At 45.4% G+C, this 53757-nt stretch carries 70 protein-coding genes and 1 pseudogene; 41 read left to right on the top strand and 30 right to left on the bottom strand.

Annotated elements, in window-relative coordinates; all coding sequences use genetic code 11:
* Window positions 1–92: 92 nt before the first annotated feature.
* From WB308_RS11445 to WB308_RS11420, 6 genes are all read left to right on the top strand, one after another.
* Entirely contained in the window at window positions 93–641 is a 549-nt protein-coding gene (locus tag WB308_RS11445) for a thiol peroxidase (protein ID WP_424191629.1), read from the top strand.
* An 86-nt stretch (window positions 642–727) separates the two neighbouring features.
* Window positions 728–1162, top strand: a complete 435-nt coding sequence (locus WB308_RS11440) for an ankyrin repeat domain-containing protein (protein ID WP_424191627.1) — start codon at window positions 728–730, stop codon at window positions 1160–1162.
* Window positions 1155–2357: a hypothetical protein gene (locus WB308_RS11435; protein WP_424191625.1), complete on the top strand. Its 1203-nt coding sequence runs from the start codon at window positions 1155–1157 to the stop codon at window positions 2355–2357. Before WB308_RS11440 ends, WB308_RS11435 begins: the two co-directional genes overlap by 8 nt.
* Window positions 2354–3454, top strand: coding sequence for an alanine dehydrogenase (gene ald, locus WB308_RS11430; protein WP_424191623.1), 1101 nt, complete (start codon window positions 2354–2356; stop codon window positions 3452–3454). The genes WB308_RS11435 and ald overlap by 4 nt, the downstream gene beginning before the upstream one ends.
* Window positions 3451–3768, top strand: a complete 318-nt coding sequence (locus WB308_RS11425) for a hypothetical protein (RefSeq protein ID WP_424191621.1) — start codon at window positions 3451–3453, stop codon at window positions 3766–3768. The genes ald and WB308_RS11425 overlap by 4 nt, the downstream gene beginning before the upstream one ends.
* Before the next feature lie 91 nt (window positions 3769–3859).
* Window positions 3860–6445, top strand: coding sequence for a chemotaxis protein CheW (locus WB308_RS11420; RefSeq protein WP_424191619.1), 2586 nt, complete (start codon window positions 3860–3862; stop codon window positions 6443–6445).
* Window positions 6446–6454: 9 nt separating this feature from the next.
* Here WB308_RS11420 and WB308_RS11415 read toward each other — a convergent pair whose 3' ends face one another.
* Complete coding sequence (locus WB308_RS11415; RefSeq protein WP_424191617.1) at window positions 6455–7474, bottom strand: hypothetical protein; 1020 nt, start codon at window positions 7472–7474, stop codon at window positions 6455–6457.
* A gap of 137 nt (window positions 7475–7611) precedes the next feature.
* Here WB308_RS11415 and WB308_RS11410 point away from each other — a divergent pair, with 137 nt between their 5' ends.
* The 7 genes from WB308_RS11410 to WB308_RS11380 all read left to right on the top strand — a co-directional run bounded on the left by WB308_RS11410 (window position 7612) and on the right by WB308_RS11380 (window position 12958).
* On the top strand, window positions 7612–8841 hold the full coding sequence (locus WB308_RS11410; protein ID WP_424191615.1) for an FprA family A-type flavoprotein: 1230 nt from the start codon (window positions 7612–7614) through the stop codon (window positions 8839–8841).
* A 98-nt stretch (window positions 8842–8939) separates the two neighbouring features.
* Window positions 8940–9287, top strand: coding sequence for a nitrogen fixation protein NifQ (locus WB308_RS11405; RefSeq protein ID WP_424191613.1), 348 nt, complete (start codon window positions 8940–8942; stop codon window positions 9285–9287).
* Window positions 9284–10297, top strand: a complete 1014-nt coding sequence (locus WB308_RS11400) for an ATP-binding protein (RefSeq protein ID WP_424191611.1) — start codon at window positions 9284–9286, stop codon at window positions 10295–10297. The genes WB308_RS11405 and WB308_RS11400 overlap by 4 nt, the downstream gene beginning before the upstream one ends.
* 17 nt (window positions 10298–10314) lie before the next feature.
* Entirely contained in the window at window positions 10315–11511 is a 1197-nt protein-coding gene (locus WB308_RS11395; protein WP_424191609.1) for a DUF2201 family putative metallopeptidase, read from the top strand.
* Window positions 11480–12190, top strand: coding sequence for a hypothetical protein (locus WB308_RS11390; RefSeq protein ID WP_424191607.1), 711 nt, complete (start codon window positions 11480–11482; stop codon window positions 12188–12190). Before WB308_RS11395 ends, WB308_RS11390 begins: the two co-directional genes overlap by 32 nt.
* Before the next feature lie 109 nt (window positions 12191–12299).
* On the top strand, window positions 12300–12542 hold the full coding sequence (locus tag WB308_RS11385) for a hypothetical protein (protein WP_424191605.1): 243 nt from the start codon (window positions 12300–12302) through the stop codon (window positions 12540–12542).
* Window positions 12542–12958 (top strand): ArsC/Spx/MgsR family protein, encoded by a 417-nt coding sequence (locus WB308_RS11380; protein ID WP_424191603.1) that lies wholly within the window; start codon window positions 12542–12544, stop codon window positions 12956–12958. The genes WB308_RS11385 and WB308_RS11380 overlap by 1 nt, the downstream gene beginning before the upstream one ends.
* Window positions 12959–13030: 72 nt before the next feature.
* Here WB308_RS11380 and WB308_RS11375 read toward each other — a convergent pair whose 3' ends face one another.
* The 3 genes from WB308_RS11375 to WB308_RS11365 all read right to left on the bottom strand — a co-directional run bounded on the left by WB308_RS11375 (window position 13031) and on the right by WB308_RS11365 (window position 13987).
* A complete protein-coding gene (locus WB308_RS11375; protein WP_424191601.1) occupies window positions 13031–13159 on the bottom strand; it encodes a hypothetical protein in 129 nt (42 codons plus the stop codon).
* Window positions 13156–13320, bottom strand: a complete 165-nt coding sequence (locus WB308_RS11370) for a hypothetical protein (protein ID WP_424191599.1) — start codon at window positions 13318–13320, stop codon at window positions 13156–13158. The genes WB308_RS11375 and WB308_RS11370 overlap by 4 nt, the downstream gene beginning before the upstream one ends.
* A 109-nt stretch (window positions 13321–13429) precedes the next feature.
* Window positions 13430–13987, bottom strand: a complete 558-nt coding sequence (locus WB308_RS11365) for a hypothetical protein (protein WP_424191597.1) — start codon at window positions 13985–13987, stop codon at window positions 13430–13432.
* 174 nt (window positions 13988–14161) lie between these two features.
* Between WB308_RS11365 and WB308_RS11360 the strand changes: the two genes are divergently transcribed.
* Entirely contained in the window at window positions 14162–15157 is a 996-nt protein-coding gene (locus WB308_RS11360) for an ATP-binding protein (protein WP_424191595.1), read from the top strand.
* Window positions 15157–16305 (top strand): DUF2201 family putative metallopeptidase, encoded by a 1149-nt coding sequence (locus WB308_RS11355; protein WP_424191593.1) that lies wholly within the window; start codon window positions 15157–15159, stop codon window positions 16303–16305. Before WB308_RS11360 ends, WB308_RS11355 begins: the two co-directional genes overlap by 1 nt.
* Here WB308_RS11355 and WB308_RS11350 read toward each other — a convergent pair.
* Genes WB308_RS11350 through WB308_RS11330 form a run of 5 tightly spaced genes read right to left on the bottom strand, consistent with a single transcriptional unit; the run spans window position 16302 to window position 18269 of the window.
* Window positions 16302–16529: a hypothetical protein gene (locus tag WB308_RS11350; protein WP_424191591.1), complete on the bottom strand. Its 228-nt coding sequence runs from the start codon at window positions 16527–16529 to the stop codon at window positions 16302–16304. The genes WB308_RS11355 and WB308_RS11350 overlap by 4 nt on opposite strands.
* Window positions 16526–17011, bottom strand: coding sequence for a hypothetical protein (locus WB308_RS11345; protein ID WP_424191589.1), 486 nt, complete (start codon window positions 17009–17011; stop codon window positions 16526–16528). The genes WB308_RS11350 and WB308_RS11345 overlap by 4 nt, the downstream gene beginning before the upstream one ends.
* A 46-nt stretch (window positions 17012–17057) precedes the next feature.
* Entirely contained in the window at window positions 17058–17657 is a 600-nt protein-coding gene (locus tag WB308_RS11340; protein ID WP_424191587.1) for a hypothetical protein, read from the bottom strand.
* Window positions 17654–17881, bottom strand: a complete 228-nt coding sequence (locus tag WB308_RS11335) for a hypothetical protein (protein WP_424191585.1) — start codon at window positions 17879–17881, stop codon at window positions 17654–17656. Before WB308_RS11335 ends, WB308_RS11340 begins: the two co-directional genes overlap by 4 nt.
* Window positions 17874–18269: a NifB/NifX family molybdenum-iron cluster-binding protein gene (locus tag WB308_RS11330; RefSeq protein WP_424191583.1), complete on the bottom strand. Its 396-nt coding sequence runs from the start codon at window positions 18267–18269 to the stop codon at window positions 17874–17876. The genes WB308_RS11335 and WB308_RS11330 overlap by 8 nt, the downstream gene beginning before the upstream one ends.
* A gap of 95 nt (window positions 18270–18364) precedes the next feature.
* On the opposite strand from WB308_RS11330, the gene WB308_RS11325 reads away from it, so the two are divergent.
* The 6 genes from WB308_RS11325 (at window position 18365) to WB308_RS11300 (ending at window position 21369) form a co-directional block, all read left to right on the top strand.
* On the top strand, window positions 18365–19255 hold the full coding sequence (locus WB308_RS11325) for a NifU family protein (protein WP_424191581.1): 891 nt from the start codon (window positions 18365–18367) through the stop codon (window positions 19253–19255).
* 13 nt (window positions 19256–19268) lie between these two features.
* On the top strand, window positions 19269–19718 hold the full coding sequence (locus WB308_RS11320; protein WP_424191579.1) for a TOBE domain-containing protein: 450 nt from the start codon (window positions 19269–19271) through the stop codon (window positions 19716–19718).
* Between the two features lie 67 nt (window positions 19719–19785).
* Entirely contained in the window at window positions 19786–20160 is a 375-nt protein-coding gene (locus WB308_RS11315) for a 4Fe-4S dicluster domain-containing protein (RefSeq protein ID WP_424191577.1), read from the top strand.
* 12 nt (window positions 20161–20172) lie between these two features.
* Window positions 20173–20556: a NifB/NifX family molybdenum-iron cluster-binding protein gene (locus WB308_RS11310; RefSeq protein WP_424191575.1), complete on the top strand. Its 384-nt coding sequence runs from the start codon at window positions 20173–20175 to the stop codon at window positions 20554–20556.
* Between the two features lie 76 nt (window positions 20557–20632).
* Window positions 20633–21028 (top strand): 4Fe-4S dicluster domain-containing protein, encoded by a 396-nt coding sequence (locus WB308_RS11305; RefSeq protein ID WP_424191573.1) that lies wholly within the window; start codon window positions 20633–20635, stop codon window positions 21026–21028.
* A complete protein-coding gene (locus tag WB308_RS11300) occupies window positions 21028–21369 on the top strand; it encodes a hypothetical protein (protein ID WP_424191571.1) in 342 nt (113 codons plus the stop codon). Before WB308_RS11305 ends, WB308_RS11300 begins: the two co-directional genes overlap by 1 nt.
* Here WB308_RS11300 and WB308_RS11295 read toward each other — a convergent pair.
* Together WB308_RS11295 and WB308_RS11290 are read right to left on the bottom strand one after the other, a co-directional pair.
* Window positions 21359–22108: an arylamine N-acetyltransferase family protein gene (locus tag WB308_RS11295; protein WP_424191569.1), complete on the bottom strand. Its 750-nt coding sequence runs from the start codon at window positions 22106–22108 to the stop codon at window positions 21359–21361. The genes WB308_RS11300 and WB308_RS11295 overlap by 11 nt on opposite strands.
* Window positions 22105–22626 (bottom strand): GNAT family N-acetyltransferase, encoded by a 522-nt coding sequence (locus WB308_RS11290; protein ID WP_424191567.1) that lies wholly within the window; start codon window positions 22624–22626, stop codon window positions 22105–22107. The genes WB308_RS11295 and WB308_RS11290 overlap by 4 nt, the downstream gene beginning before the upstream one ends.
* Before the next feature lie 63 nt (window positions 22627–22689).
* On the opposite strand from WB308_RS11290, the gene WB308_RS11285 reads away from it, so the two are divergent.
* Both WB308_RS11285 and WB308_RS11280 read left to right on the top strand, forming a co-directional pair.
* Window positions 22690–23583: a DMT family transporter gene (locus WB308_RS11285; RefSeq protein WP_424191565.1), complete on the top strand. Its 894-nt coding sequence runs from the start codon at window positions 22690–22692 to the stop codon at window positions 23581–23583.
* A gap of 106 nt (window positions 23584–23689) precedes the next feature.
* Window positions 23690–24100 carry a hypothetical protein gene (locus WB308_RS11280; RefSeq protein WP_424191563.1) on the top strand — a complete coding sequence of 137 codons (411 nt, stop codon included), beginning with the start codon at window positions 23690–23692 and terminating at the stop codon, window positions 24098–24100.
* 7 nt (window positions 24101–24107) lie between these two features.
* Here WB308_RS11280 and WB308_RS11275 read toward each other — a convergent pair whose 3' ends face one another.
* Window positions 24108–24395 (bottom strand): DUF1294 domain-containing protein, encoded by a 288-nt coding sequence (locus WB308_RS11275; RefSeq protein ID WP_424191561.1) that lies wholly within the window; start codon window positions 24393–24395, stop codon window positions 24108–24110.
* 341 nt (window positions 24396–24736) lie between these two features.
* Here WB308_RS11275 and WB308_RS11270 point away from each other — a divergent pair, with 341 nt between their 5' ends.
* Window positions 24737–25024, top strand: coding sequence for a YciI family protein (locus WB308_RS11270; protein WP_424191559.1), 288 nt, complete (start codon window positions 24737–24739; stop codon window positions 25022–25024).
* Between the two features lie 70 nt (window positions 25025–25094).
* Here the strand turns inward: WB308_RS11270 and WB308_RS11265 are convergent, their stop codons facing one another.
* Entirely contained in the window at window positions 25095–26786 is a 1692-nt protein-coding gene (locus tag WB308_RS11265; RefSeq protein ID WP_424191557.1) for an endonuclease NucS domain-containing protein, read from the bottom strand.
* 151 nt (window positions 26787–26937) lie between these two features.
* Window positions 26938–27321, bottom strand: a complete 384-nt coding sequence (locus WB308_RS11260) for a hypothetical protein (protein WP_424191555.1) — start codon at window positions 27319–27321, stop codon at window positions 26938–26940.
* A gap of 263 nt (window positions 27322–27584) precedes the next feature.
* On the opposite strand from WB308_RS11260, the gene WB308_RS11255 reads away from it, so the two are divergent.
* Complete coding sequence (locus WB308_RS11255; protein ID WP_424191553.1) at window positions 27585–28163, top strand: transglutaminase-like domain-containing protein; 579 nt, start codon at window positions 27585–27587, stop codon at window positions 28161–28163.
* A gap of 32 nt (window positions 28164–28195) precedes the next feature.
* The gene (ybaK, locus tag WB308_RS11250; protein WP_424191551.1) at window positions 28196–28663 is read left to right on the top strand and encodes a Cys-tRNA(Pro) deacylase; all 468 of its coding nucleotides are present in this window, start codon (window positions 28196–28198) and stop codon (window positions 28661–28663) included.
* A gap of 5 nt (window positions 28664–28668) precedes the next feature.
* Here the strand turns inward: ybaK and WB308_RS11245 are convergent, their stop codons facing one another.
* From WB308_RS11245 to WB308_RS11220, 6 genes are all read right to left on the bottom strand, one after another.
* The gene (locus WB308_RS11245; RefSeq protein WP_424191549.1) at window positions 28669–29859 is read right to left on the bottom strand and encodes a sensor histidine kinase; all 1191 of its coding nucleotides are present in this window, start codon (window positions 29857–29859) and stop codon (window positions 28669–28671) included.
* A complete protein-coding gene (locus tag WB308_RS11240) occupies window positions 29846–30508 on the bottom strand; it encodes a response regulator transcription factor (RefSeq protein ID WP_424191547.1) in 663 nt (220 codons plus the stop codon). The genes WB308_RS11245 and WB308_RS11240 overlap by 14 nt, the downstream gene beginning before the upstream one ends.
* Complete coding sequence (locus tag WB308_RS11235; RefSeq protein ID WP_424191545.1) at window positions 30505–31596, bottom strand: cache domain-containing protein; 1092 nt, start codon at window positions 31594–31596, stop codon at window positions 30505–30507. Before WB308_RS11235 ends, WB308_RS11240 begins: the two co-directional genes overlap by 4 nt.
* 63 nt (window positions 31597–31659) lie before the next feature.
* Window positions 31660–32154, bottom strand: coding sequence for a DsrE family protein (locus tag WB308_RS11230; RefSeq protein ID WP_424191543.1), 495 nt, complete (start codon window positions 32152–32154; stop codon window positions 31660–31662).
* A gap of 13 nt (window positions 32155–32167) precedes the next feature.
* Entirely contained in the window at window positions 32168–33535 is a 1368-nt protein-coding gene (locus WB308_RS11225) for a hypothetical protein (protein ID WP_424191541.1), read from the bottom strand.
* 95 nt (window positions 33536–33630) lie between these two features.
* Window positions 33631–34113 (bottom strand): methylated-DNA--[protein]-cysteine S-methyltransferase, encoded by a 483-nt coding sequence (locus tag WB308_RS11220; RefSeq protein WP_424191539.1) that lies wholly within the window; start codon window positions 34111–34113, stop codon window positions 33631–33633.
* A 51-nt stretch (window positions 34114–34164) separates the two neighbouring features.
* On the opposite strand from WB308_RS11220, the gene WB308_RS11215 reads away from it, so the two are divergent.
* Entirely contained in the window at window positions 34165–34467 is a 303-nt protein-coding gene (locus WB308_RS11215; RefSeq protein ID WP_424191537.1) for a helix-hairpin-helix domain-containing protein, read from the top strand.
* Here the strand turns inward: WB308_RS11215 and WB308_RS11210 are convergent.
* Window positions 34464–35069 (bottom strand): NAD(P)H-dependent oxidoreductase, encoded by a 606-nt coding sequence (locus WB308_RS11210; protein WP_424191535.1) that lies wholly within the window; start codon window positions 35067–35069, stop codon window positions 34464–34466. The genes WB308_RS11215 and WB308_RS11210 overlap by 4 nt on opposite strands.
* Window positions 35070–35175: 106 nt before the next feature.
* Here WB308_RS11210 and WB308_RS11205 point away from each other — a divergent pair, with 106 nt between their 5' ends.
* A complete protein-coding gene (locus WB308_RS11205) occupies window positions 35176–35523 on the top strand; it encodes a winged helix-turn-helix transcriptional regulator (protein WP_424191533.1) in 348 nt (115 codons plus the stop codon).
* A gap of 13 nt (window positions 35524–35536) precedes the next feature.
* Window positions 35537–36844: an alkaline phosphatase family protein gene (locus tag WB308_RS11200; protein WP_424191531.1), complete on the top strand. Its 1308-nt coding sequence runs from the start codon at window positions 35537–35539 to the stop codon at window positions 36842–36844.
* Here the strand turns inward: WB308_RS11200 and WB308_RS11195 are convergent.
* Genes WB308_RS11195 through WB308_RS11185 form a run of 3 tightly spaced genes read right to left on the bottom strand, consistent with a single transcriptional unit; the run spans window position 36841 to window position 38541 of the window.
* Window positions 36841–37038, bottom strand: a complete 198-nt coding sequence (locus WB308_RS11195) for a hypothetical protein (protein WP_424191529.1) — start codon at window positions 37036–37038, stop codon at window positions 36841–36843. The two genes, WB308_RS11200 and WB308_RS11195, sit on opposite strands and share 4 nt — an antisense overlap.
* The gene (locus tag WB308_RS11190; RefSeq protein WP_424191527.1) at window positions 37010–37357 is read right to left on the bottom strand and encodes a hypothetical protein; all 348 of its coding nucleotides are present in this window, start codon (window positions 37355–37357) and stop codon (window positions 37010–37012) included. The genes WB308_RS11195 and WB308_RS11190 overlap by 29 nt, the downstream gene beginning before the upstream one ends.
* Window positions 37357–38541 (bottom strand): NifS family cysteine desulfurase, encoded by a 1185-nt coding sequence (locus WB308_RS11185; protein ID WP_424191525.1) that lies wholly within the window; start codon window positions 38539–38541, stop codon window positions 37357–37359. The genes WB308_RS11190 and WB308_RS11185 overlap by 1 nt, the downstream gene beginning before the upstream one ends.
* 174 nt (window positions 38542–38715) lie before the next feature.
* Here WB308_RS11185 and WB308_RS11180 point away from each other — a divergent pair, with 174 nt between their 5' ends.
* The 3 genes from WB308_RS11180 (at window position 38716) to WB308_RS11170 (ending at window position 40524) form a co-directional block, all read left to right on the top strand.
* A complete protein-coding gene (locus WB308_RS11180) occupies window positions 38716–39009 on the top strand; it encodes a nucleotidyltransferase family protein (protein ID WP_424191523.1) in 294 nt (97 codons plus the stop codon).
* The gene (locus tag WB308_RS11175; RefSeq protein ID WP_424191521.1) at window positions 39002–39355 is read left to right on the top strand and encodes a DUF86 domain-containing protein; all 354 of its coding nucleotides are present in this window, start codon (window positions 39002–39004) and stop codon (window positions 39353–39355) included. Before WB308_RS11180 ends, WB308_RS11175 begins: the two co-directional genes overlap by 8 nt.
* A gap of 224 nt (window positions 39356–39579) precedes the next feature.
* On the top strand, window positions 39580–40524 hold the full coding sequence (locus tag WB308_RS11170) for a hypothetical protein (protein WP_424191519.1): 945 nt from the start codon (window positions 39580–39582) through the stop codon (window positions 40522–40524).
* 21 nt (window positions 40525–40545) lie between these two features.
* On the opposite strand, the gene clpX is transcribed toward WB308_RS11170, so the two are convergent.
* From clpX to WB308_RS11145, 5 genes are all read right to left on the bottom strand, one after another.
* Window positions 40546–41763: an ATP-dependent Clp protease ATP-binding subunit ClpX gene (gene clpX / locus WB308_RS11165; RefSeq protein WP_424191517.1), complete on the bottom strand. Its 1218-nt coding sequence runs from the start codon at window positions 41761–41763 to the stop codon at window positions 40546–40548.
* Window positions 41763–42359, bottom strand: a complete 597-nt coding sequence (locus WB308_RS11160) for an ATP-dependent Clp protease proteolytic subunit (protein WP_424191515.1) — start codon at window positions 42357–42359, stop codon at window positions 41763–41765. Before WB308_RS11160 ends, clpX begins: the two co-directional genes overlap by 1 nt.
* Before the next feature lie 101 nt (window positions 42360–42460).
* Window positions 42461–43291: an SIR2 family protein gene (locus WB308_RS11155; RefSeq protein WP_424191513.1), complete on the bottom strand. Its 831-nt coding sequence runs from the start codon at window positions 43289–43291 to the stop codon at window positions 42461–42463.
* A complete protein-coding gene (locus WB308_RS11150) occupies window positions 43291–43806 on the bottom strand; it encodes a hypothetical protein (RefSeq protein WP_424191511.1) in 516 nt (171 codons plus the stop codon). Before WB308_RS11150 ends, WB308_RS11155 begins: the two co-directional genes overlap by 1 nt.
* Before the next feature lie 120 nt (window positions 43807–43926).
* Window positions 43927–44370, bottom strand: coding sequence for a hypothetical protein (locus WB308_RS11145; RefSeq protein WP_424191509.1), 444 nt, complete (start codon window positions 44368–44370; stop codon window positions 43927–43929).
* Window positions 44371–44589: 219 nt separating this feature from the next.
* Between WB308_RS11145 and nifB the strand changes: the two genes are divergently transcribed.
* The 8 genes from nifB to WB308_RS11105 all read left to right on the top strand — a co-directional run bounded on the left by nifB (window position 44590) and on the right by WB308_RS11105 (window position 52829).
* Window positions 44590–46005: a nitrogenase cofactor biosynthesis protein NifB gene (gene nifB / locus WB308_RS11140; protein WP_424191507.1), complete on the top strand. Its 1416-nt coding sequence runs from the start codon at window positions 44590–44592 to the stop codon at window positions 46003–46005.
* Window positions 46006–46098: 93 nt separating this feature from the next.
* Window positions 46099–47214, top strand: coding sequence for a homocitrate synthase (gene nifV, locus WB308_RS11135; protein ID WP_424191505.1), 1116 nt, complete (start codon window positions 46099–46101; stop codon window positions 47212–47214).
* The gene (locus WB308_RS11130; RefSeq protein ID WP_424191503.1) at window positions 47205–48032 is read left to right on the top strand and encodes a GNAT family N-acetyltransferase; all 828 of its coding nucleotides are present in this window, start codon (window positions 47205–47207) and stop codon (window positions 48030–48032) included. The genes nifV and WB308_RS11130 overlap by 10 nt, the downstream gene beginning before the upstream one ends.
* Window positions 48033–48130: 98 nt before the next feature.
* Complete coding sequence (locus WB308_RS11125) at window positions 48131–48355, top strand: FeoA family protein (protein ID WP_424191501.1); 225 nt, start codon at window positions 48131–48133, stop codon at window positions 48353–48355.
* A 30-nt stretch (window positions 48356–48385) separates the two neighbouring features.
* Window positions 48386–48583 carry a CCE_0567 family metalloprotein gene (locus tag WB308_RS11120; RefSeq protein WP_424191499.1) on the top strand — a complete coding sequence of 66 codons (198 nt, stop codon included), beginning with the start codon at window positions 48386–48388 and terminating at the stop codon, window positions 48581–48583.
* A 10-nt stretch (window positions 48584–48593) separates the two neighbouring features.
* Window positions 48594–48872 (top strand): hypothetical protein, encoded by a 279-nt coding sequence (locus tag WB308_RS11115; RefSeq protein ID WP_424191497.1) that lies wholly within the window; start codon window positions 48594–48596, stop codon window positions 48870–48872.
* On the top strand, window positions 48862–49314 hold the full coding sequence (locus tag WB308_RS11110; protein ID WP_424191495.1) for a GNAT family N-acetyltransferase: 453 nt from the start codon (window positions 48862–48864) through the stop codon (window positions 49312–49314). Before WB308_RS11115 ends, WB308_RS11110 begins: the two co-directional genes overlap by 11 nt.
* 65 nt (window positions 49315–49379) lie before the next feature.
* Window positions 49380–52829 carry an EAL domain-containing protein gene (locus WB308_RS11105; protein ID WP_424191492.1) on the top strand — a complete coding sequence of 1150 codons (3450 nt, stop codon included), beginning with the start codon at window positions 49380–49382 and terminating at the stop codon, window positions 52827–52829.
* Window positions 52830–52837: 8 nt separating this feature from the next.
* On the opposite strand, the gene WB308_RS11100 is transcribed toward WB308_RS11105, so the two are convergent.
* Complete coding sequence (locus WB308_RS11100) at window positions 52838–53401, bottom strand: CZB domain-containing protein (protein WP_424191490.1); 564 nt, start codon at window positions 53399–53401, stop codon at window positions 52838–52840.
* 231 nt (window positions 53402–53632) lie between these two features.
* Here WB308_RS11100 and nifH point away from each other — a divergent pair.
* Window positions 53633–53757: pseudogene (gene nifH, locus WB308_RS11095) on the top strand (nitrogenase reductase); the annotation flags it as partial.

The raw sequence follows: 53757 nt of genomic DNA, 5'->3' as shown, positions 1-53757 counted from the left end.
ACAAGGAACTGACATTCATGTGGATAAAAAATAGGCAATTTATAGAACTGTTTTTGCACTACATTCTCAAAATAATCCATTAAGGAGAGACTATGCAAATTACCGTTCATGGAACACCGACCCCTTTAGAGGGGAAAGAGATGACTATTTGGCGCGAAGCACCGGCCGCACGCGTCAGTAACCTCGACGGGAGCCAAAACGTCATCGGGATGATTGCCCCTACGGCGCAGTTGCTGATTGCCATCCCCTCATTGAAAACCGAAGTATGTTCTCTGGGAGCTAAAAAATTCAACGATCTCATCAAACAGTTCAAAAAACTCAAAACCGTGATGGTGACGACCGATGATCCGGAATTTGTGAACGATTTTGTTGCGCGTGAGGGGATCGACAGTGCGGAAATCGTTATCGATACCAACCGTGATTTTGCGAAAAAATTTGGATTGTTGATTACTGAGGGGAAACTCAAAGATCGTCTGGCCCGAGCCGTATTCGTCATCGACCAAGAGGGGATGATCAGCTATGTAGAAGTGGTACCTGAGATCACCGACGAAGTCGATTACGATAAATGTATCGAAGCGGTCGATAAAGCGGCCAACTTCAAGAAAAAAGGGCATGACCACGAAAACTGGATGGGCGTTTGAATTTAAAATAGATTGCTTTACATTCGCTCGCAGTAACGTCATTGCGAGCGAAGTGCGGCAGTCTATCTGTGTAAAAGGAGCTGACTATGGTTGAACAATACATTACATGGCTGAATGAACGAGGTTTCCATCCCGATGATCTCGAATATCGCGGATTTAACGGCAATACTCCGCTGCTGATGGCCGCGTTAGAGGGGAATGCGATGATGGTATCGCGCCTTATCGAAGCGGGTGGCGATTTGTATGCCGTAAATCATGATTATAACGGGGTCCTCTTTAACGCCTGTTATGCGGCATCACCGGAAGTCATCCGTCTTTTGGTGGAAGCGGGAGCCGATATCAACGATACGAACGAAGAGGGGACCACGGCGCTGATGTATGCGGCATCGGCTTCGCGCCTGGAGTGTGTCAAAATGCTCCTTAGTCTCGGTGCGGATGCGAAACTTCATAATGAAGACGGCTTTAGTGCGATAGAACTGACCAGCAACCGCGACGTGTTTTTGCAGCTTCGCAGTGCGTGAACAAACCCTTCTGACCCGTGAGTGGGTTGCTGCTAAACAATCTTTTTTGGATTGGGAGTCGCAACCTGCCTCCTTTAAACAGTATCCTCCCTTTTGCTATCGTGTAGCTTTGAACGATCATCCATCGCTAAAGTGGCTTGCACAGACACGATGTATTACTGATGAACACACGATTGCGCAAAGACCTTATCGCCGTCTCAATGTCCCCTCAGCAGGAAATCTTCATCCGATCGAAATCTATATACAGATCCGCAATGTCACAGGATTGCTCAGCGGGATTTATCATCTCGATGTTGTGCATGAAGAACTGGTGATGATTCGAGAGATTGCAGGGGAGGGGATAGAACCTTACGTCGGGATGGAGAAGCGCTTTAGCGGAGTGATCGCAATACTGACACTGGTGCCGTTTCGATCCTCCTGGAAATACGCTTTGCGCGCGTGGCGTTATCTCTATCTCGATCTGGGACATCAAATTCATGCTCTTTGTACTTCGGTACGACATTTTGGGTTCTCTTTGACAAAAATGTCCGTAAACGAACGATTGAGTACGATATTGGGGATGGGAGAGGATGAGGTGATCGGGGCGGTTTACGGTGTGGGAGAGATGGGTGAACGGAGTGTTAAAGCACTGAACTCGCCTCTTATGCGTGTACAGCCGACCGATTATACGGAGACGATAGACGCACTGATGGGAGCTGTGAAAACGGCGGCTGTTTATACCGAAATTCCAGAAACTCTCTTCTACGAAGATTTTCTCTCCATTAACCGATCACGCCGAAGCGCACGAGAGTTTTATCCGAATGGTATGAGTGATACGGTTATGCGAGAACTCATGTCGATACCCGTTCCCGATTCTTTGGAAATTCTACCTTTTATCTTTCAGGCACACGCTATGCAACCGGGTTTGTATCGTAACGGGGAATGTGCCGTGAGGGGAAATTTTAATTCTGAAATAGTCCATCTGCTTTTAGATCAGCGTTTTATTTCAGGATCAAATATGGTAGTATTAATCCATGCAGAGCATTTTAGCGCAGAGACTCATATCGAAGCGGGAATTTATGCGCAGGAGCTCTATAGGACGTGTGAACATCACAATGCGATCTGCAGCGGAATCGGAGCTTTTTATGATGAAGAAGCTTCACGCTGGTCGAATAAGCCACTACTTTATGCAGTAGCAATAGGGGGAAAAGTATGATTATCGGAGTACCAAAAGAGATTAAAACAGACGAGTTTCGTGTCGGTATGACCCCATCCGGGGTGATGGAACTGATTAAAGCCGGGCACAGTGTACTGATCGAGCAGGGGGCCGGTTTGGGAAGCGGATTTGAGGATTCGCTCTATGTCAATGCGGGAGGGGTGATGCTGGAGAGCGCGGAGGATGTGTATGCGGGTGCCGATATGATCCTCAAGGTCAAAGAGCCGATAGAGGTCGAATACGCTCGCCTGCGTGAGGGGCAAATCCTCTTTACCTACCTTCATCTTGCAGCGGATAAGCGGCTTACCGAAGTGCTGTGTGCAAAAAAAATCACGGCGTTCGCGTATGAGACCCTTCGGGTAGGGCGGCGGTTGCCGCTGTTAGAGCCTATGAGCGAGATTGCCGGACGGATGGCGACACTTTTCGGAGCGGTTCATTTGGGACGTTACTTTGGGGGAAGCGGACGACTTTTGGGCGGTGCCGTCGGGGTAGAGCGTAACCGTGTTTTGGTGTTGGGGGCAGGGGTCGCCGGCAAATCGGCGGCCGATGCGGCGGCAGGTTTGGGTGCTGAGGTGGTCATGATGGATATCAATACCGAACGGCTCACGTATCTGCGTGATGTGATGGCACCCAATGTGACGATGCTCTACTCCACACATGATTCGATATTGGAGTGTATTAAAACGGCTGATTTGATTATCGGGACGGTACTCTTACCGGGAGCGAAAGCCCCTAAACTGATTACTCACGATATGTTGAGCCTGATGAAAAAAGGGAGTGTTTTGGTCGATGTCTCGATCGATCAGGGGGGATGTTTTGAGACCTCTCATACGACAACCCATTCGCATCCGACTTACGAAGTGGACGGCATCGTTCACTACTGTGTCGCCAATATGCCGGGGATGTATCCGCGTACCTCGACGGTTGCACTCACGAATGCAACGCTCCCCTATGCGATTAAAATTGCTTCCACACCGCTTCCTGCACTCTTAAAAGATGAGCTTTATGTATGTGCGTTAAATACGTATGACGGTGATGTAACCAACGAGGCGGTAGCTGACGCTCACGCAATGCCCTACAAAGGAATAATGCTATGAGTGAAATAGATAAAGCCCACGAGATATTGGCAATCTACCGTTTTTACAAAATGGACGGTAAACTCTACCATTACGATGAGGATGACCGACTCGATGAGCTGTTCGATGCGGTGGTTCATGCGATCAACGATTGCGGTATCCTCAAACCCCTCTTGCCGCGCGAAGAGTTTGTCGTTCCGTGTCGGGGAATATTGAACCAAGAGCGTGCATGGCTTCAGCGGTTTGAACATCAGGATACGAGGGCTTTTTTCCTCAGTGATATTTACGACTTTTTGAAGCTTTTTACGGGACGGACGAAGCTACGGGTGAATTAAAAATAAATTAACGTATAATAAAATTAAATAATATAGAATACGAATTGCATACACATTCCTATAAGTTTTTTTATGAACTGGGGATTAATTGATGGATCATCGCCTACTAAAGTACATGCAGTCGGTGCAGGAGTATGCAAAAGCACTGGATACGTTGTCAGAAAAATGGAATCTACTGACAATGTTGGGGAAAATGAGTAATACGGGGATGGACATGGTCGATACCCGTGCTGCTTTCGAAGCGCTTACTGCAGAGCTGTTGGAAAAACTCGGTATGGAAATTCTGAAAAAGACAACCTCCGAGATGGAAGCCAAAGCACAAGTGGCGGTAGATATCGTCATCCGAAATCTTTTTGAACGTACGGCTGATATCGGTTTTTTGGCGACGGATGATGATATACGCTCTTTTATTGTACAGGCACATTTAGGAACGACGGACGATGCATCGCGGCAGTTGCTTAGAGAGCGCCGCATGGCATTGAAAAATCGCTTTAAAGAGTATGTATCCAAATACAGTGTCTATAGCAACATTATATTGATGGATACGCGCGGCAATATCGTCGCACAGTTGGATGAACATAATCCGATTACCTCCAGTTGCGATCCCCTTATCAAAGAAGCATTGTCCACCTCAGCCGAGTATGTCGAGGTATTTCGCCAAACGGATTTGGTTCCGGGGGCGGATAAAGCGTTGGTCTACAGTTATCGAGTCCGCCGTTCGTCCGGCGAAGAATCAGATACTATAGGTGTATTAAGCCTTGTATTTCGGTTTGAAGACGAGATGGAAGGGATTTTTAAAAATCTCATCAGCGAAAATGACTGGATGGAGATCATGCTGCTCGATTCGGAGGGGTATGTCATCAGCTGCAGTGATACGACCCATATTCCCTTGGGTATCAAGATGGAAAAAATACTCGATAACGGCTATAAAATCATCCGTTTTGCCGGACGTGAATATCTAGCAAAAACCTGTGCGACGAAAGGGTATCAAGGGTTTTTCGGTCTGGGGTGGTATGGGCATGTGATGGTTCCGATCGATCATGCATTCGATAAGGCTCCCCATGCGTACAAAAGTATCTCAGAAGATATACTCGAAACGGTGCTGAAACACTCCCCGTTATTTTCGGGAGAGTTGAAAATGATTCCGCAGAAGGCGGATCAGATTCAAAAAGAGCTTGACGTCACCGTATGGAACGGCAATGTTCATATCGCCAATTCAAAAACGAATGAAAACTCCTTCTCAAAATCTCTTTTAAATGAGATTTCCAATACGGGATTTCAGACGAAAAAAGTATTTGAAGACTCCATTAGCAATCTCAACCATACCGTCCTCTCCGCCTATCTTGATGATGCTCAGTTTAACGCCTCACTAGCGATCGATATTATGGATCGAAATCTATATGAACGGGCAAATGATTGCCGTTGGTGGGCATTGACATTCGTCTTCAAAGAAAAACTTTCTCAACCAGAGCTTCAGAGGGATGATGTATTTGAGCTTGAAGAAATTCTCTCGTATATCAATAACCTATATACCGTCTATACTAACCTCTTTTTATACGATCGCACCGGTACGATTGTTGCCGTATCCAAAAGCAGTGAACACCGTTTTGTCGGAAGTAAGATTGAAGAATCGTGGGTCCGTGAGACATTGAAAATTACCGATACGCAGCGTTACAGCGTCAGTCATTTTGCAAAAACCCCTTTGTACGATAATCGACCGACCTATATTTATGGTGCCGGAATTACCGATACGACGAACGAAGAGAGCGTCGGAGGAATAGGGGTTGTTTTTGACTCACATCCGCAATTTGAAGCGATGTTAAAAGATGCGCTTCCGCGTGATAAAAACGGTGAAATGATCGAGGGGAGTTTTGCCCTCTTTTGTGACCGTGAAAAAAATATTATTTCATCGACAAGCTCCGAATATCGTCCGGGATCAAGGCTGAATTTGGATGAGAGTTATTTTGCGCATGAAAACGGAAACGGCAGTTCGGGTATCGTAGAACTGGATGGTGATTTTTACATTATGGGGCTCCACACCTCGAACGGTTACAGGGAGTATAAAAAACATGATTTTTACAAAAATGACCTTATTGCCTTTATTTTTGTACAAATTGTCAAAGGTGATGAGTTGCCAAAAGTGTGTGCTATCGATAGTGGCCATATCGTATGCAGTTATCCTAAAGTGCAAGGGATGGAAGAGACGGTCGATATATCTACATTCTATATCGGCAATAAATTTTTCGGTGTCGAATCGTATAATATCGTCAATTCTCTCAGTCATCAGAATGTCACACGTATTATAGGAAGCGATGCTATTTTTCTAGGTGTTGTAGGGAGCAAGGAGGGGGAGACGATCGGTGTTATCTCTTTGAACGAACTACTCGGTATACAAAGCGCCTATGATCCGCAGAGGGACGAATTAATTGTCCTAAAATCTTCATACCAAAACGATACGAAATTTGCGATAGTGATCAGTCACATCAAAGACAGTCCGGAGATCCCTTTGCGTAGTATTAAAACCTATTCCGGAACGCTTGCCGGGGTATCGCCGCTAACCAAGGCGGTCGTTATACCTGATGAGGGGACGAGCAGGGGAGAAATGCTCTCCATTCTTGATATTGATGCCATTTTTAGAACGTTGATCAAAAATCAGAATAAACTTTCCTCTCTATAAGGTGTGAGCTCAAACCACAAAAGCCCCGTCTCTATAGACCACTTCATTCCCGAGCGAAAACGTATGGGTATCGGCAAAGACATCGACATGGTACATGCCATCACGACGTTTAAATCCCGGTTTGCCGTAGGTGCCGTGTTTGGCTCCCAATGAGATATGAACACCGCACATACGCTCATAGGTTCCCGTGTCGGCCACCGTACGCGTTTTGCTAAAGGCTCGGTTAAGTCCGAAACCGAGTTCCCGTATCCAAACGACTTCCCCCTCATCTCGTCGTATATTAGATAATATTAGATCAAATGCAGGTGTCGAGTTTTCGCACGCCACGACTTGCCCTCCCTCGATAATGAGGGTGATAGGAGTTTCGGGGGTGTTGATTTTGTACGTGACGTCACCGAAACAATAAATCTTTACCCGTCCGTGGACGGCTCTGAGATCCTGCGCTTCGGTAAACACTTCCCCCAGCGGGAACTGTCCGCCCCAATTAGTCATCCCTGTGTAATCTCCGATATTGACTTTAGAGGGCTCAAAAGCCGAATCGTACACTAAAAGTTCGCCGCCGCTATCGAGTACCCCCTTGGGTGCGTGATCTATTTTAGACTGGAGGGAGCGACCTACATGACGGTAATATTCAGCGTCGTACGCCAACGAATCAATGACGTAGGGTGCTTCATCATCGGACATACGGCTAAGATGGGGGTGCTCGATCACTTTAAGGCGGAGTTTAAACAGCTCGACACGTAGCCGAAACGCATCGAGGCGAAAACTGGTTGACTGGATCAATACGACCAAATCTGAGGGATTCAGAGCTTCTAACAATCCCCGTACCTCTTCAGGCGTATGCGCATCAAAATCGATTAACCGTGCATGAGGCAAAGCGCGTTTGTAACCTTCCATCAAAATAGTCGATAAAAGACATCGTGTATCATAGACTACCACCGCATGTTCTTGGTTTGTGTGTTGAAATACTTCGCTTAAAAGACCACTGAGGTGTTTGTGGGTTGTCACTATCAATTCTTCTGTATGCAATGGTTTTCCTCGACGGTAAAGGTTATTTTCTTTTATTATGCGAATTATAGCTTAGATTGTAGTTTGAATATTTCCAAAGAATTCCTAGCTCGAACAGTTTATGCATCTGTTATTGCAAAGATTACAGAAGGATGCATATGCTTCCCCCAATCGTCGTCATCAAACCCGACGTCTATTTTACAGGCGCCTTTGACCCAAAAATCCGTACTTTTGACATCATTATGAAAACCGCAAACGGCAGTTCCTACAACAGTTATGTTGTTCGGGGAAGTGAAGGGGTAGCCGTTATGGATACGGTGAAAAAAGAGTTTAGCGATGATTTCTTTGAGCGTTTAGAGCAGGTTTGTAGCTACGATGAGATTCGCTATATCGTACTGCATCATCTTGAACCCGATCATTCCGGTGCATTGATCGAGTTAATGCATCGTGCTCCCGAAGCCAAGCTGATCATCTCAGGGCGGGCGGTGATGATGCTCAAAGGGATCATAAAAACCGATATCCCTTATGAGATTGCCACAGCTGGGAAACGGATTTCACTGGGGAATAAAACGATCGAGTTTATTATGACCCCTTTTTTGCATTGGCCCGATACAATGAGCAGCTATCTGCATGAAGAGAAACTCCTCTTTAGCGGCGATGTATTCGGAAGCCATTATTATGACGAGCGGTTGTTTGATGATCAGGTGGGGGATTTTTCGTATGCATTTCATTACTACTACGATCACATTATGCGTCCTTTTAAACAATACGTTCAGCAAGCGCTTAAACTGTACGCTGCGTTTGAAATCGATTTGATCGCACCTCTCCATGGGCCGATATTGCGGAGCAATCCCCAAAGTTATATCGAAAAATATGCAAGATGGAGTTCGGAAGCACGGTTTCGCAAAAATGAGTTTAATACCAAGATGCTCTCCGTTTTTTACATCTCCAGCTATGACAATACTCATAAAATGGCGGAGAAAATTACCGAAGGTGCCGATAGCGTAGAGGGGATACGGGCAAGTATGTACGATCTGGCCTCACTCGATGAATCGAATATGATCACGCTGCTCGAAGAGTCTGATGCGATTTTGATCGGTTCACCCACGATCAACGGGGATGCGGTGAAGCCGGCGTGGGATCTGCTTTCGTGCATGGCATATCTGGAACGTACAGGGAAGCTCGGGGCGACATTCGGTTCGTACGGATGGACGGGGGAAGCACCGGAGATGCTCCATGAACGGCTTAAAGGGCTCAAATTTCGCCTCCCTCTCAAACCGCTCAAAGTAAAACTGATCCCAAGCGAAGATGAACTTGAAGCGTGTGTTGCGTTTGGTCGTGAAGCCTCCGAGATTGCGATGGGTAAAATGATCGAGATGACCCTCTAGACTAAAAATTGCATTTTAAAGTTTATATTTTCTGTCATTCCCGATCACAACAAGGGTACTGCTCGCATAGCGATGTTTCCTTGAGTCGGGGATGACGGGTGACGGAGATTGATACAATGAATGAACTCGATGTGATGCGTGATCAAATCGAAAATTACCTCAAAAAATACGCGATTGATGAGGAAGCACGCTATGTCATCGCACCGCTCATCGCCCGAAAATCGTTGGAGATGAACCATCTCTATCAAGATTTAGGGTTTAAAAGCCGTACACAAATGGGTGCTTATATGTCCCAACATTTCCCTCATTTAGCGGAACTCAAACCCAAAGATAAACTCTGGAAAAAATTTCTCTACGATGCCATCGGTAAAGTTGCCCCCGCGTGTGCAAGCTGTAATGATCAAGAGCACTGTTTTAGCTGCCTGATTGCGGAGGCAAGTGCGTGAAGACTCCATCTATTACAACCACAGAACTCTATACCCATCTTGATACCCTCATCGGGGCGGATATCCCCGTTTTTATCCATGGAAGTCCGGGAATCGGCAAATCGTACATTGTTGCCGAAGTGGCCAAAAAACACGCTTTGGAACTCGTCGATGTTCGTCTCTCTCAGATGGACCCCGTCGATTTACGCGGTGTCCCCGCGATACGCGATGAGCAGACGGTGTGGATGCCCCCGATATTTTTTCCGCGTGACAAAGATTCAAACGGGATATTATTTCTCGATGAACTCAACTCAGCTCCTCCATCGGTTCAGGCGGCGATCTATCAGCTGGTGCTGAACCGTAAAATGGGGGAGTATGAGTTACCGAGTGGATGGCGGATTATCTGTGCGGGGAATCGCATTAGTGACCGTGGTGTCGTGTTTCGTCTTCCGACTCCGCTGGCGAACCGGATGGTCCATTTGAGCGTCGAGGCACGGTTTGAGGATTTTAAACTTTTCGCAATACGTGAGGGATTGCACTCGTTTGTGATCGGATTTTTGGGCTTTCGTCCCGATCTGCTCACCTCTGAGAGCGTGAGTGAAGATGACAGCAATCCCGCTTTTGCGACACCGCGCAGTTACCATATGCTCTCAAATGTTTTGAAAACTTCCAATGATACCTCCCGTATCGCTCCGATCATCTATGGTCTGATCGGATACGGAGCAGGGATAGAGTTTCTCTCGTATGTAAAAGTGTACGAAAAGCTCCCCGACGTTCAGGCGATTTATCGCGGTGAATACCCGAATATTGACAAAAGTGAACCAGCATTGCTGTATGCGTTGGTCTCAGCAATGGTGGAACTTTATCGCGGAGGCGCGGAGGCATCGAAACATCTGTTCGGTTTCGCACAAATCTTGCCAACTGAGTTTGGGGTGATGTTGATTAAAGATGCGATTGTTAAAGATGCCTCGATTGCGGAGTGTGCCGAGTTTGACGAGTGGATCGGACGCTATGGCGACTATATACTATAAAAATATCTGCCACATTAGTGGCAAGCTTCCGTGCCATAGCGGCCAGCGTAGACGGGTGTGACGTGTTGCAACCGTCGTTTATAGAAAAACTAGAGAAAATACGGATTCAGTTCCTCTTTGATCACCCTTTTTTAAGCGTTCTGGCCCTCTCGATCCCCCATAAATACCAAAGCAATCCCCACATGCTCTTCGAGACCGATGGGATGAGTATCCGTGTCGATGAGAGCAAAACGCTGGACTACGATGATGCCCGTCTCAAATATCTCTATGCTCATGTACTGCTCCATATCCTCCTCAAACACCCTTTTAGAATGAAAGGACGTGAGAAGCTGACATGGAACCGCAGTTGTGATATCGTCATCGGATTGCTCCTGAATGATTTTCAGCGGGTCGGAAGTGCGGACGAAGAGGCGATGGTGATCGAGTCATTTCGCGACAAAAGTGTAGAGGAGGTCTACAATGCCCTCTATCGTGAGAGCGATGAGGGGGAGGGGAGTCAGAGCGACAACAACCCCACTCAGCAAAAAATGGACATTATCGAGCACGAGGGGGATACTCAGGTCGCTGAGGAAGAGCTCGACGCGCTGATTATCCAAGCGATGGGGGCGGCGCGAAAGCAGGGGAATATCCCCGCTTCGCTTTTGGAGATGTTCGATGAAATCACGAAACCCTCCATCGATCTGCATACGCTACTGCACACCTATATGTCAGAGAGTTTTTTCGATAAAGAGTCCGATTTTTCTCACCCTAACCGCCGCTTTATCCATCAGGGGCTTTATCTCCCAGGATACCGTTATGATCGTAACCGTTTGAGCTTTTTTATCTTTTTAGATCGTTCTATGAGTATTACGGGGGAAGTATTTGCACGATTTTTAGGGATAATTGATTCTATCGTTCGGATGAGTCATGATTTCGAGGTGAGTGTGATCCCGTTCGATGAGCGGGTGTATAGCGAAGAGAAAAAAAGCTACGATGCACAATCGATATTACCTAATATCAGCTTTGCAAAAGGGAACGGTGGGACACAATTTGCTCCCGTATTGGAGTATCTAAACACCCATGCAGGGGAGAAGAATCTGGCGGTGATACTGAGTGATGGCTATTTCACGGTGGAGAAGGCTCCTGCGATGCAGACACTCTTTTTACTGAGTGAAAAACAAAATTTGAAAAGGTTTGAACGTTATGGAGACGTCGTCTACTTTGACATATCGTGAGCATATTGAGACTCTAAAAGACGATTTGGATTTCGAAGAGCAGGGGGATGCGATTTATCTACACCATAGGGATGATGAAGCACGGCTCTTGTGGGCATTTCATAGACCCAGTGGTTCTCATCCTATCCAGGTAGGGGATCGTAACACCGATGTCGCGATTATGGCGTTTAATCATTCACGCTTAGGGGCTTTGGAGCGGTTTACACGACTCAACCCAGAGGTTATCAAAAACCCAGATCTTCGCCGTCATATCCGCAACCGTAGCCGTATGCTCTTTCGTGCATTGGTCGATAACGATTTTAGCGAACTGTTGGAAGTATTGACCCTTTTTCCGGTGTTTATCGATCAAGCGTGCGATCAGATGATCAATGGGCGTATTTGGAATGAGAACTTTGCTTCACCCTTGAGGGCATCACAGTTTTTGGTGTTGGCGCAAGGGTATATCGATGAGAAATTGAGTGATGGGGTAATCCGGAGGCTGCGACCTCTCAAAACCTACTCTTTTGATGAAGCCAAGTTGTTATTATCAGAGCTGAACGATCAAGTACAAAAGTTGCATGATGAGATAAAAGGGCATTATTATGGCGAGTTTGAAAAGTGGATCGCGCGTGAGAAACTCCATCCGCTCCAAGCCATTGTTTTGCACAAACAAATAGGAATGCTTACTGCAAAGTTATGAGAAGTAGTTTTGTAAAGCTACGTGTGGGCTTCCCGCCGAGGGAAACACAGTGTTAACGTAGTCTTCGGGGTTTTGCTCCGATGACGTTTATTTAATAAAAAGGAATCCCATGTCTGAGACAAAACTCAAAGTGATGAAAACCATCTTTAATCTGAGTGATGAGTGGGAATACAACATTTACGAATCGGATGATATCGCCGAATACGTACAGATGGATAAAACCGAAGTCAAAAACATCATGTCTGAGCTCTATGACGAGGGATATCTAGGCGAGTGTATGAGTGTCGGAGATGATGGATACGATACGTTTTATCTCAACCGCCGCGGTCGTCAGGCAATCGGGATAGAGTAATGGTAAAGCTAGTCGTATTCTATGAAAAACCTTTTTGTGCTGCGAATGCCAAGCAGAAGCAGATATTGAGAAAGAGCGGCTGTACACTGATCGAGCGTAACCTACTTGAACACGGTTTGGACGCTGAAGCACTACGCAGTTTTATGGGGGATAAAAAGGTAGTGGAGTGGTTTAACCCTGCCGCTCCCGCAATCAAAAATGGTGAGGTTTCTCCAGAGTCACTCGATGAAGCCGAAGCGATGGAACTGCTGATGTCCAATCCGATTTTGATTCGCCGTCCGCTGATGATTATCGGAGCTGAAAAACTGTGCGGATTTGATGAAAATAGAGTTTCTGAAGTACTGGATCGTTATGTCGAACCGATGCCGAAGATTAATTGTATGGAAAAATGGTGTTTGGAAAAGAGGGCGGAATAAGGTATTCATGAAGAGCGTAGAGTCAAAAAGACTTTACACCCTTCTGCAAGCGAGGAAGAGGATAAAACGGGATTAAAATTCCATCAATAAATGAGGAGACCACTCAACGATATTAACACCGGCAACATCCGATTTTGCCATGTGATGTGCTGATGCCATTGTTAAAAACCCGGCTAGTGCCAATAATAAAATTTTTTTCATAGGTAATCATCTCCATATACTTCCGCAGGATAACTATTGGTCAAATGCCCTGACGATGAACTCATATTTCCTCCGGCATTATCGGATGGCGAAGGATGATGTGCAAACGCATCAGAAGCTAACGCTCCAACAACAAGTAATACAGCTACCACTTTTCTCATTGGGTATCCTTTGTTTTTTAAGATGGTAAAAGTTTATAGGAAGTGTGTTAGCGGAGTGTTAGTTATACGTAAGGGAAGAGGGGGATTCCCCACAAAGGGGGCAAGTCGATTACACAGCTCCGAAAGAGAGTTTTCCACCGCGTTGAAAGGATTTGATCTCTTCATATGTTTTTTCGCTCAGACGAAGGTTGCTGCGTGAAACTTCTTTTGCAACGGCATCGATTTTCTCTTTATCGGACATTTTTTTCAAATCCCCTTTTGAAAGATCAGCAAGTTCGAGCAAGTCGTTCCATACAGAACTCTCATCCAATGCAAACGTATTGAACGTAATTCCCTCATAAACAAATGACCCTTTTCCGATAATATCAGAGACGAAAAGGAGATATTTTCCCTCAGGAGTTAAATACTCTTTGTATTTTGCAACAAACGGTTCAAAAAGATCCAAAGATTGAAGCTCTAACGCCATAAAATCGATCATATCGCTGTTGGTAGCCATTAACACTTGTTTGACGATATCTTTAGGAGGTAGGCTTTTATCAGCAGTGATAACTTTACCTTCGGTTACGATAAGGCAGCCGCGGTACGCGTATTTGTAAGAGTCGGTTGGTGCGTTATAAACGATCATCCATTCGAGTTTGTTGTCGGCAATGTAGCTTTGGATAGACATAGGGGGTTCCTTCAAGATTGGTTAACACTCACAATACAATTCCTGTTCTATCTTTTTCGCACAATAAATGCACAATTATCCAAAACATTGTCATTCCCGCGAAGGCGTGAATCCAGCTTTCTTTTTGGAATGGATCCCGTATCAAGTACGGGATGACGAGAAATAAGGAAATCTATGAACCCTCAAAGTGCCAAACGCTCCCTAGCCCATCTGTGCGAACGTAAAGTTCCCGTCTTTTTATGGGGGCCTCCGGGGATCGGAAAATCCTCCATCGTTGCCCAGATTGCGCGTGAAGCGGGGATTGGGTTTATCGATTTACGCCTCTCTCTTCTTGATCCTACGGATTTGCGGGGGATACCCTTTTTTGATTCCAAAAACGACAGCGCGATCTGGGCCCCTCCGGCATTCTTGCCCGATGGCTCGCAGGAGCGGGGGATACTGTTTCTGGATGAGCTCAATACCGCAGCACCGATGGTTCAAGCCTCTGCATATCAGTTAATATTAGATCGTAAGATCGGGGAGTATCGTCTACCGGAGGGGTGGGCGATTGTGGCGGCGGGAAACCGCGAAAGCGACCGTGGTGTCGTGTTTCGGATGGCGGCACCTTTGGCAAACCGATTTGTCCATTTGGAGATGGAGGCGAATGTTGAGGATTGGCGGCACTGGGCGATAAGCTCAGGGATTGACCCCTCTATCATCGCCTATATTTCTCACCGTCCCGATGCGTTGTTCGTCTTTAATGCCGAGAGCAGATCGTTTGCAACACCGCGTACGTGGCAGTACGTGCATGATATTATGGCTTCCCATCCCGAAGAGGATTTGGTGATGGCAATGGTGTCAGGGGCGATCGGAGAAGAGCTGGCGGCATCGTATCTGGGGTTTCGGATGGTGGCCTCGCAGCTCCCCGATTTGGACGCCATCATGGAGGGGACATGCAGCGATGTACCGAGCGATCCCTCCGCGCTTCATATCCTCTGCACCGCGCTCACGATGCGGGTTAATGATTATACGGGGAGCAAAAAGCTGAACACTCTCATAAGTTATTCACTGAAACTCCCCGGAGAGTTTGCCGTAATGATCGTCCAAGACCTCCGTGCACGTAAAATCGAGTTAGACCATGTTGAGAGCTGGCCATTGTGGATGCGTCAGTTCAACACATTGCTACGATAATGTCTCACGAACAATTGCTTCTCAAATCCAAAAGTCTGTTGACGGTCAAATATCCTTATTTCGGGATGCTCGCTTCACGACTGCAACATGAACCCAGCGACGCTGTATCGGGTTATGCGAGTAACGGGAAGCGATTTATCTATAATGTCGCATTTTTAGAACGTCGAAGTGTCGAAGAGGTGATGTTTATCCTCACCAATGCCGTCATGCACCATGTCCTTGCTCATCAGCAACGCAAACTTAATCGTAGAGGACGGTTGTGGCAGTTAGCGACCGATTATGCGATCAATAATCTCCTTTCAAAAAGTGGTCTGCATATCCCGCAAGGGGCGAATTACAACAAAGAGTATGAGGGGATGTACGCCGAAGAGATTTACGATGCACTCAAAAATGATCTGGGGCTGGGTGAAGGGGATGCGTTCGGTGAGAGCGGTGAGGGTGCTTCACCACACGAATCCATGTCCCAAGAAACGGACGACTCGTCAGGCTTTGCCAATATCGACGGGATCGCGGATGAGATGGATGCTGAGACAGAATCGCAGTGGCAATACGCCGCGTCGATCGCTCAGGAGGTAGCTCAGCGCAAGGGGGCAATGCCCTTAGGGTTGGAGAGACTGGGGAAAAAGGTGAAAGCAGCTGATGTGGACTGGCGGTTTGAACTCTACAACGCCGTAAACCGCCATATGCGTAACAACTACGCCTTTATGCCCCCGAACAAAAAACATATCCATCGCGGTATCGCCCTCCCGTCGCTGACCAGTGACACTCTAAGCCTTTGTGTCGCCATCGATACCTCAGGCTCGATCGATGATGCGCTGCTCGGGGCGTTTATGGAGGAGTTTAAAACCATCATGCAAAACTTCCCCTCGGTTAAGATCGAGCTGATTATCGCCGATGCGAAAGTCCATGCCCACCATACCTTTATCAGCGGGGATCGGATGGATTTCGCCCTCAAAGGGGGAGGGGGGACCGATTACCGCCCGACGTTTGATTACGTCGAGGCTGCGCTGCCGATGACGACGATGCTGTTGTATTTTACCGACGGGGAAGGGTCCTATCCCCGTATTCCGCCGAATTATGAAGTGTTGTGGGCATTGTCGCGAAAAGCGAAAGTACCGTTTGGAAGAGCTCTGGTGATATTTGATTAAAGATGGTCGCTGTAATCGCACGAACCATCGATCTCCAGCATCTCTTTGGCCGATTTTTGTAAATCTGCCGCGTATTGGATCAGTATTTCGGAGTCTACACCGCAATTTGAGGCAATTTTTTCGATTTCACTTTGCGTGATGCTTGGATTACGAAGCTCCATGAACTGATCGGCCGTGATATCGACATGGACAATTGTGTCACTGGAGTGGAGGGTGAGGATCATCCTTCCATACTCCGCAATGCATCGTTGATCTGCTCCAGCGCCAACGATTTGGCGTTTTCGATCTCTTTGTTGTCCCACCAGTATTCGATAATGGCGTGTTCAATCTGCTCTAGCTGATCCATTCGAAGGTTGGCAAATATTTCATAGGAGCTAATTTCATCCGGAGTTACCCCTTTGGATGCGGCGACTTTATTTTGTGTCTCGATGATACTCTCTTCGAGCGGTTTAGGGCTGATTTCTAACCGTGCATGATCGATCCATGCACGGATCTCCTCTTCGAGGTAATCATGCCCCCACACTTGATAACACAATACGCGATTGGGGCCATAGATGATTTTCTCATCTTCTCCCAAAACATCGCTGGTTTTCACCGCACCATCATAAAGATAGACTTCGATCCGTTCATTTTCACGCAAGGTACAGGCCCGTTCAAATGCATTGCGCGCGTGTTTCAATACTTCGCTTTTTAGATTTTCATTCATTATTAACTCCTTCTATTTTGATTTAAATGCCTCTTCAGGACAGAATCTATGTCATGTAGGGGATATCGAGATTCGAATCTCGATCACTCGCTTCGTAATCATAGGTAATCACTTCACGGATTAAAGCGATTTTTTTCTCTATTACGATCCGCTGCAGGGGGTGTAAAGACGACGTATCGATAAGACGTTTAATGCTATGGCGATAGTGCATCGTGATGATCGGATGCCACCGATTTTGGTTTTCATTGAGCCGCTCTAAAAAATGGTGTAGGGCATCACGATCATCACTCTCGAAACGGGGCAATTTACGCATCACGTTTCGGACGAATTGTTTCGTAAAATAAGGCTCCCCCATCTCTAACAGATCGGACGCCGCATCGATATCGGCACTGTTTTCGCTGTAGCTGTAGGCGTAGCGAAAATGTTCACATACCGCTTCGATGTATTTGGGATAGTGGCGCAGCACCATCACCAAATGGGTCAAATCCTGATCGATCAGCACCTGAAAAAGGGTGATCGTATTTTTCCCCATACTCGCCCAATGGGGCTCACCGCTTTTGATACTGTCTTTATCCAGAATCCTCCGGTATTGCTCAATCTCACCGATATCGGTCAAAAGACGCGCAGAGGAGGAAAAACTGCTCATGAGGCTCTTGTCGTACCATTGTGATAATCCCATAGCCGTTTGTAGTGGCTGTCGAGTTCACTGAGGGTGGAATCGACGGTGATGAGTTCGTTGGTATTGGGAAAACGTTTTGAATGGCTCTCGTACCAATGTTCCATTTCGAGCTTAAGCGCGTTGCGTTTGGCCACGGTTTCGACGATGAGACGGCGTATCTCTTCCATTTCGTTAGTGATAATCTCAGCCATGGGTACACCCGCATTCGCACGCACCTGCGGCAGTGCCCGGATCAAGATACTCAGAGGCATTTTCAGGAGTGACTCGAACAAGGCTTTGTGTCAGGGAAACATCGATGGCTTCACTCAGCGCCATTGTCTCAGATCCTAGCCAATAGACACTCATTCCGCCGCGTACCATAACGTGAAACGGACCATCTCCCAAAAAGCCGTAGACGGCCGAAGTTGCCCCGCGTTCGAGAAGATAATTTGCCGTTTGGATACCGTTGCCGCACCCTTCATTGGTGATGATGGTGCTTTGTTTTGTGAGAGGATCGACGAACGCAAAAAATTTGGCATTGCCAAACAGCTTTGTGCTCATCGTACCCGGTGAATCGGATTCTACAGGGATTGCTAACATCGCTGCTCCTTTGATGAATTACAGGGGCTAATGCATTTTTTATTCTTTGTTTTAGAACGGCAATTGCAAAGTATCTTTTTAAAAAAGAGTAAGCGATGGATAACCTCAGAACCCATTATCACTATTTCAGTAACGAAGAGGGGGATGGATATGAGATATACAGCTGCGATTTTCCGGAAGTCAAAGGGTATGGAGATACCTACGACGAGGCGATGAGCGATTTACGCAGAAATTTACAACGATATGAGGAGAAAAGTATGGAAGCACAATCATTGATGGAGAACGCGATTACTGCGTATGATCGCAAAGATTATACGGTGGCTAAATCGATTTGGGAAGGATTGGTTCATACGAATACCGATGCGATGGTCAATCTGGGAACCATGTATGTTAAAGGATTTGGTGTCGCCAAAAGCATCTCTACCGCATTTACTCTGTTTGAACGTGCGGCTTCCATGGGACACGAGAGTGCCTCTTTTTATCTGGGCGGAATGTATGAAAACGGTATCGGTGTCTCTGCGGATAAAGCGTTATCCATCCGTCACTATACGGTTGCCGCTGAAGCAAACATGCCAACCGCTCAACTTAAACTCGGGATTTTGCTTCGTGATGAAGATGTTTTAAACTCGATGAAATGGATGATTCGTGCCGCTCATGCAGGGGAAGCCCAAGCCCATTCACTCCTCACGTATGTCAGTAATATGTCGGAAGCAACCGACATAAATGTCGCATTTCGGATGATGGACGAATCTTCTCAGCGTGCCAAAGTCGAAATGGTAATTGCTGAAAATCTCGCACCTACTTTGGCGAGTGACGGTGGTGGAGTAGAGCTTGTCAATTATGTCGGAGGAGATACTCCGGAAATCTGGTTGCGCTATTTGGGAGCCTGTTCCGGATGTCATTTGGGACCTACCTCGACTGCCGGGATGATTCTGGAGCAGTTTGAAAACGTCATTGATAAAAAGATTGTTATTTATCTCTGGTAATGAGGAGTCAATTATGAACTCGTTTTCTGCGACTGTGGAAGAGATTAAAAGTGATGAATTTTTTAGCTGCATCACGGTGCGTACCCAAGAGACGGTATTGAAACTTCTGAAAACACAAGCACCTAAATGGCTTCGTATCGGTGATGAGGTCGAATGCCGTATCCAAGAGGCGGCGATCGCAATTTGTAAAGGGGCGAAAGAGGGGAGTGTTTCCATTGAAAACCACCTGAGCGGAGAATTGCAACATTTTCGTAAGGGTGTCGTTTTGAGCGAAGTGAGTGTCAATACGCCGTGCGGAAAACTCAACTCGCTGATTACGACCGATGCGTTTGAACGGATGGAACTCTGTGAGGGGTGCAATGTAACCTTGCTTCTCAAAGCGGTGGATATCAAACTTATGCCGGTCTTGGATTCCACCTCGTATGAAAAATGCAAAGATAATTTGTATCAGGTGAAAAACTGATAAAGTCTAGCCAATCGGGAATATGTTCCGATGGTATATCAATTAAAAACCAACTAAGGAGTAAATTATGGCGGTAATGATTACTGATTCTTGCATTAACTGTGACGCGTGTATCGATGAATGTCCGGTAGCGGCAATCGCGGGTGAGGGTGATTCACCACGCGACGATTGGGAATTTACCTATGTAAAACCGGAAAAATGTATCGAGTGTGTCGGTCATGCCGAAACCCCTGCCTGTGCGGCCGCTTGTCCTACCGAGGGGTGTATTGTCTGGGATATGCCGTATACGGCAGATTATAACGACTACTATGTGAACAGCTCTGAGTATGTCATCAGCTCGAGTAAAAAACGCGGGTTGCTCTCTCCGGAAGTTTCTCCGCAAACCTTTCGTGATGATATCTCTATCGCTATGCGTGAATCACGCGAAGCGGTAGCGGTTTAAAAAGGATAGGTTGTGCTTATCGCGTTTGCTTCATCGGACGGTGTAACAGTTAATCAGCACTTTGGCTGGTCGAAGAGTTTTGAGCTGTATCGTATTACAGCAGATAGTGCCGAACACGTTAAAACACTGGACAGTTCCCAAGATGCCATCGAAGACGAACACGAAAAGCTTGCCTATAAAATCGGTACGGTCAAAGAGGCAGACATTATGTATTGTTCTCAGATCGGGCCGACGGCATCGAAGATGGTGCTTGCCTCGAAAATATATCCGATGCGCTCGGGAGAGAACGATCGAATCGATGAGACGATCGTAAAGCTCCAAGAGCTTTTACTCGGCAATCCGCCGCCATGGCTGCAGCGTATTGTTCATACGTCCAAAGATAATAACGCTATCTGAATACATCCAGATAGCTACGCTTGCCGCTAAGGCACTAAAGCTTGCCCCCTTGGGGCAGATTTGCTAAGGAGATAAAATGTCTGTAATTATCGATGATACCTGCATCACGTGTGATGCGTGTTTACAACAATGTCCGGTCAACGCGATCGTAGATGATACCTCTAGTCCTATGGGGAATAAACGTTATTATGTTCAGCCGGAGAAGTGTATCGAGTGTGTCGGTGTGTATGATGATCCGCAATGTGCGGCGATTTGCCCGAGTATCGGATGTATTACCTGGGATATGCCCTTTACTAAAGAGTTCGATGCCCATTTCCTAAACGGTGAACTGTATAAACTTGGAGAGAAAAACGGTGTCCCTAAATCTCCGGCATTCAGAGAGAAAAAATACCGCAAAGATATCCCGAATGAAATGCGCGGTGTAGGTCATATCGTCCAAGAGGGACCGGAAGAACTCGAAGAAGTCGGATAATGAAACCGATAGAGAAAGTAGCGCGTGATCTCGATACCTTTGCGAGAGATTGTGCGGTGACCGTTGCTCTTAAAATTACCGATGATTCGTGCAAAATGGAGGAGGAACAACGTGCCGTTTTTATGGCACTGTACGATGCACTTCCTTCCCATAAAAGTGCTATTTTTGATGATGATGTTTATGCGTTGATTGCTGAAGCCCGGAGTACCCCGAATGCTTCGTTATACGCACGGATAAAAAAAGAGCGTGAAATGGCTATGGCTATCATAACCCAAGAAAAGATGAAAACATTCAAAGCCTCAGTGAGAGGTTCGCTTTTGATCGCAGAACTCACACATTAAGATTATAATGTTCACCCAGCGCTTTTGAATACTCAATAGCCTCTTCTTTAATCACACCGTTTTCGATGATTTTCAGCGTGTCGTCCACTAAAATTTTTCGCCCGTTTGGTGTTTGTATAACGGCGAGTCTCTTTTGGGTAAAAATCGTATCCGGGCTCGTTGCATTGAAATAGTTGGCAAGACTAAATTCGATCCATTCCTGGGGGAGAAGTGCAAATCCGTACTGAGGTGAGTATTCTCCATTTACCCATGAACTGAGTACATACTCATCATCGCGAAATTCAATACGAAATTTGTCTCCGCGCTGTTCGGCGATTTCGTCATCGGCTACTTTGATCGGTTTACGTAGACCGTATCCTCCGAACCCCGTATCACAAAGGTAATATTCACCGTTTATTTTGACGATAACGACGAGATGGGTTTTGGGACGGCGGGTAGGATAGAACATCGGGCGGGCTCCGGCAAAATACCACTCGAATCCTATGGCAGTGAGTGCCATGGCAAACAGGCCGTTGACTTCGTAGCAGTACCCTCCGCGCCTGTGTGTAACAATTTTAGTCGTGATCTCTTCAGGCACCATCGAGGGGATTCTTCCCGCTTGCACCTCAGTATTTTCAAATGGAACCGATTGCAGCTGGGCAGACATCAATGCTGTGAGGGTCGATAGATCAGGGCGAGTTTCGCCGTTGTATCCGATACGATTGAGATAATCGGGCAAAGAGAAGTTGGATGCGGTCATAGATGAGCCTTTAAATATTTTTTTAATCGTGTTAGTTCTAAAAAATCGACTTTTTTATCCCATAAATCGGATTGGGGAAATGCGATCATCTCTCCCGTCCTCACGTAGCCCCTGCGCTCATAATACTCGATCAACTCACTTCGCTGAGTGATGACTTCCATGATGGCGGTATCCACACCCCAATATTTCATTGCTTCGGATTCGGCGTAGGCCAAAAGCTCTTTACCGATCCCCTCACCTTGAAGCGAAGGCTCAACGGCGAAGAGTCCGAAATGGACGCTACCTGCCTCTCGATGGGCATGGATGGTGGCAAGGATCGACTCCTCAGACCGAGCGATCAGAATCAGAGAATCGGGATCATTCAGCAGTTGAAGCAGTCCCGTTTTATCGATCCGTTGACCGCTGAGGAGATCAGCCTCGGTTGTCCATCCTGCGCGGGAGCTATCACCGCGATAGGAGCGGTTGATGAGGGAGGTTAGAATAGGGGTATCGTCGACGGTCGCATATCGGTAAATCATGATATTATTCTATCACAATTGGTAGAGTGATTTTTGTGTGCCGGCAAGTAATATGGGGTAGAGATGGAACAGTCGAAAAATACGACGAAGTATGTGATATGGATGATCGTTGCGATGCTCTTTTGGGGGTTTGCGTGGACGGCGGGCAAGGTTGCGGCGGAACACTCCAATGCGCAGGTTGCCGCTTTTTGGCGCTATGCGATCTCGTTTATCACGATTATCCCGGTGATCTGGTATCTCAAAACACCGCTGAAATCAGATAGGGTCGGTTATATGTATATGATTGCGGCGGGTGTTTTGACTTCACTGTTTAACTACCTTTTCTTTGCCGGCCTTTCACACGGCGATGCAGGATACGGCGGTACGATGGTCACGTCGCTCGCTCCGATCATCACCTATATCCTCTCTATCTTATTTTTAGGGATAACCGCTTCTTTCCGACAGTTGGGGGCTCTGTTCATCGGGATAGTGGGGGCGCTGATTTTATTACGTGTCCCTCTCGACGGGTTTGCATTTTTAAATGTCGAGAGCTCTTATTTCCTCGGATGTGCCATAGTGTGGGCGATGGTCACGGTGATTGCCCAAAAAGCGTCTAAACGGGCTCATCTGATGTTCCATACGGTGGTCGTATTCGGTATTACCGCATTTATCAATATGCTCTTTGCCCTGCCGCACCATCCGTTCGATTTTGCCGCGTACGATGAGACGTTTTGGATCACGATTTTCTTGATAGGGCTGATCCCCGGAACGTTCAGTACCGCCCTTTATTTCGTCTCAGCGGGTAAAGTAGGGGCGCACCGAACGGGGGTGTATATGTTTATCGTCCCTGTAGGTGCGATTGTATCGAGTTGGGTCGTGTATGGTGAGGGATTGGAACTTTCGACGCTTATCGGATGTCTGATGGCGTTTGCCGCGGTGATCTTGTTTAATATGCGAAAAGCGAAAGGAGCTATATGATGTATCGCATTGCTACCATAAAGGATATTGAAATTTTTTTGGCACTTCATTATCGTTATCAGATCGATTGGATTGTACCAGAGAATGAAAAAAAGGTATCTTTATTATGAGTATTTATGCTTTGCAATCGCCGGCAGGTGGATTTTTGGATGAAGATCTAAACCATTTTAATAAAGTTTTTGATGATTGGTGCGTACAGTTTGATAATTTTGAAGATGCTGCCGCTATTGCGAGTACATTGGATAAGAAAAGATATTCTGAGGTCGTCGAAATCACTCCTCTGAGCTATCCTAAGTATTTCTTTCGACAGTTACAAGGGATAATACACGCAACACGCGAAGTAGAGGGGAATATTATCTGTATTGTGGAACCTTTTATGGGATCAAATTTTCGTATTGCAGTTTGTAATTTGGAAACAAAAGCGGTGAGATTAACGGCAACAAGGTATAAAAATTCGATGAGTGTCGAAGGTGCATTTGCGAACTTTGCGATCAAAGATGAAAAGGATTTTTTATGAAAGACTATTACGTGAGTGAAAAATTTTGTAACGCATGGGAAGCGTTGGAGGTAAAAAACAAGATCGCTTCAAAAAGAATTAATTGAATCGTTAAAATAATCCAGAAAGTATAACGGTATTTTTTTGATTTGTGACGAAATATTTTTTGGGCGAAAACAGCTCCCACACTTCCCCCGAAAAGGGTGAGATTCAACAGCGTTTTTTCACTAACCCGTCGACGGTTGGTACGTGCCAAATATTTGTCATACCCAAATACAAAAAACGTAATAAGATTAAAAATTAAAAAAAGAAACATTAAGCCTTTCATTGGGGAGGATTATAGCACATAAGCGTTGTCGCTTTAGGAATATGTTTGCTTTGGATGATGAACACCAAGAAGAGATAATGAGAGCCATCTATAACCCAAAAAGACGACACAGTTATCTAGGATATCTGTCTCCTAATGAATTTGAAGTAAGATACTTCTCGGAATCAAGAAACCATGAGGTATTGACGGATTGATAAACCGTCTACCAAATGGGGGTCATTCCACTGCACCTGCGGCGGTAGAATATTATCCGAAAATCGGTTTTACTCAACATCCGTCGGCTTGGGTACTGGAAAGTACAAAAGAAATTTTATAAAATAGGGGCAGTTATGTTTATCATCTCTCTTACCTACATCAAACCCCTCGAAGAGGTAGACGCTCTGCTCGAAGAGCATGTCGAATATCTGAAAGAACAGTATAGATTAGGAAATTTTCTCGCATCGGGGCGTAAGGTTCCCCGTGACGGAGGGATTATTCTGGCACGTGCCGTTGCTCGCGAAGAGATCGAGACGATTATCAGCCTCGATCCGTTTTATCGCCATAAAATCGCATCTTATGAGATCACCGAATTTACTCCTACGATGACGTCGCCAGAATTAGCCTTTTTGAAAGAATAGGAAGCTGTTGTAAAGAATATTTTGAGGTTATAGGTATCACCTGACCCCCATATCCTGAATTGGGAGATTCCTATGTCTTGAATGTTAACTGCTTACGCTTAGTATCATCCCACATGACCATGAAGCCATTCCAAGTTGATGAGTAGAGCTGAACAATGTCTTCCACAAAATCACTATTGCTTTGAATGAAGCCAAAGAAACCCTCCAGTGGATGGCTAATTTCACATTCTATCCATCTGAAATTATCCAAGCGATGCCCAACATTAGGCTCGCCTTGTGATCGATAAACAACATAGGAAAGCCCGATCTCCTTACAAACCTCAGCATCTTTCCGGTCAAACCCACCCCAACTTAAGCTGGCAGTTAGAAGCTCTGGATTACCAGCATAAAAGACATCAAGAATGTGCGTAACTGACGGGGACTGGCCATTCGATTCCAGCGCCACATAAAAAAACTGAAGCGGCGACCCGTCGTTATCAAGTACAACAATATGTGCGTTTGGAACATATGCACCACTATTATCTTCTACCACCTCCATATAGATAGATAGAGTTATATGGCTTGGATTGTATATGTGAATATCTAAACGCTCAGCATAAGGAACCCTGATAGCATCATCAAGGCAGAACATCATTTGCTGAGAGAGCTGCACATTATCTGCAAAATTCTCTCGAATTTCTTCTCGCACTGAAGCAAGTTCCGCCTTGTTTTGAACAGATAAACTCCGCGAGTACTTTTGCCCAGTTACACCGTCATTACCACGTACCTCAGAAATAATAATTGCATCATCAAGCAGTTCATTTGCAGCCACGCCACCATATCGATGTATCTTTCTAATCGTCCATCCTTCATCGTCTAGAAGCTTGGAACCAAACTTTGCTGGATAAGCAATCTCAAAGTGATCGCGATGAATATCAGGCCCGACTTCGTAGACTTTTTCGTGTAATTCACAAAGCTTTTCCTTTGCGTCCATATCTGAGATATACTCCAGAAATTCGGCGAGATCATCTTGCTCAGCATGCTTTCGTACTACGGCCTGACAGAAAGCTTCAGTCTGTAGTAGCGGAACAAAGTAGAGCAGACTATCAAAAGTAGGAAGCTGCTTAGCGATTCTTTCACGATCTGCCTGATCATACATACCCATGCTTTCATAAGCCGCGACCATCGCGTTCAGTTCTCTATCCCTATGTGATGGATGCGGCGCCATGTCAACGATTACAAAGTCTAAAATACCCTTTTCTTTACACGCATGCTCATAGCTTTCGAGTCCTTTCTTCGCAGAATCTTCATCAGTGTAGAGGGCTAATTCATGCCATGGCGCAAAAATCCGACCAGAGTGTGCAGGCAAAGGATCAACGCTAGAGGCATGAATTGGTCTGTACGACCCATCGACGGATAACTTAATTCCTTCGACATTGCATGTTGTCCGAGTAACAAACGACGAGAATGGGACAATAAGTTCGCGCCATTCCGTAGAGACAACCATTACACGAATTTCGTGTTCACGGACGCTCCGATCCTTCTTAAATGCCTCAATGTACTTCAATACCTCGTGCAGTGCCTCCCGCGAGGCAGCTTCCGAACGCTTAAGCTCAATGAGCACCCAGCGTCCATCCTTATCCTTAGCGAGAATGTCGACAAAACCTCTTGTGCCGACATCATTGGGTAAATACTTTTCCTTCTCTACATATTCCAGCCCTTTCTCCAAGACGTCCAAAGTGGTTACTAGATAATCACGAATACTTGCTTCAATTCTCTCCATATTTTCTCCAAAATTTCCTTTGCGAGCAGACTAGAAAAAGAACATCTATATGAGAATCTATTTTAGACTTTTCTTCCTTGTCTGCAGGGTCGAATCCTAATGGCCTAACGTCTGAATTCACAAGCCTGCGTAGGTTCGGTGGAATGATGGGTTAGGACTCATGGACTTCGAAGAGCAACACATCTTCGCCAAGTTTCTCGTCATAAACTTTGAAAATCTCAAGCAAATCCACCTTGACTCCAAGAACTTTAGCAACGGCGGCTTTGGCATCTTTTGGAACATCAGTGGGGAATTTGTTTGGATGACGACGCGAACCAGATTTACCCCAAGCTACTTCATAGCCACCGGGAATATCAACATGAGCGTGATACTCATCGCCTAGAAAGTGAGGCTGATCGCGTCTTGCTGTGAAATTGCCAACGGTAGATCGGGTGGCCTCATCAAGCCTCTCTGGTGTAGTCAGCAGCAAATGTTCTGGGGCTTCCACCCGAATTTTCTTTGGTAACGCAACAAATTCCTTGAATCGCATGATCATGGTGTGTTCTCCTCTCTGAGTCCTAACTATTTATTCATTCCCAAAATAGATCATTTTGTCAGAAATCAATTCAGAAATTCATAATATCTAGATATTACAAGCATTAAAGCAAAATTTTACATATAGACATATTTTTAAACATTTTACATTGCTTTTCTTAAAATAATTTCCGCAAACGCTTTAACGGCATGCAAAGCGAAAAAAGAGCACAATTCCCCATTATTAGACATAGGACTCCTTATGACTGCTTGCGGGGAAATAATATGGAAGAATTTTTAGTTTCTTCGGAAATCATCGATTATACTCATCCAATCGTTGCCGCAAAAGCCCGTGAACTCGCCGAAGGGTGTAACAGCGATACCGAGATCGCGCGGCGGTGTTTCGAGTTCGTCCGTGACGCGATACGTCATACGGGCGATGCGGGGGAGGGGATCACGACGCTCAGAGCCAGCGAAGTACTCCAACAAGAACAAGGGTGGTGCTATGCCAAAAGCCATCTACTCACAGCATTGCTCCGTGCAAACGGAATTCCTGCGGCATTGTGTTATCAGCGGCTCAGCTGTTCGGAATACGTCGAAGGTATTTATTGCCTCCACGGGCTCAATGCCGTCTATCTCAAAGAGTTCGGTTGGTACCGCATCGATGCACGGGGGAACAAAGAGGGGGTGGACGCGCAGTTCGATCCGCCGTATGAGAAGCTGGCATTTAAATTAGGGGAGAATGAATATGACTTACCCGATTTGTATGCTGAACCGTTGGATGTCGTCGTAAATGCTTTAAAAGAGCGTAAAAACTATGCTGAAATGATTGGGCATTTTCCGGATATAGGGGACCCCTCTTGAGGACTTATAATTTTATTTGAGAGAATAATCGAATGACACCAGCCGTCAATGTCGCTAAAAAAGCTAAAATCGCTTTTAACATCCATTCGTATGTTCACGATCCATCGATCCAGTCGTATGGTTTGGAAGCCTCCGAAAAGATGGGAGTTGCTCCCGAGAGGGTATTTAAAACGCTTGTCGTCATGATCGATGCCAAACAGATGGTCGTCGCGGTTATCCCCGTTTCCTTTATGCTTTCGATGAAACAGATCGCCAAAGCTGCAGGAGGCAAAAAGGCGGAGATGGCAAACGGTGCGGATGTCGAACGCTCTACGGGCTATATTTTAGGCGGTGTCAGTCCTCTGGGGCAGAAAAAACGGCTCAAAACGTTCATTGACGAGACGGCGCAAAATTTTCCTACGGTTTTTGTGAGTGCAGGGCGCAGAGGGTTAGAGATCGAGCTAAGCCCGAATGATCTTCGGACACTGAGCAACGGGGTTTTCTCACCGTTGTGCGGGTAAAATAATCAGAGGTTTTGCTCAGTTGAATCGACAACCAAAGATCGATTGAACGTATAGATGAATGTTGAACCTTGTAAATAAGCAGATTGGATATCCAAAGTGATGTCGCTTTTGTCGATGATGGATTTGACGATGTTCATACCGATACCGAATCCCGTTTTGTGTTCGTATTCGCGGTAATAGGGGTTGGTAATTTTTTCGGGATGTTTGATCCCTTGCCCGTAGTCTTGAAACGAAATAATTATTCCCCCCTCGTCATTTTTATTGATGTGTACATCAATTTTGCCGTTTTTATGTGAAAATTTTATTGCATTTGAAAGGGTATTATCAATAATCCGTTGAAGTTTAGTTGGGTTAAACATTATGTGTGTCTTGGTGGTTGAAACCAAAGAGAGCGTGATATTGTTGAGCTGACAGATCAGTTCAAAATATTCCACACGCTCTTTGACAAATTCTTCCAAAGAAATGATTTCATTTTTATATTCAACACGATTTTGTTTGATGAGGTAATCCATGTCATTGTAAATGGTTGCTAGCGATTTGGTTGCGGATTTGATACGGCTTAGATATTTATTGGACTCGTACATGCTGTTAAAGAGATCCACGTTGACATTGATGATGCTAAGCGGCGTATTCATTTCATGCATCGATTCTTTGATAAATTCATCGAGTTTTTCATTGACACGCTTGAAGGGTACGGAAAAGCTGTTTAAAAAATAAAACGATAACAGGAGGATCAATACGAGGATACCGAATGCGATAATACTGGCTTCAAGAAAAATATCGGTATAGGAGATGGCCGTTTCGGTGATGAGATAGTCGGCAAAAAAATACTTTTGGGAGGGGAGAGGGGTGATGAGAAAACGTGTCATTCCATCGCTGTGATATCCCGGCATATAAAAGGGTAAGGGTTCTTTGATTTGTGAATAGATAGTGGAGAAATTATTGTAGTAGAGGCCGGATTGATAGCTATTGAATTTCGGAAATTCAAATGTATTGTTGGGATTATTGCCGAAAGCATCCATGGCATTGATGATATGGGATTGGATCGATTTTAGCTCGACTTCGGTTCTGACTTCTTGCGTGTTGATTTTATGTATGACATAAAAATACAAAGGAGCCAGTAATATGAAAGCAACAATACCCGTATAGATTAAGCTATAACGCCGAACGAATTTTTTTTCATCGACAATCAAGACGATATCCTAATCCATAGATATTTTTAATCAGATTTTTCGGAAGTTTTCTCCGGAGATTATTGATCTGTACCCGCGCGTTTGCCGCATCGACGTTATTTTCCCAAATTTTTTCATAGAGCATTTCCAGTGTGAGAATCCGATTCCGGTTCACCAGGAAAAGATTTAAAATTTCGCTCTCTGTTTTGCTAAGCGAAACCGGTTTAGAGTTGCAGGTCAGTTCATAGGTCGTGACGTTATAGCGATAATCATCCGGCAGAATGAGAAAGTCTTCTTGTGTTTTAAAGCAGTTTGATTTTAAAGCATGCCGCACCCGAAGCATAAGCTCCGTTAAATCGAAAGGTTTTTTAATGTAATCGCAGCATCCGTGCGCGTATCCCTGAATGAGGGCATCAGCGCTGGACATCGATGTGACGAAAATCGTCGGGATATTTTTCTGCTCGTCCGCCAATGCTTTTCGAAGCGAAAAACCGTTAAAGGAGCCGGGAATATTGACATCCAGCAGCAGGAGATCATAATCAATGGAAAAAATGGCATCGTAAGCGTCTTCACTGTTTTCAAAACTGTCGACGGTATAGTTTTGTGCACTCAAAAATTCATCTATGCTGTCTTTTAAAATAACATCATCTTCGAGTAAAAGCAATCTCATTTTATGTGTCCTCTGGATTTTTGATTGGAGTTTGCATCGAGCAAAAGAGAGATAAGTTCCTCTTTACTGTAGCCATTAAGATCGGTGCGCAATTTCTCTTCAAGGGCGGTTCTATCTTCAGGATGGGCACATTTTTTCAGAGAAAGGAGATCTTTCGCCGTGTAGTTGTTCCATAAGTTTGCAGAGGGATCGTGATGGGTAACCGAGAGGTATAAATCTTTTCTCGAATAGGTCAAAAAGGTGTCCAATTCCTCTTCAAAGGCATTAAAGAGTTCCATCTTTTTCTTGGAAAGAACCAGTACGAAAGAGCCGATGTTTTGACCCTCTGCATTGAGAATCGCTCGTGAAAAATAAACATAATTGTTCCCGTCAAGTACGCCGTGCGTCAATAACGTGTTTAAACCGGCGCGTTTGAGATAGGAAATATGATAGATGTTCGCATCGTCGTTTGCTACGATCATGTTCTCTATCCGGGGATTGTTTTTGAGCAAAACGGCCTGATTTTTATACTTATCATTCATCAAGACTAGAAGATCGATATCATAATTGGCAAAATAGTTTTTTATTGCATCCAGTTTTTGGATCACTTCAATAAAACCGATGAGACGCTTTTCTTTTACAATCGGGATCGATGCGATCAGTACGAGCCGTCTTGCGGCTTCGAAGGAGAGGTGAGGCTTATGCGTCAAAACAATATCATTCAGATCCGGACGATACGCTTTAACACTCAGTCCGGTGCTGGTATTTTCCCAATTTCGTGCAAAGATGATAAAATCTTTTGAAATGATTTGGGCACGGACTTTGGAACCGCTGAATACTTCGAGTGTGGAGGTATACTGTTTTAAAATTTCGGTCGCTTTCTTCGTGTCATTATTTTCGATGGCTGTTTGCAGCGTCTCGTTTTGAGCCAGTGCAAACGCGAAAGCAAAACTTTCTGCTTTCTCCTGTTCGATTTGTTTGTCCAGAAGGTTCATAAGAACGATATCGATTCTGTTGATAAACTCCTGTTTCTTTTGTACATAAAAATAGACAATCATCGTGAGCAATACCAACAGCAATAATGATAAATACTTCTGATAGAGTCTCATGCTAACCTTTCTGCGTAATTATAAATTTTTAAAATAAAATAACAGACTGTTTTTCTGATTTTTTTATCGTATTTTTATATACGCATAGCCGCTGCGCTGCAAATCGATAATTTTAATGACTCCCGCAGGTGTAATTGTCACATAATCCTCGATCTGATTATCGGCTACGTGGTTTTTCTCCATCGTATTTTTGCAGGCATAGAGTTTAATCTTCTCACCGCCATCGAGCTGAAGGGCTTTTAGCCGTGACCGTGTTCCGGCTCCCGTAGGTCCGCCTTGTGTAATATAAGGCTTTTCTTCAAATCCGGTATTGTTAAAATCTTTCATGACGTATTGAAGGCATGGCCCCAAAGCAACAATATCCACCTCGTACTGTATGAAGTTTTTATTGTAATATTCAACCGTATTGTTGATCGTATTGAGCATCAGATGGATACGATCCGCTTCGGGAAAATCGCATTGATAGACGACTTTGACGACGTCATCATCTTTTTCACTCGCGACAAGGGGAAATGCTGCTACCGTCAGTACTGTAAAGAGTAAATGTATTAGTTTCATAGTTGGATCCTTTTTAAAAAGCATAAGTCACTTGGACTTGAGCACGGTTACCCATGTTGTCCAAAACAGTTTGTGCGCTTGCATTGCCTGGGGCTTTGGCATCTCTGATCAGATAGTTGAAATCGACCCGTGTTGGACCTTTGAACCGGTAGGATGCTCCGAGTGTCGTCGTCGTAAAGTCACGTTCCCCTTTCTCATCGTTGGTCAGTCGGTTCATAAAATCGTAACGCCAGAAGATTTCGAACTTTTGGGGAATGAGTTCATATTGGAGATTGACATAGCCGCCGTTGGCTTTGTTCTCGTTCCCTGATGCAAATTGAAGCTGCCAATCTTGTGCCAGCGGGTCAGCATCGACATCTTTTGCCCCGACGTAAATCATCCCCTGTGCCATCATGTATTCCGCTTCAAATCTCAGACCATGGTTATAGTAGGTCATACCCAATCCATAGCGTTTGCGGTCGGCATCGATGATTGTTGCATCATTAGAAATAAATTGACGTTTTCCGCTTTGTCCCCAAATATAAAACTTCATCGCATTGGTGTAATACCCTTTACCTCCGCCGAAAGTGTTTTCGAGTGCCAAATACCCATAATGGGTACCTTGGGCATCTGAATTGGATCTGGAAATTCCGGTCCCGTTCCCGTACATGTAGGCGTAACTGAATGCCCAATTATCTTTGATCGGGATAGTATCAAAAATTTCCACACCGGTATCCCTGAACGCTCCGATCGGATCATCGACGGAAGTGGTCGTATAATGGAGGCTCGAAGCTCCGCCTGCAGCTGCGCCGGTTTGTGCCGCTGTCGCATTTGTTATTCGGCGTTCAAGCAGTTCTTGATCACTCATTGTTGTAAATTCGATATAGGGTGATACGTATACGGATTGCAACCCTTCTTCACTTCCCGGGTATTTAAATTCACCGACACGAATTTTTGCATTCGGAATGTATTTGAGAGTCACCGAAGCATCGGTAAGATAGGTAGATGTATCATGGTTTGCCAGGTTGTTCACACCGTTGTTTCCAAAGTCAGTCATGATAAAATAATTAACCATATTGTCATCATCAGCCATACCGCGTACGGCGAGACGGGCTCTTGCGATATTAAACCCGGATTGATCTTCGAGGTTAGGGGTTAAAAGGGAAAATGGAGTGGTTATTTTTCCTCCAGAGGATGCGACCGTGCTGTAATCTTTACTGTAGTTAATCTGTGCAAATCCAAAGAGTTTTGGCGTTTTATTACGGTTAGGGACAATAACACCCTGTGGAGCTACATTCTCAGGTTCCGAGCCTTGTAACATCAGCCAATCTGCTGCATTCAGCTCAATACAAGAGCTGAGCAATATTAAACTTAACAGTGCCGATCTTGAAACACTTTTCATATGTTTTCCTTATATTAGATGGGAAAATTGTAAGGAAAGAACGAAAAGAAAATGAAAAGAGAGTATTAACTACAGAAGCGGAGAAGAGTTTGGCGTCATTTTACTGAGAGATCTTTTTCCAAGGCCAATAAAAACGTTTTTTTTTCTATCCCTCCGCTGTATCCACCGATCCCGCCACCGCTGGCGATGACACGATGGCAGGGGATGAGGATTGCAATGGGGTTGCGTCCGTTGGCACTTGCGACGGCACGGATCGCTTTAGGGTTTCCGAAGAGTTGTGCTTCTTTTGCATAGGAAATGGTTTCCCCGTAGGGGATTGTTTGAAGCGTTTTCCAGACTGCTTGTTGAAACGGCGTTCCTTTTGGATTTAAGGGGAGGCTAAACGAGGTTCTTTCTCCGGCGAAATATTCCCCAAGCTCCTTTTCCAGTTGAAGCAATAACGGATGATTGCTATGATTACTGACAAATATGTCGTCGGTAAAATCAAGGGAGACGATCGCTTCGCCGTCGGTTACTGCGATCATCTTTCCGAGCGGGGTATTGATCATGAGAATTTCATCAGAAGTATCGGGTTGCATGATATGATTATAGCCAAACGAAAAAATCTGCGATAGATAGAGGAGTGGAAGATGCACCCTGCCAAAGTGATCCGCGAAAACGTCATCAAACTTACCGACCTGCCCAATATCGGCAAGACGGTTGCTGCGGATCTAAAATCGATCGGGATTACTGAACCTTCTCAACTCAAAGGCCAAGATCCGTATGACCTCTATGTACGGTTTTGCGAAGCGTTTGGAGAGAAACAAGACCCGTGCATGCTCGATGTGCTGATGTCGATCACCGATTTTATGGACGGCGGCGACGCTCGGGTGTGGTGGGATTATACCGCCGAGCGTAAAAGACGCTACGGAAGCGGAAAAATTGGAAATTAAAGATAGGTGACCAGTTCATTGAGCTCTGAGCGGTGAAGCGGCGGTTGTTCATTGACACGGTATCCGAACGGAATGAGTAAAGGAACCCCGTAAACCTCCGTATCAATTCCCATGATTTTCTCTACCGCATCCCGATCAAACCCCTCCATCGGACACGAATCGATTCCGATCGATGCAGCGGCGCTCATCATATTTGCCGCCGCGATATAAACCTGACGAGATGACCAGCACTCTAGTACGTCATCACTGCGAGGATCAACAAACCCTGCATACATTTCGAGAAGATACGCAGGGTAGTGAAACTTTTCAAATTCGGTTTGGATGTAAGCGTCTGTACTACGAACTTGTTTCTTATAGGCAATCGCTATCAGTTCTGAAGCGGTGGTAATTTGTGCTTGATTCCACGCTACGGCTTGGATTTCTTCACGCATTGCAGTGTCGCGGATGACGAAAAACTGCCAGTGCTCCACCCCGAATGAACTGGGGCTGAGGCGTCCCGCTTCGAGGATAAAGGTTAAATCTTCTTGACTCATAGGTTTGGTTGTATCGAACAGTTTGCACGCATGGCGAAAGTGCATCGCTTTTTCAAAATCGTTACGCATCGGGGAAAGTCCTTTTAGATTTTAATAGGGTGATATTTTATAGAATACAGTTTATTTATTCAAGAACGTACTAAAAAGTACTGTACATACTAAAAGGTAACTGTAGATGATTGATGAATCGCGTTTTAATTGCCCGTTTGAACTCACGATAGAGCTGATCGGCGGGAAGTGGAAAGGGCTGATTTTATGGCATCTGCTCGACAAAAAAGTGCTTCGCAACGGTGAAATGCTTCGACTCATGCCCCGCATTACCCAAAAGATGCTGACGCAGCAGCTGCGGGAGATGGAAGACAACGGTCTTGTACGCCGTGTCATCTATGAGCAGGTACCGCCAAAAGTCGAGTACAGTCTTACGCCGCACGGGGAAGCGCTTCGCCCGATTCTGGACATGATGATCACATGGGGATCGAAATACGCTAAAGAGAAAAAAATCGTGATTGCCTGCGGCAGTTGAGAGAGGGAAAAATTTGAAACATATCGTCTTTTTAGTACTCATTGCGGTTGGTCTGTATGGGGATGATCTGCGTTTTAAAATCGATCATATTATCGTCGTCTACCTCGAAAACCGCAGTTTTGACAACCTCTTTCGCGGATATGAGGGTGCGGATACGTCGGATAAGCCGGCTAACCCGTATGCATTGCAGAGGGATCGTAACGGCAGTCTCTTTAGCACACTTCCGATGGGAGAGAAATCGGTGCAGGGGGGATTCCCCGATCACATGCCGAATGAGCCGTTTTTACTCGATAGCACGGTGTCCCAGAAGGGGATGATCCCCGATCTCGTACACCGTTTTTATCAAAATCAGCTGCAGATTAACGGCGGTAAAAATGACCGATTCGTCGATATCAGCGATGAAAAAGCTCTGACGATGGGGTACCACGATATGCGTCACAGTGCGATGTGGCGTTATGCGAGAGAATTTACCCTGTGTGACCGCTTTTTTGCGGCAGCCTTCGGGGGATCGTTTTTGAATCACCAGTGGCTCATCGCGGCCCGTACTCCGTATGTGGGAATAGATACGGACATTTCCCGCTACGATCTGGATAAAAACGGGGAGATTCTCCGTGACGGCATCCTCACCCCGGACGGATATGCCGTCAACACGATCCAACCGTTCCATCCCCCCTATAAAGCCAAATACGCCGATCCCGCTCTTCGATTACAACCGCTAAAATACGACACGATCGGTGATCGGCTGAGTGACAAAAATGTTTCATGGAGCTGGTACAGCGGCGGCTATGAGGATGCGATAGCGGGGCGCGGCGACACAATTCACTACCAATACCACCATAACCCTTTTTTGTATTATGAGCGCTATGCTCCGAGGAGCGAAGGACGCACCCATCTCAAAGACGAAAAGGATTTTTTTCGTGAGTTGGAAGAGGGGAAATTGCCGAACGTCGTCTTTTTCAAACCCTCCGCCGCAGATAATCAACACCCCGGATACGCCAGTGTCAAAGCCGCCGATGAGAAACTCTCCCAAATCGTTGAAGCGGTACGCAGTAAACAGGATGTATGGAAAAAATCGCTCATCATCGTCACGTACGACGAAAACGGCGGACTATGGGACCATGTTGCCCCGCCGCAAAAAGATCAATGGGGACCGGGGAGCCGGATACCGGCACTTATCATCTCACCGTATGCGAAAAAAGGGTTTGTCGATCATACCGACTACGATACGACGTCGATATTGCGGCTGATCGAATGGAAGTACGGCTTGGAGATGGTGGGAGAGCGAGAGAGCCATAATCTGCTCAACGCCCTGGACGATTAATCTACGAATACTCCGAACGGGTCATCATTCAAGACGGAAGCCGGATCAATGGCAATGGAGTCGATGATAACCGATTCTCGCTGATGGGGCGGCAGACGAAGTTTAAGCCGTTCTAACGCCTGTTCTTCATTATCCGCATCGATCGGATAGAGGCGAGTTTTCCCCTCAAGCCGTATGTCGATCAGGTAGCGCATGGGTATCCTTGAACAGATAAAGCTGTCCGTAGCAATCGCAGAATTTTTTGCAGCCGCAGGAGTAATAGATATTTTTTCCGGTCTCGAGTGAATAGCTTCCAAAATTCGTTTTAATAACGTCTCCCTGGATTCTCTCGATGGTTATTGTTTTGACGAGACATTCATCCATCGGGTTCAGGCGGTGAAATTTTTCGCGGGTTGAATGTACCCAGAGGATTTTTGCGGGGAGAAGGAGGGAGAGGAGAGCCTCTTTGCTCCATTCTCGGGTGGCCTCCAAGCTCTCAAGCTCAGAGTCGCTAATATTACGATAAGGGCGCATCAGCCCACTTCGTTCGTATAGGCGTACGTAGAGGAGATAGCGCGCAGACGTTCCGCCGCTTTGACAAATACATCGATCGTGTAATCGATCTCATCGGCGGTAGTAAATCGGCTGAGGCTCAGACGGATCGCCGTATGGGCGAGTTCGGGATCTTCTCCGATGGCACTCATGACAGGGTTGGCTTCGAGACTCTCCGATGCACACGCACTTCCGGTGGAGGCGGCGATTCCCGCGCGGTTGAGATCCCACAGCATCGATTCACCCTCGATCCCGCGCAGTGAGATGAGGATCGTGTTCGGGGTACGGCGTGCACGGTCCCCGACGACGATAGTATCCGGGAGCTGTGAGATCGCATCTTCGAGACGGTCGCGGAGCGCTCGGACGTCGCTGTTCATTTTCTCCAAATGTCCGACTGATTGCTTCATCGCCAGACCCATCCCGATGATGTAAGCGACGTTGAGCGTACCCGCACGCTTGCCCCCCATTTGTTCCCCGCCGTGGAGGAGATTGGGGAGTTCAGAACCTTTTTTGACGTACAACCCGCCGATCCCTTTTGGACCGTGGAATTTATGGGCGGAGAAAGTGAGGTAATCGATCGGGGTTTTGGTCAAATCGACTTTGACTTTTCCGATCGCCTGAACGGCATCGGTGTGAAACAATATCCCTCGCTCTTGTGCGATTTGTGCTACCTCTTCGACGGGAAAAATCATCCCCGTCTCGTTATTCGCCCACATCATCGAGATGAGGATGGTTTTATCGGTGATCGCCGCCGCGACACGATCGGCACTGACATATCCGTAAGCATCCACATCCACAAACGTGATTTCCGCCCCGTTCTCTTCGAGGAAATGGAGGGTCTCTAAAACGGAAGGGTGCTCTACCGCCGAAGCGATGATGTGGTTTTTAGACGGATCGCGGAGGATATGTTTGAAAAAGATCCCTTTGAGTACGGTATTGTTGCTCTCGGTCGCACACGAGGTAATGAGGATGTCATCGGCATCGGGGGCATTAAGAGCATCGTACATATATCCCATCGCTTCATTCAGATAGGGGCGTACTTCGATCCCGTACTGGTGGAGTGAGTTCGGATTGCCGTAGAGCTCTTCGAAAAAGGGCTGCATTTTGACCTTTACGATCGGGTCGAGTTTCGTAGTCGCGTTGTTGTCTAAATATACACGTTTCATTGTTTGTCCTCATGTGTCGGATATTATGAGGAGAGAATGCAAGATTTGTTCGAGAGTGGGGAAACCGTATCAAAAAAGGCTTTATAACTATAGTGCTATAATACATGACAATAACGGTTGATGCTACTACGCAAAATCGGACTATAATTTTAAATCTTGGTAGAGGAGTGAACTATGATCTCAAAATTGAATATTCTCGATTTTCTTTCAGATCATAAAGAGACACTGCACGAGCGTTTTGGTGTCACTCAAATCGGATTATTCGGGAGTTACGCACGTGATGAAGCGAACGAAGAGAGCGATGTGGATATTGCCGTCGAGATCGATGCCCCTAACAAATTTAGAAGTTTTTTCGGCTTGAAACATTATTTGGAAACTAATCTCTACCCTAAAATCGATCTCGGGATCGAAAGCACTTTGAAGCCGATTGCCAAAGAGTTCGTGCGTAAAGAGATCATTTATGTCTAAGCGAGATTATTATCTCTATGTCAGTGATATGCTCGAATCGATTGAAGCGATAGAGAGTTATGTGAGCGGGCTTGATTTCGAGGGATTTTTGAATGATCGAAAAACCTACAGCGCGACGTTACGGGAATATATTGTGATCGGTGAAGCGATCAATGCAATTATCGATCTATTGGAAAAGCGTTTCCCTGATTATGAATGGCGATTGGTAAAGGATTTCCGCAACTTCATCGTTCATGAATATTTCGGAGTTGATCCTCGAATCGTATGGGATTTGACGACGCAGGAACTGCCGATTTTAAAAGCAAAAATTCAACTTTTGGATCACTCTGATTTTTCAGAACTTTAATAAGTCCTCTTGATTTTCTCGTTCCCACTTTCTAAGTGGGAATGCAGATGTGAGGGATACCAAGATACACTCCCACTCGGGAGATTGGGAACGAGATAAAGTTGTTGATTTCTCACATATTTCATGTAAAATAATATATTTAAACTGTTTATGTATTAGTCGTTTGTAAGCCGCATGGCGTATAATGGCTAGTTAAAAAATAGTTAGATAAATAAGGGAATATATTGAAACAAAGTACCTCGGAGCATATTCTTGAACTTGCAAAAGAATTATTGGATGATATTGAATTAAACAGAATTAGTATCGAGCCCCTTCTTCTAAAAGCATCGAGACTTGCAAGATTGACTGGTTCTGAAGAGATCAAGCATTGGATTGAACTTGAATTAAAAGGTCATAGTTTCAAAGATGTAGTATCAGTAAAATATATTGATATAACTGGAAGATGGGAAAATAAAGAAAAAGGTACTGCATATGTTGCGCCACTAGCTCAAATAGTTACTATGATTGATACTGAAAATGCAAAACTAAAATCTACTACGACTCCTGATACAAGTGGAGATTGGGCATTTCGTGTAATGCAAATGTACCAAAATAATTTAGCTGAAATTACTACTAGAATATCTCAATTAAGTGGAATAAAAAGCAAAGTCTTAGCGGAATTACACTCCTTTATAACTGATGTTTACTATGAAAAAGAATTTGACAACCTCTCTGAATCAATCTTTGAAAAATACAAAAATGAAGTAGATAATTTAATAGCATCAACTTGTGGGGATGTGTTAGAACAGATACCTGCAGTTATGGATCGTCTGACTGAAGGAGACAATGAATCAATTAGTCAAGCCTTAACTACTGTTCGGAGAATCATTGATTCTTTTGCAGATTCAATATTTCCTCCTTCAGATCAAATAATCAACATGAATGGCAATGATGTAAAACTGGATGCCAGCAAGCATCAGAATAGAATAAATGCTTATGTTTATGAAAGAATTGAAAGCAAATCGAGAAAAATTAAAATAAGACAAAATCTTTCAAATCTATACGATCGTGTTTCTACTGGAGTTCATAATGATGTTAGTGCGGAAGAAGCTAAATCCCTATTTTTAAATACATACTTGTTATTGGGTGAAGTTTTACATATCGGAAAATCAGATATAGAAAAAAAGTAGCATTATTTATTGAGAAGAAGTTCACGCTTCTGCGTGCTCTTCTTTATAAACAAAAATCGGGTCTTGCGTCGGATCTTCGATGACCGCTTCGGTAATCGTCAGACTCTGGAGGTTCTTTTTCGACGGGCAGCTAAATTGCAACGGCAGCATCGCTTCTTCTATGATACTGCGCAGTCCGCGTGCACCGACACCGCGGTCGATCGCTTTTTGTGCGACGGCATCGAGGGCTTTGGGCTCGAAGTTGAGTTCGATGCCGTCCATGTCAAACAGCGCTTGGAACTGTTTGATGAGGGCGTTGTCCGGTTCCTGGAGGATTTGAACCATTTGCTCTTTGGTGAGTTCACGCAGTTGGGCGACGACTGGGATACGTCCGATGAACTCAGGGATGATCCCGTAATGGACCAACGCTTTTGCATCGATTTTTTTCTCTTTGACTTCGCCCTTGTCGGCGGTTTTGCTGAATCCTACTTTGTTAGACTTTTTCGTATGCGAATCGGGGACAAGTCCGACAAAAGCCCCTCCGCAGACGAAGAGGACGTGTGACGTGTTAAAGAGTACCGTCTCGGTGGTGGAGTTTTTACGGCTCCCTTTGACCGGGACGTAGACTTCGGCACCCTCTAAGATTTTGAGCAGTCCCTGTTGTACCCCTTCGCCCGAGACATCACGTCCCATCGTCGAGCTTTCCCCTTTGCGGGCGATTTTGTCGATCTCGTCGATGTAGATGATACCTCGTTGTGCGAGGTCGATGTCGTAGTTTGCGGCGGCGAGGAGGCGGGAGAGGATACTCTCGACGTCTTCACCGACGTATCCCGCTTCGGTCAATGCGGTCGCATCGGCAACGGCAAACGGTACCTGCATGATCTTGGAGAGTGATTTGGCGAGCAACGTTTTACCGCTCCCCGTAGGGCCGACGAGGAGGATGTTTGATTTTTCCAACTCGACATTGTTATAGACGGGGTTTTCAATCCGTTTGTAGTGGTTGTAGAGGGCGACGGCGAGGACTTTTTTCGCGTCATACTGACCGATGATGTATTTGTCCAGAAACTCGACGATTTTTTCCGGTGTCGGGAGCTGCTGCTGCATGGCGGAACGCTGTTCGTAACGTACTTCTTTTTGTAAAATTGCCGAGCAGGTGGTGACACACTCGTTACAGATATGGGTCGTCTCCGAAGAGAACATTTTTTTCACTTCGCTCTGTTTACGGCCGCAAAACGAGCAGGTTTTTTCTGTGGTACTCATCAGACATCCTTTGCACTGAATTTGGTGAGGATTTCATCGGCTAGACCGAATTCGATCGCCTCTTTGGCCTCCATGTAGTTATCACGGTCGGACTCTTTTTCGATCACTTTGACCGTTTTCCCCGTCGCTTCGGAGAGGATGACGTAGAGGCGGCGTTTGAGGTTGAGGATATGTTTGGTATGGATCTCGATATCGCTCGCCTGCCCCGAATAGCCCCCCAGCGGCTGATGGATCATCACTTCGGCATTGGGGAGCATGTAGCGATGACCGCTCTCCCCGCAGGTAAAGAGTACGGCCGCCATCGACGCAACGAGGCCCATTGCATAGGTGTGGACGGGGGCGTTGATGAGATTCATCGTATCGAGTATGGCCAATCCCGCCATCACCGATCCCCCCGGGGAGCTGATGTACATATGGATCGGCTCATCGGGGTCCATCGCTTCTAGATAAAGGAGCTGGGAGACGATAACCCCCATCATATGATCATCGATCGCTTCGGTGATGACGATCACCCGATCTCCTAAAAGTTTGGAAAACAAATCGAAATAACGCTCTCCTCGAGGCGAAATATCTTTGACGGTAGGTATCATTGGCATAGCGATCTCCTTTTACTTATTTTAAACGTATCGGGAGCAAAGCCCCCGACACTACGCTAGCCGCTAAGGCACTAAAGCTACGTCCTGTCGGACGAGAATAATTAGATAAACGCATGAATAAACTCCGGTAATGACATGGGGATCACTTCAAGGTTGTGCTTTTCGATGAACTTTTTCTCTTTTTTTCCCAGCTCTTTATCGGTGATGACGTAACCGCCTTCCAAATCGAGGGTGAGCTCATTGGCGACCATACGGTCGGTATCGCGATCAAAGGATGTCCCTAAAAAGAGGTATTTTTTCGCCTTACGGTAGGTTTTGAGTACCTTCGGCACGGCAAATCCCCCCATCGCTTCGGTGAGCCAGTCGACATAGTCGGCATCCGAGATAACAAACGTCGGATTCGGCAGCGGTGAGCCCATCGGTTTAAAGAGGATTTTTTCAGCGGTTTCAAGCACTTCATCCTCCACCAAAAAATATTTTTGGTTTTCGACATCGTATTCGTACACTTCATAGCGGTTCAAGTCACCCATGATGCGGGATTTTCCGATAATAAGACAATGGGGTGTAAATGCCAAAAGCTCTTGAAACTTGGTATCACGGTTCGTATCGACGATGTAGCGCGGCAACATATCGATTATCGCTTTGTGCAGTGGTGTCGGCTCAAAAGGTTTGGTATAAATATGGTTGATGAGCTGGGTCATGTACTCGACTCCGCGGCGCTGTTCGAGGTGCATGGCAGCACGTGAGTATTCGAACATGAGCCGAGGTGTCATAGCCCGACCGCCGTTCATCGCCAAAATCAGTGAATCGCTGTCAAAGGGGACGATTTCCCCCTCTTTGGTCGTGGTCCCCTCAAACACACCCAGACCGAAGTAGGGGATTGTGGTTTGGTTGCGTAACTCTTTTTTGATTGTTTCGTAAATGGTCTCCATTAGTGGCATCCTTTTCCAGTGTAACAGTTTTGCGCCGCGGCGATTTTGGGAAGTACCCGCTCCAGGGAGAAAGAATCTTCTAGATTGGGAAGTATCTCGTTGTAAAACACGGCTCCGTCTTTCGATACGATAAAGATAGATTTGGCAAATTCGCCGCCCAGCTCATGGCCGGCCAAACGGATACCGTAGTAATCACCAAACGCTTCATCGCTGTCGATTCCAAACAGCCATCCCTCCATCCGGGGACTGGCGTGTTTGGTAGAAGCAACCAGGAGGGCTTTGGTAATCCCTCCAAGCGCGTTAAGGTTGAGAAGTGTTTCGATCTCTTGCAGTTGAACGAGAAGCTCGTCATCGATAAACGGTGTTGTGATAAGCAGCTGGGTAAATCCGCTTTGCCCCCCGATAAGGAAGGGTTTGTTTTCATCATTGCTAAGGGTGACGCGTTCACTTGCGTAGCCGATATCCAGTGGCATATCCTCGAGATGGATTGTCGATGTGTTGTAGATTATCTGCAAAACGGACTCCTCTTTGGGTTATGAACTAAGCGATTGCATTTAGTGTTCTTGCCGCCAATAAGAGTAAAACACTCTTATAAGTCAGGGTTGTAGGTAAAGTGAGTGGGAAAGACAAAAATGTTACGCTACCGGATGGACGTATTGGAGGTGTTCGGCTATGTCCGTTCCGATAACAAAATGGTTGATCACTTCATCCGCCGTTTTAAGAAAGGGGGGGATTTTATAAATTTTTATGCCGACGTTGCGCATGGCATAAAGGGTATTAAGACAATACGAATCGACGATAAGGTAATCGCATTTGCCGATTACTTCGAGAAGTGCATAATGTTCGCTGATATGATGCGGATCTTGTGCGCGGTCCGTGTCGCATTGACACGTTTTCATCTTTGGGTCGCGTACCATATCCCCCTCATGTTTTTCCCACGGATTCAGACGTGTTCCTATATAACGGTAACGGATATCTTTACGCTCTCCCGAAACCTCATAGAGGGCAAACATCGTTGCACTGCAGGGATTGTAGTGATAAACACGCATCATCGCATCCATCGGTATAGCTACCATCATTGTAAGACTCCTCTATATTTATATGGATTATGCAATTTACATTCTGTAAGAACTCTGCGACAAAGCACGCCGATAAATGGTTCAATTAAAAACAAAAATGTCGTAATAGAGGATTGAAGGATGAAAATCACTAAGAACACCATTTGCAATATCCAGATTTAGAAAATGGTTGGTGCTGGATGAGGCAGAATCATTAAATGACACTTCAAAGGAGTTATTATGAGTTGTTCCTCAAGCGGAAATGAATCTTTTATGCCCGAAGATATTCAAGCGAAGATACACAATCATCCATGTTATTCAGAGGGTGCACATCACCATTATGCCCGTATTCACGTCGCGGTTGCCCCGGCGTGTAATATCCAATGTAATTACTGTAACCGTAAATACGACTGTTCAAACGAAAGCCGCCCCGGGGTAACCTCTGAGCGTCTGAGCCCTGAAGAAGCGGCAAAAAAAGTATTGCTTGTCGGCGGTGAAGTTCAACGTATGAGCGTTCTTGGGATCGCTGGTCCGGGAGACGCGCTCGCTAATCCGAAGAAAACGTTTGAAACCTTCGGAATGGTTCGCGAATTTGCACCGGACTTGAAACTCTGTCTCTCAACGAACGGTTTGGAATTGCCGAATTTTATCGATGAGATGGTCGAATACAACATTGACCACATCACCGTAACCATCAACAGTGTTGATGAAACCGGTGAGATCGGAAGTCAAATCTACCCATGGATTTTTCATAACAACAAACGTATCTATGGAAAAGAAGCGGCGCAAATCCTCCTCGAAAACCAACTCGAAGGGATGAAGAAATGTGTCGAAAAAGGGATTTTGATCAAGGCTAACTCGGTCCTAATTCCGGGAATCAATGACAAACATCTCCCTGAAGTTTCGAAAAAACTCAAAGAGATCGGAGTGTTCCTCCACAACATTATGCCGATCCTCTCGGAGCCGGAATTCGGAACAGCATTTGCCCTCGCAGGTGTACCGAGTGCGACCGATCAAGAACAGATGGCCGTTCAAGAAGCGTGCGGTATGGACATGAAACTGATGCAGCACTGTCGTCAATGCCGCGCGGATGCGGTAGGGCTTATCGGTGAAGACCGTGGAGCTGAATTTACGAAAGATACGTTCGCAGGTCTTAGTTTCGATGAGCTTCAAATCAAATACGATCTCGAAGCACGTCAAGCGGCACAAGCGAAAATCGAAGAGTTCAGATTCTTCCTCGATCAAGCCAATGATCGTGTACGTAAAGAGAAAGAAGAACTCAGCTCTAACGGCGTGACCATTCTCGTAGCAGTCACCACAGCGGGTGAGGGGATGATCAACCAACACTTCGGAAGCGTAAAAGAGTTTCTTATCTATGAAGCGGGGGATAAAGGTATCCGATTTATCCACCACCGTAAAGTCGATTATGAATATTGTGCGGGACCTGATGGTACAAACCCGCTTCAGCCGATCTTGGAAAAACTCAAAGACGTTCAGATGATTTTGACCGCAAAAATCGGCGGATGTCCTCAAGATGATCTCAAAGCGGCCGGCATCATTGCCGATCAAAGCTACGCGTATGAACCGATCGAAATTTCGGTCCTCAAAGCATCCCGCAAATACTTCGGTATGGATGAAAACGCGGAAGTGAATTAACACATCGTCATCGCGAGCGAAGCGTGGCGATCCATGTTTTGGATTGCTTCGTCACTTCGTTTCTCGCAATGACGAAGGTAGAAGGAAAAGATTATGGCACTCATCAATGATACTACTTTACGTGACGGGGAACAGGCTCCTTATGTCGCGTTCAACACTGAAGAGAAACTCCGTATTGCCATCTTACTCGATGCGTGCGGTGCGGATGAACTCGAAATCGGTATTGCGGCGATGGGTGTCAAAGAACGTCAAGATATCAAAGAGCTTTTATCCTTGGGATTGAAAGCTCGAATGATGACTTGGAACCGGATGAAGATGGAAGATCTCGAGGCTTCCCTCTCGTGCGGGATTAAAGCGGTCGATCTCTCTATCCCTATCTCGGATATTCTTATCGATGTTAAATTCGGCGGCAGTAAAGCCAAAGTCTTATCAGAACTCGAATGTGTTGTCACAGCGGCAAAGCGTGAGGGATTGTTTGTCTGTATCGGCGGCGAAGACAGTTCTCGCGGCACTCACGAATTTATCCGTGATGTGATGGAACTCTCCCGTGAATGTGGAGCAAGCCGCTTTCGCTACTGCGATACGATCGGGGTCATGACACCCACACAAATGTATCAAAAAATCAAGTCGTTATCTGATTTGAACCTCCTCCCGATTGAAATGCATACCCACAACGATTTTGGTTTAGCGAATGCTAATGCCCTCAGTGGTATCGATGCCGGAGCTATAGGGCTGAATACCACCGTGATCGGATTGGGCGAACGTGCCGGAAATGCCTCGTTTGAACAGATTCTGATGGCACTCAAGCACCTCTATGGAGAAGCGCGCCCCATCGATCCGGTACAGCTTCGAGAGTTGGTCCATACAGTTGCAACGGCGGCAAAAGTCGATCTTGCCGCGAATGCCCCTATCGTGGGGGAACGGATATTCGCCCACGAGAGCGGCATTCATGCGGATGGTATGATGAAAGATTCTCATGCGTATGAACCTTATGAAGCGTGTGAAGTGGGGTTGGAAAGCAGCTATCCCATCGGCAAGCACTCCGGCAGTGCAACGATTCGCTACCATCTCTCCCGAATGGGGATCAGTGCGGATAATGGTATATTGTCTGATTTGCTCCCAAAAATCCGTGAGATTGTGACCTCGCGTAAGCGGGTATTGGAATCGTATGAGCTTAAATCTCTCTATCAGGATGCAGTATGTTTATAGGGTGGCTCAAATTCGTCGATGTTCCAGAACTGGTCAAAATTGCCGAAGAGGTGGGATGGCTGTTGGATGGCTATCATGTAAAACTCATGATGATGCACGCTCCCCATCTGTGCTACGGTGCGTATGAAGAGGGGGTTCTTGTCGGTGCGGTGATGGCGGCCCCATTTGAAACTTCGGCGATGATCAAATACTTTATGCTGAAACCGAGTCACCAAAAACAGGGTATCGGACGTCGCCTATTTAACACGTTGTTCGGGGTTCTCAAAGAGGAGCATCCATCACTTTATCTGCATGCAAATCCGAATCTCAAATCTTTTTTTGAACAAAACGGATTTAAGGCCGTCATGGAAGTAGGGAGGTTTCTCAATGTCGGGAAGGTTCCCCCTTTCAGTTTTACGAATGCTCAGGCCAAAGAGCTCGATGGCGGTAATTTCGACGCAACACTCCGAAAAATAGATTTCGAAACCTTCGGTGAAGACCGAATGGCCTTTTTACTCGATGAGATGGAACGGAACAGTTCGCTCAAATTTGCATTGCCCAACTCGTTTCAACACTCCAGTGTCATTAACGCACGGGGGGTTTATCTGGGACCGTGGCAATCCAGACCGGGTTTTGAAGAGGAAGCGGAAAAAATGATGCAGGGAGTTTTGTATTTCCGAGGACTCAAAAAAGTTCTTGCCGATGTCCCTTTGGGAAACAAAATAGCGGTTGCGCTGTTTGAGAAATACCATTTTCAGCAAAAAGGGACATTTCTCCACATGTACTACGGTGAAGCCAGAGATATTAAGTTTGAGAATATTTATGCGTTTTCACTGTGAACCTTTTTGTCATTGCGAGCGAAGAGAAGCAATCCATTTTCTGGACTGCTACGAGCATAGCTCTCGCAGTGACAGATAGATTTTAAAAGGATCCTACTATGAATCTTCTTGAAACCTGCGTGAACGAAAAATGCAGAGTTGTTTCTATAGATTTGAATGAAGATCTAAAACAACACCTCTGTGCCATGGGGCTTTGTTTGAATGCTACGGTGTGTGTGAAACGCTACGGCTGGTTTCGAAACAGCGTTCAGGTTCAAATCGGTCAGCGTCTGATTGCCCTGGGCAAAGATCAAGCCCGTGGTATCGAGATACGTGTTGCGTAACATTAAATAAAGAAAAAGGAAGGATTGAATATGTCGGAAATGACGGAACAAGATCACAAAAAAGAGTTGGCAAAACTAAAACGTTTTGCGGTTGAAATCGCCTCTGAAATTCACGATATCGTCGAAGATACAGTGTGGACGAATCATGTTAAAATGCCGGAATTAGCCGCAAAACTCTATGAAGCGGTAGAAAAGGCAAACAGCTACAAGGCAGAACACTCCCTATAAGGGGTGGATTATGGCGACAAAAGAAGAAATCCTCGCGCTCGAAATCTGTGAATGCGGCGGCAAGAGCGTTGCGGAGGCTATTGGGATTTTTCAGGAGACCGATCTACCGTATAAAAAAGCAAAAAAACTCGTCACTGAGTGTGACAAGAGCTGTTGTCGTGCAGCCCTTCTCAGACTTTTTGATATGACCTATTTCGGTAAATTCGATTACGATGAGATCGAACGGCTGATACAGTTGCGCCACGATAAACTGGGCGAACTCTTAGAACGGATGAAAAATGGACGATAAGCTGATGATACGGATGGCGTATAGCGATGATATCCTGTCGATGGTAAATCTGTTGTCCGAACTTTTTACGATAGAAGACGATTTTACGATTGATGCGGTGAAACAAACGCGCGGTCTGGAACTCCTTCTTCAAAATCCGCAGAGCGTCGTATTGGTTGCTGAAATTAAAAATCGTGTTGTGGGGATGATAACACTTCAGAGAGTTATCTCTACATCGCTAGGGGAATATGTCGGTATCATCGAAGACGTGGTCGTCAGCACATCGGATCGGGGAAAGGGGATCGGAAATAAACTGATTCAAGCGGCTCTCGATGAAGCAAACGAGCGGGGATGGAAACGACTGGCATTAGCTGCCGATCGACGAAATAGCAAAGCGATCGGTTTTTATCAAAAAAAGGGGTTTGAAATCAGTCACATGGGGTTGATGTACCGAGTGAAATAATTAATCGGTTATTGTTTTTATGTTACAATAAAACAAAATTAAATCTATACCGTTTGGAGATGGCGATGCAGCACTCTGAAATCCTTTTCAAGCAATTATTTGAAGCCAGTCCGCATCCTTATCTCATTCTCACTGCAGATATTACCTATCGCATCGTCGCCGTAAATGATTATTATCTTGCGGCGACAGGGATTCAACGGGATGATGTTATCGGCAAGCCGCTTTTTGAAGTATTCCCCGATAATCCGAGTGATCCCTCTGTCAGCGGAGTGAGTGACTTGCACATATCCTTAGACAGTGTTGTTCGGTATGGGCAAACCGATGTTATGGGAGTTCAAAAATACGATATACCCCTTCGAGACGGCAGTGATGGATTTGAAGTAAAATACTGGAGTCCTGTGAATGTACCGATATTCGGAGCTGGAGGAAAGGTAGAGTATATTATCCATCATGTAGAGGATGTTACCGATTTTGTTTTACTGAAAGAAGCCAACACCGCGGCCGGTCAATCCTCGGATATGAAGACCAACAGATTGGAAGCAGAGGTTTTAAAACGGGCGAATGAGGTTAAAGAGGCCAATCGTCTCATTAAAGCCAGAGAAAAAGAATTAGCGGCACTTAACGACAAACTCAAAGAACTCGATCGACTCAAAACCGAATTTTTTTCAAATATCTCCCATGAATTCCGAACTCCATTGACCCTGATGCTGGCACCTTTAGAGGAACTCCTTTCAGGTCGTCAAAACCTTGAAACAGCAAGAATGACTTCAGATCTTGAAATCGTCCATAGAAATGCTTTGCGGCTGTTAAAACTCGTCAATACGCTGCTTGATTTTTCCCGTATCGAAGCAGGGCGTGCAAAAGCCGCATACGAAGCGACGGACTTATCCTCATTAACAGCTGATTTGGCAAGCAATTTTTCATCCGCTTCGGAACTCTCGGCTCTTAAATTAATCATCGATTGCCCTTCTATGAGCGAATGGGTTGAAGTTGATCGGGATATGTGGGAAAAAATTGTCTTGAATCTTCTCTCCAACGCGTTTAAATTTACCCATAATGGATCGATTCATGTTTCGACCCGATCTGAGAACGGCAAAGCGGTTTTGCGGATAAAAGATACCGGAATCGGTATCGACGAAGAGGAACTGCCGAAATTGTTTGAGCGATTTTATCGGGTTGAAAATTCACAAGGTCGATCATATGAGGGGACGGGAATCGGTCTTTCCTTGGTTCATGAGCTTGTGAAACTTCAAGGGGGAAGTATCGAGGTTACGAGTAAACTGGGAGAAGGGACAACTTTTACCGTATATATGCCGTTGGGAATCAAGCATACTTCCTCTGAACAAAAGCAAATTCCGTTAGAAGAGACTGATAAACAGCTTCAGCATTCCAAAATCTATAGGGCAGAAGCAAAGCGATGGAGCGGTGAAAATAAAAAAAATGAGCCGCAGGAAGTAAAAAAAAGTGAGAAGGGGCATATTATTGTAGCCGATGATAATACTGATATGCGTGAATTCATCAAAAGATTACTGGAAGATGCCGGATACAGTGTATCGTTGGCAGTTGACGGAAAGAACGCATGGGAAATGTGTCAAAAAAGTCTACCCGATCTTGTTCTAAGTGATGTCATGATGCCTAATCTCAACGGGTTTGAACTTCTGAAAAAAATTCGTTCTGCTGAGTATACGTATTCCTTGCCGATTATTTTGCTTTCGGCTCGTGCGGGAGAGATTGATAAGACAGAAGGGCTGACTTCCGGTGCAGATGATTATCTCTCAAAACCGTTTCATAGCGGTGAGCTGATCGCCAGAGTCGACGGAGCGGTTAAACTCGGAAAATACCGAAAAAAAGCACATGAACAGCTATTATCGCAAACAAACCATATTGCCAAAATCGGCGGATGGAGTTTTGATACCCTCACGATGAAAGGGGAATGGACGGATGAGCTGATTCGCATTCACGACCTTCCTCCGGGGGAAACGATCGATGTTCATAAAGGGCTTGATTTTTATACACCGCAGTCACGCCCGATTATTGAGAAAGCGATACACGATGCCATTACTCTTGGAAAGCCGTATGATTTGGAATTGGAGATTATTACCGCGATAGGCGCCCATAAATGGGTGCGAACTGTTGGCTCTCCTCTCCTCGAAGAGGGAAAAGTGACGAAAGTTCAAGGGGTCATGCAAGATATCACGAGACAGAAAGAGGATCAAATCAAGATCCTTACGGAAAAAGAGCGGTATGACCATTTGGCACACCATGATGAACTTACCGGTCTTCCGAATCATCTCAGTTTAAATGAGTTTATGGAAAAACAATTTTCTGAGAATTCAAAGTTGGCCTTTATGTTTCTTGATCTCGACGGGTTTAAAGAGATCAATGATTCCTACGGACATGGATTTGGAGATAAATTACTGATCCATATGACCCATTTGCTTCAAAATATCTTTCCCTCTGATTCCTTCATCGTAAGGAGCGGAGGTGATGAATTTGTTATTGTCGTGCTGTGTGAAGGTGATGAATGCTTTATTGAATCAACGATGGAACGGCTTTCAAGTATGTTTAATCACCCTTTTTCAATCGAAGGAAGAGATGTTTATATTACGGCCAGTATCGGGATTGCCATGTATCCTGGTGATGGACAGACAACTGAAGAATTATTGCAGTGTGCCGATACGGCGATGTACAACGCGAAAAATTCCGGGAAAAATACGTTTAGTTTTTATAACAGCAGTTTAAGAGAACGTGCATTATATCGGATGTCGATAACTACCAATCTCAAAAAAGCACTTACTAACAACGAACTCGAGCTTTATTATCAACCGCAGGTTGATTCAGTGAGCGATAAAATTATCGGAGTCGAAGCATTGCTGCGATGGTTTTCTCCGCAAGGGGTGATTTCCCCGGCGGATTTTATTCCGATTGCCGAAGAGAGCGGACTCATTCTTGAGATCGGCGAATTTGTTTTGACTGAAAGTTTCAAAACAGCAAAGCGGTGGTTTGATTCTAATCTATTAAAGGGACGTATTGCGGTCAATGTCTCGGCACATCAGTTTGCGCATACTAATTTTTTAGCAATATTGGAACAAATTAGAGAAGAGACGCAATGCCGTCCTGAATGGATTGAACTTGAAATTACCGAGCGGTCCATTCTTACAAATCCCGAAAAAGTAATTTTTATTTTAGAAGGATTACGAGCTAAAGGGTTTCATGTCTCGATCGATGATTTCGGGACAGGCTACTCCTCTCTCTCCTATCTCAAAAATCTACCCATTGACAAATTAAAAATTGATATATCGTTTGTACGCAATATCACGCATGAACCTAAAAATCAGACGATTGTCAAAGCGATTATTGCATTGGCAAAAGGGCTTGATATGAATGTATTGGCTGAAGGTGTAGAAAACAGCGAAGAGTTGGAGTTTTTAAGAATGAATAATGTTGATTCAATCCAAGGATACTATTATTACAAACCGGCTTCGCTTGAAACTATTACAGCACTGCTTCGGTAGTCGGTAATTTATCCTCTTCCCCTTGTTCCATAAAAATAGGCCTCTTCTTCACTCTCTGGTGTTTCCAATATTTTAGGCTCCATTGCGGTGGAAGCGGTAGAATTGCTCAATCCGGAAACCAGAGTAAATTTTTCTTCTCCCATACTCAGGAGCTGACTCTCTAAAACTCGCAGTTTGTGTTTGAGTTGATCAGAGAGGAGAATGATCTCTTCGTAATAGCGTTGTGATAATTCTATTTCAGGTTCGCTCGCTTTGTTTTTTACTCCCAATAAACTGCCTAAGAGGGTTTTCTTTTTATGACCGTAATAGATAGGATAGATTTTTGTGTATTTGTCGTGGAGTGTGAGCAACAGCGTTTCAATCTCTTCAAGAACCAACCGGGATGACCCTTGTGAAAAGAGCATTGCTTCAGCGTAAAACCATTTTCCAAACGGGGAATCCGTAGGAATCAGAGCTATGCTCTCCAAGGAGACGTCGATGCCGGATACCAGCAGTTTGATTGCATTGACCCAGCGGATGTGGGCTGTACGGGCCTGATGGAGATTGTGAATCGATTTTTCTTTATTGGTCATAGCCACCCCTTTTTGTCAAAGTGTACCTATATAGAATAAATTTAGATCAGCTTCATAGCTTATTTTTTAATCAAAATAATCAAAATCTGAAATTTTTGATCCCTGCAAAACCTATTCCTACAAATTTGTATCATTGTCGTCATTTTGTCGCAGTCATTTGGATAAATGTTTCAAAAACCTTAGAACACCCATTGCATCAACCTAAGTGAAGTTCAAAAATAAGGGGATAACATGGCTGGAGCAGCTAGCTTGCGACAAATCGCGTTCTACGGAAAAGGTGGGATCGGTAAATCTACCACATCTCAAAATACATTGGCAGCAATGTCACACTATTTCGATAAAAATATTATGATCGT

The sequence above is a fragment of the Sulfuricurvum sp. genome (assembly GCF_049587615.1).
Taxonomy (GTDB): Bacteria; Campylobacterota; Campylobacteria; order Campylobacterales; family Sulfurimonadaceae; genus Sulfuricurvum.
This window is presented reverse-complemented; position numbering and strand designations above follow the sequence as displayed.

What these genes read in the sequence shown, in the direction of transcription:
- WB308_RS11185 (WP_424191525.1), bottom strand. Translation starts at nt 38,541, where the DNA reads ATGAAACGTGTATATTTAGACAACAACGCGACTACGAAACTCGACCCG.
- nifB (WP_424191507.1), top strand. Translation starts at nt 44,590, where the DNA reads ATGAGTTGTTCCTCAAGCGGAAATGAATCTTTTATGCCCGAAGATATT.
- WB308_RS11225 (WP_424191541.1), bottom strand. Translation starts at nt 33,535, where the DNA reads ATGAAAAGTGTTTCAAGATCGGCACTGTTAAGTTTAATATTGCTCAGC.
- WB308_RS11340 (WP_424191587.1), bottom strand. Translation starts at nt 17,657, where the DNA reads ATGAGCAGTTTTTCCTCCTCTGCGCGTCTTTTGACCGATATCGGTGAG.
- WB308_RS11425 (WP_424191621.1), top strand. Translation starts at nt 3,451, where the DNA reads ATGAGTGAAATAGATAAAGCCCACGAGATATTGGCAATCTACCGTTTT.
- WB308_RS11440 (WP_424191627.1), top strand. Translation starts at nt 728, where the DNA reads ATGGTTGAACAATACATTACATGGCTGAATGAACGAGGTTTCCATCCC.
- WB308_RS11275 (WP_424191561.1), bottom strand. Translation starts at nt 24,395, where the DNA reads ATGTTTCTTTTTTTAATTTTTAATCTTATTACGTTTTTTGTATTTGGG.
- WB308_RS11110 (WP_424191495.1), top strand. Translation starts at nt 48,862, where the DNA reads ATGGACGATAAGCTGATGATACGGATGGCGTATAGCGATGATATCCTG.
- WB308_RS11210 (WP_424191535.1), bottom strand. Translation starts at nt 35,069, where the DNA reads ATGCGTAACGATTTTGAAAAAGCGATGCACTTTCGCCATGCGTGCAAA.
- WB308_RS11410 (WP_424191615.1), top strand. Translation starts at nt 7,612, where the DNA reads ATGCTTCCCCCAATCGTCGTCATCAAACCCGACGTCTATTTTACAGGC.
- WB308_RS11180 (WP_424191523.1), top strand. Translation starts at nt 38,716, where the DNA reads ATGATCTCAAAATTGAATATTCTCGATTTTCTTTCAGATCATAAAGAG.
- WB308_RS11320 (WP_424191579.1), top strand. Translation starts at nt 19,269, where the DNA reads ATGAACTCGTTTTCTGCGACTGTGGAAGAGATTAAAAGTGATGAATTT.
- WB308_RS11335 (WP_424191585.1), bottom strand. Translation starts at nt 17,881, where the DNA reads ATGGCTGAGATTATCACTAACGAAATGGAAGAGATACGCCGTCTCATC.
- WB308_RS11345 (WP_424191589.1), bottom strand. Translation starts at nt 17,011, where the DNA reads ATGAATGAAAATCTAAAAAGCGAAGTATTGAAACACGCGCGCAATGCA.
- WB308_RS11195 (WP_424191529.1), bottom strand. Translation starts at nt 37,038, where the DNA reads ATGCGCTACCTGATCGACATACGGCTTGAGGGGAAAACTCGCCTCTAT.
- WB308_RS11230 (WP_424191543.1), bottom strand. Translation starts at nt 32,154, where the DNA reads ATGAAACTAATACATTTACTCTTTACAGTACTGACGGTAGCAGCATTT.
- WB308_RS11350 (WP_424191591.1), bottom strand. Translation starts at nt 16,529, where the DNA reads ATGATCCTCACCCTCCACTCCAGTGACACAATTGTCCATGTCGATATC.
- WB308_RS11220 (WP_424191539.1), bottom strand. Translation starts at nt 34,113, where the DNA reads ATGCAACCCGATACTTCTGATGAAATTCTCATGATCAATACCCCGCTC.
- clpX (WP_424191517.1), bottom strand. Translation starts at nt 41,763, where the DNA reads ATGAGTACCACAGAAAAAACCTGCTCGTTTTGCGGCCGTAAACAGAGC.
- WB308_RS11315 (WP_424191577.1), top strand. Translation starts at nt 19,786, where the DNA reads ATGGCGGTAATGATTACTGATTCTTGCATTAACTGTGACGCGTGTATC.
- WB308_RS11215 (WP_424191537.1), top strand. Translation starts at nt 34,165, where the DNA reads ATGCACCCTGCCAAAGTGATCCGCGAAAACGTCATCAAACTTACCGAC.
- ald (WP_424191623.1), top strand. Translation starts at nt 2,354, where the DNA reads ATGATTATCGGAGTACCAAAAGAGATTAAAACAGACGAGTTTCGTGTC.
- WB308_RS11445 (WP_424191629.1), top strand. Translation starts at nt 93, where the DNA reads ATGCAAATTACCGTTCATGGAACACCGACCCCTTTAGAGGGGAAAGAG.
- WB308_RS11155 (WP_424191513.1), bottom strand. Translation starts at nt 43,291, where the DNA reads ATGGAGACCATTTACGAAACAATCAAAAAAGAGTTACGCAACCAAACC.
- WB308_RS11300 (WP_424191571.1), top strand. Translation starts at nt 21,028, where the DNA reads ATGAAACCGATAGAGAAAGTAGCGCGTGATCTCGATACCTTTGCGAGA.
- WB308_RS11240 (WP_424191547.1), bottom strand. Translation starts at nt 30,508, where the DNA reads ATGAGATTGCTTTTACTCGAAGATGATGTTATTTTAAAAGACAGCATA.
- WB308_RS11360 (WP_424191595.1), top strand. Translation starts at nt 14,162, where the DNA reads ATGAACCCTCAAAGTGCCAAACGCTCCCTAGCCCATCTGTGCGAACGT.
- WB308_RS11145 (WP_424191509.1), bottom strand. Translation starts at nt 44,370, where the DNA reads ATGATGGTAGCTATACCGATGGATGCGATGATGCGTGTTTATCACTAC.
- WB308_RS11385 (WP_424191605.1), top strand. Translation starts at nt 12,300, where the DNA reads ATGTCTGAGACAAAACTCAAAGTGATGAAAACCATCTTTAATCTGAGT.
- WB308_RS11330 (WP_424191583.1), bottom strand. Translation starts at nt 18,269, where the DNA reads ATGTTAGCAATCCCTGTAGAATCCGATTCACCGGGTACGATGAGCACA.
- WB308_RS11160 (WP_424191515.1), bottom strand. Translation starts at nt 42,359, where the DNA reads ATGCCAATGATACCTACCGTCAAAGATATTTCGCCTCGAGGAGAGCGT.
- WB308_RS11130 (WP_424191503.1), top strand. Translation starts at nt 47,205, where the DNA reads ATGTTTATAGGGTGGCTCAAATTCGTCGATGTTCCAGAACTGGTCAAA.
- WB308_RS11175 (WP_424191521.1), top strand. Translation starts at nt 39,002, where the DNA reads ATGTCTAAGCGAGATTATTATCTCTATGTCAGTGATATGCTCGAATCG.
- ybaK (WP_424191551.1), top strand. Translation starts at nt 28,196, where the DNA reads ATGACACCAGCCGTCAATGTCGCTAAAAAAGCTAAAATCGCTTTTAAC.
- WB308_RS11380 (WP_424191603.1), top strand. Translation starts at nt 12,542, where the DNA reads ATGGTAAAGCTAGTCGTATTCTATGAAAAACCTTTTTGTGCTGCGAAT.
- WB308_RS11260 (WP_424191555.1), bottom strand. Translation starts at nt 27,321, where the DNA reads ATGATCATGCGATTCAAGGAATTTGTTGCGTTACCAAAGAAAATTCGG.
- WB308_RS11105 (WP_424191492.1), top strand. Translation starts at nt 49,380, where the DNA reads ATGCAGCACTCTGAAATCCTTTTCAAGCAATTATTTGAAGCCAGTCCG.
- WB308_RS11295 (WP_424191569.1), bottom strand. Translation starts at nt 22,108, where the DNA reads ATGACCGCATCCAACTTCTCTTTGCCCGATTATCTCAATCGTATCGGA.
- WB308_RS11115 (WP_424191497.1), top strand. Translation starts at nt 48,594, where the DNA reads ATGGCGACAAAAGAAGAAATCCTCGCGCTCGAAATCTGTGAATGCGGC.
- WB308_RS11375 (WP_424191601.1), bottom strand. Translation starts at nt 13,159, where the DNA reads ATGAAAAAAATTTTATTATTGGCACTAGCCGGGTTTTTAACAATGGCA.
- WB308_RS11100 (WP_424191490.1), bottom strand. Translation starts at nt 53,401, where the DNA reads ATGACCAATAAAGAAAAATCGATTCACAATCTCCATCAGGCCCGTACA.
- WB308_RS11255 (WP_424191553.1), top strand. Translation starts at nt 27,585, where the DNA reads ATGGAAGAATTTTTAGTTTCTTCGGAAATCATCGATTATACTCATCCA.
- WB308_RS11280 (WP_424191563.1), top strand. Translation starts at nt 23,690, where the DNA reads ATGAGTATTTATGCTTTGCAATCGCCGGCAGGTGGATTTTTGGATGAA.
- WB308_RS11290 (WP_424191567.1), bottom strand. Translation starts at nt 22,626, where the DNA reads ATGATTTACCGATATGCGACCGTCGACGATACCCCTATTCTAACCTCC.
- WB308_RS11120 (WP_424191499.1), top strand. Translation starts at nt 48,386, where the DNA reads ATGTCGGAAATGACGGAACAAGATCACAAAAAAGAGTTGGCAAAACTA.
- WB308_RS11325 (WP_424191581.1), top strand. Translation starts at nt 18,365, where the DNA reads ATGGATAACCTCAGAACCCATTATCACTATTTCAGTAACGAAGAGGGG.
- WB308_RS11420 (WP_424191619.1), top strand. Translation starts at nt 3,860, where the DNA reads ATGGATCATCGCCTACTAAAGTACATGCAGTCGGTGCAGGAGTATGCA.
- WB308_RS11370 (WP_424191599.1), bottom strand. Translation starts at nt 13,320, where the DNA reads ATGAGAAAAGTGGTAGCTGTATTACTTGTTGTTGGAGCGTTAGCTTCT.
- WB308_RS11265 (WP_424191557.1), bottom strand. Translation starts at nt 26,786, where the DNA reads ATGGAGAGAATTGAAGCAAGTATTCGTGATTATCTAGTAACCACTTTG.
- WB308_RS11235 (WP_424191545.1), bottom strand. Translation starts at nt 31,596, where the DNA reads ATGAGACTCTATCAGAAGTATTTATCATTATTGCTGTTGGTATTGCTC.
- WB308_RS11355 (WP_424191593.1), top strand. Translation starts at nt 15,157, where the DNA reads ATGTCTCACGAACAATTGCTTCTCAAATCCAAAAGTCTGTTGACGGTC.
- WB308_RS11190 (WP_424191527.1), bottom strand. Translation starts at nt 37,357, where the DNA reads ATGCGCCCTTATCGTAATATTAGCGACTCTGAGCTTGAGAGCTTGGAG.
- WB308_RS11390 (WP_424191607.1), top strand. Translation starts at nt 11,480, where the DNA reads ATGGAGACGTCGTCTACTTTGACATATCGTGAGCATATTGAGACTCTA.
- WB308_RS11205 (WP_424191533.1), top strand. Translation starts at nt 35,176, where the DNA reads ATGATTGATGAATCGCGTTTTAATTGCCCGTTTGAACTCACGATAGAG.
- WB308_RS11365 (WP_424191597.1), bottom strand. Translation starts at nt 13,987, where the DNA reads ATGTCTATCCAAAGCTACATTGCCGACAACAAACTCGAATGGATGATC.
- WB308_RS11125 (WP_424191501.1), top strand. Translation starts at nt 48,131, where the DNA reads ATGAATCTTCTTGAAACCTGCGTGAACGAAAAATGCAGAGTTGTTTCT.
- WB308_RS11285 (WP_424191565.1), top strand. Translation starts at nt 22,690, where the DNA reads ATGGAACAGTCGAAAAATACGACGAAGTATGTGATATGGATGATCGTT.
- WB308_RS11270 (WP_424191559.1), top strand. Translation starts at nt 24,737, where the DNA reads ATGTTTATCATCTCTCTTACCTACATCAAACCCCTCGAAGAGGTAGAC.
- nifV (WP_424191505.1), top strand. Translation starts at nt 46,099, where the DNA reads ATGGCACTCATCAATGATACTACTTTACGTGACGGGGAACAGGCTCCT.
- WB308_RS11305 (WP_424191573.1), top strand. Translation starts at nt 20,633, where the DNA reads ATGTCTGTAATTATCGATGATACCTGCATCACGTGTGATGCGTGTTTA.